59 protein-coding genes (1 of these 59 running past the window's edge) are annotated in these 55,943 nt (G+C 65.9%); 33 read left to right on the top strand and 26 right to left on the bottom strand.

Going from position 1 to position 55,943, the window contains the following annotated elements:
* The 3 genes in view from AC3WTE_RS27475 to AC3WTE_RS27465 are tightly spaced (at most 53 nt apart) and all read left to right on the top strand, a layout consistent with a single transcriptional unit that may run on beyond the window.
* Positions 1-681, top strand: the 3' portion of a protein-coding gene (locus AC3WTE_RS27475) for an allantoate amidohydrolase (protein WP_492442662.1). Its footprint begins 636 nt before the window's first position; 681 of the gene's 1,317 nt are visible here — the last part of the coding sequence; the start codon falls outside the window, past its left edge; the stop codon is at positions 679-681.
* The gene (locus AC3WTE_RS27470; protein ID WP_492442661.1) at positions 635-1,282 is read left to right on the top strand and encodes a helix-turn-helix domain-containing protein; all 648 of its coding nucleotides are present in this window, start codon (positions 635-637) and stop codon (positions 1,280-1,282) included. Before AC3WTE_RS27475 ends, AC3WTE_RS27470 begins: the two co-directional genes overlap by 47 nt.
* A gap of 53 nt (positions 1,283-1,335) precedes the next feature.
* Positions 1,336-2,424 (top strand): nucleoside hydrolase, encoded by a 1,089-nt coding sequence (locus AC3WTE_RS27465; RefSeq protein WP_492442660.1) that lies wholly within the window; start codon positions 1,336-1,338, stop codon positions 2,422-2,424.
* 59 nt (positions 2,425-2,483) lie between these two features.
* Here the strand turns inward: AC3WTE_RS27465 and AC3WTE_RS27460 are convergent, their stop codons facing one another.
* The 4 genes from AC3WTE_RS27460 to imuA' form a co-directional block, all read right to left on the bottom strand.
* Positions 2,484-2,906: an organic hydroperoxide resistance protein gene (locus AC3WTE_RS27460; RefSeq protein WP_492442659.1), complete on the bottom strand. Its 423-nt coding sequence runs from the start codon at positions 2,904-2,906 to the stop codon at positions 2,484-2,486.
* A 52-nt stretch (positions 2,907-2,958) separates the two neighbouring features.
* The gene (locus AC3WTE_RS27455; RefSeq protein ID WP_492442658.1) at positions 2,959-3,390 is read right to left on the bottom strand and encodes a MarR family winged helix-turn-helix transcriptional regulator; all 432 of its coding nucleotides are present in this window, start codon (positions 3,388-3,390) and stop codon (positions 2,959-2,961) included.
* A gap of 279 nt (positions 3,391-3,669) precedes the next feature.
* The gene (locus AC3WTE_RS27450; protein WP_492442657.1) at positions 3,670-5,238 is read right to left on the bottom strand and encodes a DNA polymerase Y family protein; all 1,569 of its coding nucleotides are present in this window, start codon (positions 5,236-5,238) and stop codon (positions 3,670-3,672) included.
* 1 nt (position 5,239) lies between these two features.
* Positions 5,240-5,935, bottom strand: coding sequence for a DnaE2-dependent mutagenesis accessory factor ImuA' (gene imuA' / locus AC3WTE_RS27445; RefSeq protein ID WP_492442656.1), 696 nt, complete (start codon positions 5,933-5,935; stop codon positions 5,240-5,242).
* A 207-nt stretch (positions 5,936-6,142) separates the two neighbouring features.
* Here imuA' and AC3WTE_RS27440 point away from each other — a divergent pair, with 207 nt between their 5' ends.
* The 3 genes from AC3WTE_RS27440 to AC3WTE_RS27430 are packed head-to-tail and all read left to right on the top strand — an operon-like array spanning position 6,143 to position 10,004.
* Positions 6,143-6,406 carry a hypothetical protein gene (locus tag AC3WTE_RS27440; RefSeq protein ID WP_492442655.1) on the top strand — a complete coding sequence of 88 codons (264 nt, stop codon included), beginning with the start codon at positions 6,143-6,145 and terminating at the stop codon, positions 6,404-6,406.
* 59 nt (positions 6,407-6,465) lie between these two features.
* The gene (locus AC3WTE_RS27435) at positions 6,466-8,097 is read left to right on the top strand and encodes a S53 family peptidase (RefSeq protein WP_492442654.1); all 1,632 of its coding nucleotides are present in this window, start codon (positions 6,466-6,468) and stop codon (positions 8,095-8,097) included.
* Positions 8,094-10,004, top strand: a complete 1,911-nt coding sequence (locus AC3WTE_RS27430; RefSeq protein ID WP_492442653.1) for a zinc ribbon domain-containing protein — start codon at positions 8,094-8,096, stop codon at positions 10,002-10,004. The genes AC3WTE_RS27435 and AC3WTE_RS27430 overlap by 4 nt, the downstream gene beginning before the upstream one ends.
* On the opposite strand, the gene ctaD is transcribed toward AC3WTE_RS27430, so the two are convergent.
* From ctaD to AC3WTE_RS27410, 4 genes are all read right to left on the bottom strand, one after another.
* Positions 9,976-11,718, bottom strand: a complete 1,743-nt coding sequence (gene ctaD, locus AC3WTE_RS27425) for an aa3-type cytochrome oxidase subunit I (protein WP_492442652.1) — start codon at positions 11,716-11,718, stop codon at positions 9,976-9,978. The genes AC3WTE_RS27430 and ctaD overlap by 29 nt on opposite strands.
* A gap of 149 nt (positions 11,719-11,867) precedes the next feature.
* The gene (locus AC3WTE_RS27420) at positions 11,868-12,164 is read right to left on the bottom strand and encodes a hypothetical protein (protein WP_492442651.1); all 297 of its coding nucleotides are present in this window, start codon (positions 12,162-12,164) and stop codon (positions 11,868-11,870) included.
* A 131-nt stretch (positions 12,165-12,295) separates the two neighbouring features.
* Entirely contained in the window at positions 12,296-13,855 is a 1,560-nt protein-coding gene (guaA, locus tag AC3WTE_RS27415) for a glutamine-hydrolyzing GMP synthase (RefSeq protein ID WP_492442650.1), read from the bottom strand.
* Between the two features lie 9 nt (positions 13,856-13,864).
* The gene (locus AC3WTE_RS27410) at positions 13,865-14,422 is read right to left on the bottom strand and encodes a TetR/AcrR family transcriptional regulator (protein WP_492442649.1); all 558 of its coding nucleotides are present in this window, start codon (positions 14,420-14,422) and stop codon (positions 13,865-13,867) included.
* A 67-nt stretch (positions 14,423-14,489) separates the two neighbouring features.
* Here AC3WTE_RS27410 and AC3WTE_RS27405 point away from each other — a divergent pair, with 67 nt between their 5' ends.
* The 3 genes from AC3WTE_RS27405 (at position 14,490) to AC3WTE_RS27395 (ending at position 18,539) form a co-directional block, all read left to right on the top strand.
* Positions 14,490-15,365 (top strand): TauD/TfdA dioxygenase family protein, encoded by an 876-nt coding sequence (locus tag AC3WTE_RS27405; RefSeq protein WP_492442648.1) that lies wholly within the window; start codon positions 14,490-14,492, stop codon positions 15,363-15,365.
* 70 nt (positions 15,366-15,435) lie between these two features.
* Positions 15,436-16,170: a beta-phosphoglucomutase family hydrolase gene (locus AC3WTE_RS27400; protein WP_492442647.1), complete on the top strand. Its 735-nt coding sequence runs from the start codon at positions 15,436-15,438 to the stop codon at positions 16,168-16,170.
* 8 nt (positions 16,171-16,178) lie between these two features.
* On the top strand, positions 16,179-18,539 hold the full coding sequence (locus tag AC3WTE_RS27395; RefSeq protein WP_492442646.1) for a glycoside hydrolase family 65 protein: 2,361 nt from the start codon (positions 16,179-16,181) through the stop codon (positions 18,537-18,539).
* 27 nt (positions 18,540-18,566) lie between these two features.
* Here the strand turns inward: AC3WTE_RS27395 and AC3WTE_RS27390 are convergent, their stop codons facing one another.
* From AC3WTE_RS27390 to guaB, 3 genes are all read right to left on the bottom strand, one after another.
* Entirely contained in the window at positions 18,567-20,291 is a 1,725-nt protein-coding gene (locus AC3WTE_RS27390; protein ID WP_492442645.1) for a GMC family oxidoreductase N-terminal domain-containing protein, read from the bottom strand.
* Positions 20,292-20,358: 67 nt separating this feature from the next.
* Positions 20,359-21,498, bottom strand: coding sequence for a GuaB3 family IMP dehydrogenase-related protein (locus tag AC3WTE_RS27385; RefSeq protein ID WP_492442696.1), 1,140 nt, complete (start codon positions 21,496-21,498; stop codon positions 20,359-20,361).
* Between the two features lie 46 nt (positions 21,499-21,544).
* Positions 21,545-23,086 (bottom strand): IMP dehydrogenase, encoded by a 1,542-nt coding sequence (guaB, locus tag AC3WTE_RS27380; RefSeq protein ID WP_492442644.1) that lies wholly within the window; start codon positions 23,084-23,086, stop codon positions 21,545-21,547.
* Between the two features lie 142 nt (positions 23,087-23,228).
* On the opposite strand from guaB, the gene AC3WTE_RS27375 reads away from it, so the two are divergent.
* On the top strand, positions 23,229-23,633 hold the full coding sequence (locus AC3WTE_RS27375) for a DUF5319 domain-containing protein (protein WP_020102483.1): 405 nt from the start codon (positions 23,229-23,231) through the stop codon (positions 23,631-23,633).
* Positions 23,634-23,769: 136 nt separating this feature from the next.
* On the opposite strand, the gene AC3WTE_RS27370 is transcribed toward AC3WTE_RS27375, so the two are convergent.
* From AC3WTE_RS27370 to AC3WTE_RS27360, 3 genes are all read right to left on the bottom strand, one after another.
* Entirely contained in the window at positions 23,770-25,005 is a 1,236-nt protein-coding gene (locus tag AC3WTE_RS27370; RefSeq protein WP_492442643.1) for an anti-sigma-D factor RsdA, read from the bottom strand.
* The gene (locus AC3WTE_RS27365; protein WP_492442642.1) at positions 24,998-25,576 is read right to left on the bottom strand and encodes a sigma-70 family RNA polymerase sigma factor; all 579 of its coding nucleotides are present in this window, start codon (positions 25,574-25,576) and stop codon (positions 24,998-25,000) included. Before AC3WTE_RS27365 ends, AC3WTE_RS27370 begins: the two co-directional genes overlap by 8 nt.
* An 88-nt stretch (positions 25,577-25,664) precedes the next feature.
* Positions 25,665-26,489, bottom strand: coding sequence for a hypothetical protein (locus AC3WTE_RS27360; protein ID WP_492442641.1), 825 nt, complete (start codon positions 26,487-26,489; stop codon positions 25,665-25,667).
* 423 nt (positions 26,490-26,912) lie between these two features.
* Between AC3WTE_RS27360 and AC3WTE_RS27355 the strand changes: the two genes are divergently transcribed.
* Positions 26,913-27,203 carry a WhiB family transcriptional regulator gene (locus AC3WTE_RS27355; RefSeq protein ID WP_459366525.1) on the top strand — a complete coding sequence of 97 codons (291 nt, stop codon included), beginning with the start codon at positions 26,913-26,915 and terminating at the stop codon, positions 27,201-27,203.
* Here the strand turns inward: AC3WTE_RS27355 and nicT are convergent, their stop codons facing one another.
* Positions 27,204-28,367, bottom strand: coding sequence for a Nickel transporter NicT (gene nicT, locus AC3WTE_RS27350; protein WP_492442640.1), 1,164 nt, complete (start codon positions 28,365-28,367; stop codon positions 27,204-27,206).
* Positions 28,367-29,077 carry a DUF6390 family protein gene (locus AC3WTE_RS27345; protein WP_492442695.1) on the bottom strand — a complete coding sequence of 237 codons (711 nt, stop codon included), beginning with the start codon at positions 29,075-29,077 and terminating at the stop codon, positions 28,367-28,369. Before AC3WTE_RS27345 ends, nicT begins: the two co-directional genes overlap by 1 nt.
* 197 nt (positions 29,078-29,274) lie before the next feature.
* On the opposite strand from AC3WTE_RS27345, the gene AC3WTE_RS27340 reads away from it, so the two are divergent.
* From AC3WTE_RS27340 to hypE, 15 genes are all read left to right on the top strand, one after another.
* Entirely contained in the window at positions 29,275-29,610 is a 336-nt protein-coding gene (locus AC3WTE_RS27340) for a hydrogenase maturation nickel metallochaperone HypA (protein WP_492442639.1), read from the top strand.
* A 35-nt stretch (positions 29,611-29,645) separates the two neighbouring features.
* Entirely contained in the window at positions 29,646-30,434 is a 789-nt protein-coding gene (gene hypB, locus AC3WTE_RS27335) for a hydrogenase nickel incorporation protein HypB (protein WP_492442638.1), read from the top strand.
* Positions 30,435-30,705: 271 nt separating this feature from the next.
* Positions 30,706-31,761: an NADH-quinone oxidoreductase subunit B family protein gene (locus AC3WTE_RS27330; RefSeq protein WP_459366529.1), complete on the top strand. Its 1,056-nt coding sequence runs from the start codon at positions 30,706-30,708 to the stop codon at positions 31,759-31,761.
* A 61-nt stretch (positions 31,762-31,822) separates the two neighbouring features.
* A complete protein-coding gene (locus tag AC3WTE_RS27325) occupies positions 31,823-33,619 on the top strand; it encodes a nickel-dependent hydrogenase large subunit (protein ID WP_492442637.1) in 1,797 nt (598 codons plus the stop codon).
* Between the two features lie 3 nt (positions 33,620-33,622).
* A complete protein-coding gene (locus tag AC3WTE_RS27320) occupies positions 33,623-34,543 on the top strand; it encodes a NifU-related iron-sulfur-binding protein (RefSeq protein ID WP_492442636.1) in 921 nt (306 codons plus the stop codon).
* The gene (locus tag AC3WTE_RS27315) at positions 34,540-35,169 is read left to right on the top strand and encodes a DUF5947 family protein (RefSeq protein WP_492442635.1); all 630 of its coding nucleotides are present in this window, start codon (positions 34,540-34,542) and stop codon (positions 35,167-35,169) included. Before AC3WTE_RS27320 ends, AC3WTE_RS27315 begins: the two co-directional genes overlap by 4 nt.
* Positions 35,166-35,810: a DUF6084 family protein gene (locus AC3WTE_RS27310; RefSeq protein WP_492442634.1), complete on the top strand. Its 645-nt coding sequence runs from the start codon at positions 35,166-35,168 to the stop codon at positions 35,808-35,810. Before AC3WTE_RS27315 ends, AC3WTE_RS27310 begins: the two co-directional genes overlap by 4 nt.
* Positions 35,807-37,147, top strand: coding sequence for a hypothetical protein (locus AC3WTE_RS27305; protein ID WP_492442633.1), 1,341 nt, complete (start codon positions 35,807-35,809; stop codon positions 37,145-37,147). The genes AC3WTE_RS27310 and AC3WTE_RS27305 overlap by 4 nt, the downstream gene beginning before the upstream one ends.
* The gene (locus AC3WTE_RS27300) at positions 37,138-37,257 is read left to right on the top strand and encodes a DUF6893 family small protein (RefSeq protein ID WP_459366535.1); all 120 of its coding nucleotides are present in this window, start codon (positions 37,138-37,140) and stop codon (positions 37,255-37,257) included. The genes AC3WTE_RS27305 and AC3WTE_RS27300 overlap by 10 nt, the downstream gene beginning before the upstream one ends.
* Complete coding sequence (locus tag AC3WTE_RS27295; protein WP_492442632.1) at positions 37,223-37,753, top strand: hydrogenase maturation protease; 531 nt, start codon at positions 37,223-37,225, stop codon at positions 37,751-37,753. Before AC3WTE_RS27300 ends, AC3WTE_RS27295 begins: the two co-directional genes overlap by 35 nt.
* A 3-nt stretch (positions 37,754-37,756) precedes the next feature.
* Entirely contained in the window at positions 37,757-38,005 is a 249-nt protein-coding gene (locus tag AC3WTE_RS27290) for a HypC/HybG/HupF family hydrogenase formation chaperone (protein ID WP_492442631.1), read from the top strand.
* The gene (gene hypF, locus AC3WTE_RS27285; RefSeq protein ID WP_492442629.1) at positions 38,002-40,290 is read left to right on the top strand and encodes a carbamoyltransferase HypF; all 2,289 of its coding nucleotides are present in this window, start codon (positions 38,002-38,004) and stop codon (positions 40,288-40,290) included. Before AC3WTE_RS27290 ends, hypF begins: the two co-directional genes overlap by 4 nt.
* Before the next feature lie 16 nt (positions 40,291-40,306).
* Complete coding sequence (locus tag AC3WTE_RS27280; protein WP_459366539.1) at positions 40,307-40,594, top strand: HypC/HybG/HupF family hydrogenase formation chaperone; 288 nt, start codon at positions 40,307-40,309, stop codon at positions 40,592-40,594.
* Positions 40,591-41,691: a hydrogenase formation protein HypD gene (gene hypD, locus AC3WTE_RS27275; protein ID WP_492442626.1), complete on the top strand. Its 1,101-nt coding sequence runs from the start codon at positions 40,591-40,593 to the stop codon at positions 41,689-41,691. The genes AC3WTE_RS27280 and hypD overlap by 4 nt, the downstream gene beginning before the upstream one ends.
* Complete coding sequence (gene hypE, locus AC3WTE_RS27270) at positions 41,684-42,739, top strand: hydrogenase expression/formation protein HypE (RefSeq protein ID WP_492442624.1); 1,056 nt, start codon at positions 41,684-41,686, stop codon at positions 42,737-42,739. The genes hypD and hypE overlap by 8 nt, the downstream gene beginning before the upstream one ends.
* Here the strand turns inward: hypE and AC3WTE_RS27265 are convergent.
* Positions 42,736-44,232, bottom strand: coding sequence for a potassium/proton antiporter (locus AC3WTE_RS27265; RefSeq protein WP_492442622.1), 1,497 nt, complete (start codon positions 44,230-44,232; stop codon positions 42,736-42,738). The two genes, hypE and AC3WTE_RS27265, sit on opposite strands and share 4 nt — an antisense overlap.
* A gap of 83 nt (positions 44,233-44,315) precedes the next feature.
* On the opposite strand from AC3WTE_RS27265, the gene AC3WTE_RS27260 reads away from it, so the two are divergent.
* Complete coding sequence (locus AC3WTE_RS27260; RefSeq protein ID WP_492442694.1) at positions 44,316-44,978, top strand: potassium channel family protein; 663 nt, start codon at positions 44,316-44,318, stop codon at positions 44,976-44,978.
* Here the strand turns inward: AC3WTE_RS27260 and AC3WTE_RS27255 are convergent.
* Together AC3WTE_RS27255 and AC3WTE_RS27250 are read right to left on the bottom strand one after the other, a co-directional pair.
* Positions 44,975-45,664, bottom strand: coding sequence for a hypothetical protein (locus AC3WTE_RS27255; RefSeq protein ID WP_492442620.1), 690 nt, complete (start codon positions 45,662-45,664; stop codon positions 44,975-44,977). The genes AC3WTE_RS27260 and AC3WTE_RS27255 overlap by 4 nt on opposite strands.
* Positions 45,657-46,130: a nuclear transport factor 2 family protein gene (locus tag AC3WTE_RS27250; protein ID WP_492442618.1), complete on the bottom strand. Its 474-nt coding sequence runs from the start codon at positions 46,128-46,130 to the stop codon at positions 45,657-45,659. Before AC3WTE_RS27250 ends, AC3WTE_RS27255 begins: the two co-directional genes overlap by 8 nt.
* A 141-nt stretch (positions 46,131-46,271) precedes the next feature.
* Between AC3WTE_RS27250 and AC3WTE_RS27245 the strand changes: the two genes are divergently transcribed.
* Positions 46,272-46,838, top strand: coding sequence for a TetR/AcrR family transcriptional regulator (locus tag AC3WTE_RS27245; protein ID WP_492442616.1), 567 nt, complete (start codon positions 46,272-46,274; stop codon positions 46,836-46,838).
* A 6-nt stretch (positions 46,839-46,844) separates the two neighbouring features.
* On the opposite strand, the gene AC3WTE_RS27240 is transcribed toward AC3WTE_RS27245, so the two are convergent.
* The 5 genes from AC3WTE_RS27240 to AC3WTE_RS27220 all read right to left on the bottom strand — a co-directional run bounded on the left by AC3WTE_RS27240 (position 46,845) and on the right by AC3WTE_RS27220 (position 50,535).
* Complete coding sequence (locus AC3WTE_RS27240) at positions 46,845-47,432, bottom strand: DNA-3-methyladenine glycosylase I (protein ID WP_492442614.1); 588 nt, start codon at positions 47,430-47,432, stop codon at positions 46,845-46,847.
* Positions 47,433-47,455: 23 nt separating this feature from the next.
* Entirely contained in the window at positions 47,456-48,085 is a 630-nt protein-coding gene (locus AC3WTE_RS27235; protein ID WP_492442613.1) for an FMN-dependent NADH-azoreductase, read from the bottom strand.
* Positions 48,086-48,108: 23 nt separating this feature from the next.
* Positions 48,109-49,056, bottom strand: a complete 948-nt coding sequence (locus AC3WTE_RS27230) for an aldo/keto reductase (RefSeq protein WP_492442611.1) — start codon at positions 49,054-49,056, stop codon at positions 48,109-48,111.
* A gap of 46 nt (positions 49,057-49,102) precedes the next feature.
* Complete coding sequence (locus AC3WTE_RS27225; RefSeq protein WP_492442609.1) at positions 49,103-49,843, bottom strand: cysteine hydrolase family protein; 741 nt, start codon at positions 49,841-49,843, stop codon at positions 49,103-49,105.
* Positions 49,844-49,944: 101 nt separating this feature from the next.
* On the bottom strand, positions 49,945-50,535 hold the full coding sequence (locus AC3WTE_RS27220) for a TetR/AcrR family transcriptional regulator (RefSeq protein ID WP_492442607.1): 591 nt from the start codon (positions 50,533-50,535) through the stop codon (positions 49,945-49,947).
* Positions 50,536-50,624: 89 nt separating this feature from the next.
* Between AC3WTE_RS27220 and AC3WTE_RS27215 the strand changes: the two genes are divergently transcribed.
* Both AC3WTE_RS27215 and AC3WTE_RS27210 read left to right on the top strand, forming a co-directional pair.
* Positions 50,625-51,002 (top strand): nuclear transport factor 2 family protein, encoded by a 378-nt coding sequence (locus tag AC3WTE_RS27215; protein ID WP_492442605.1) that lies wholly within the window; start codon positions 50,625-50,627, stop codon positions 51,000-51,002.
* 24 nt (positions 51,003-51,026) lie between these two features.
* Complete coding sequence (locus AC3WTE_RS27210) at positions 51,027-51,464, top strand: OsmC family protein (RefSeq protein ID WP_492442603.1); 438 nt, start codon at positions 51,027-51,029, stop codon at positions 51,462-51,464.
* 25 nt (positions 51,465-51,489) lie between these two features.
* Here AC3WTE_RS27210 and AC3WTE_RS27205 read toward each other — a convergent pair whose 3' ends face one another.
* Both AC3WTE_RS27205 and AC3WTE_RS27200 read right to left on the bottom strand, forming a co-directional pair.
* Positions 51,490-52,593: a ferritin-like domain-containing protein gene (locus AC3WTE_RS27205; protein ID WP_492442601.1), complete on the bottom strand. Its 1,104-nt coding sequence runs from the start codon at positions 52,591-52,593 to the stop codon at positions 51,490-51,492.
* Positions 52,594-52,679: 86 nt separating this feature from the next.
* The gene (locus AC3WTE_RS27200; protein ID WP_492442599.1) at positions 52,680-53,453 is read right to left on the bottom strand and encodes an enoyl-CoA hydratase; all 774 of its coding nucleotides are present in this window, start codon (positions 53,451-53,453) and stop codon (positions 52,680-52,682) included.
* 257 nt (positions 53,454-53,710) lie between these two features.
* Here AC3WTE_RS27200 and AC3WTE_RS27195 point away from each other — a divergent pair, with 257 nt between their 5' ends.
* From AC3WTE_RS27195 to AC3WTE_RS27185, 3 genes are all read left to right on the top strand, one after another.
* Positions 53,711-53,881 carry a hypothetical protein gene (locus AC3WTE_RS27195; RefSeq protein ID WP_480217357.1) on the top strand — a complete coding sequence of 57 codons (171 nt, stop codon included), beginning with the start codon at positions 53,711-53,713 and terminating at the stop codon, positions 53,879-53,881.
* 60 nt (positions 53,882-53,941) lie between these two features.
* Positions 53,942-55,252, top strand: a complete 1,311-nt coding sequence (locus tag AC3WTE_RS27190) for a carboxylesterase family protein (RefSeq protein WP_492442597.1) — start codon at positions 53,942-53,944, stop codon at positions 55,250-55,252.
* A gap of 182 nt (positions 55,253-55,434) precedes the next feature.
* Entirely contained in the window at positions 55,435-55,749 is a 315-nt protein-coding gene (locus tag AC3WTE_RS27185; protein WP_492442595.1) for a DUF732 domain-containing protein, read from the top strand.
* Positions 55,750-55,943 lie beyond the last annotated feature (194 nt).

Raw genomic sequence — 55,943 nt, 5'->3', positions numbered from 1 at the left:
CTGTCCTTCACCGGTGAAGGCAACCACGCCGGCACCACACTGATGTCGGACCGCTCCGATCCCATGGTCGCCGCCGCCCGGCTGGTCCTCGCCGTCCAGGAACAAGCAAGTGCCATCAGCGGCGCGAGAGCCACCGTCGGACGGATCATCCCGATTCCGGGCGGCACCAACGTCATCGCCTCCCGTGTGGATATCTGGCTCGACGTGCGTCACCCCGATGACTCGGTGACCAAGTTCTTGGTGCACCAGATCGCCGAGGCGGCCAATGCTGCCGCCCGTCATGAAGGATGCGGCGTCACGATGATCGAGGAATCGTTCAGCGCCACAGTTGATTTCGACTCACAGCTGCGCGACACCCTGAGCACAGTTCTCGATGAGGCGCCGATACTGGGCACCGGCGCCGGACACGACGCAGGGGTGCTGAAGAACTTCACCAGTACCGCGATGTTGTTCGTACGCAACCCCACTGGGGTTTCACACGCACCCGCGGAGGCCGTGGAGGATACCGATGCCGAAGCCGGCGCGTTGGCCCTTGCCGACGGTGTGCAGCACCTCATCGAATCTCGATTCGAGCAAGCGGGCGCGACCGCGAGTTGTCCACTGACAGTGGACGCTGATGCGTTACGGTTAACAGATGGGGAACGACGAAACGCTACTCCGCAATGCGGGCACCACTCGTGACCGCAGACCGGAGGACAAGGTCGAGGAGCTCGAGCTCGAAGTGGCCATCGCGCGCAATGTTCGCCAGCTGCGCCACAATTCAGGCCTCTCCGTCGGTGACATGGCAAGCCGCATCGGCATCTCCAAGGCCATGCTGTCCAAGATCGAGAACGCCCAGACGTCGTGCTCGCTGAGCACCCTGGCGCTGCTGTCCAAAGGTTTCGACGTGCCGGTGACGTACCTGTTTCGTGGCGCCGACACCGAGCGGCCGGCGTCGTTCGTCAAAGCCGGAAAAGGCACCCCGATCATCCGCAGCGGTTCTCAGGCCGGTCATGAGTACCAACTACTGGGCGGACTGCGCGGCGAACACAAGCGGCTGGAGTGCCTGATGGTGACGCTCACGGAGGACAGCGAGGTCTATCCGCTGTTCCAGCATCCCGGGACCGAATTCATCTACATGCTGGACGGCGTCATGGACTACGGCCATGGCCACTCCGAATATCGGCTCGAGCCCGGCGACTCGCTGCAGTTCGACGGCGAAGGCGTCCACGGGCCGACACGCCTGATCCGGTTGCCGATCCGCTTTGTGTCGGTCATCGCCTTCCCCGACGGCGCGATCTGAGCGAACGGTCAATCGAAATGCCCGTTGCCTCGTAGGCCCCTATGGTTGGCGACATGACTGGGGGCTTACTTCCCACCGGCCGGGCCAGGGTGCAGCCGGTTTTTGCTGACGTCGACACCGGCGTCGACGATGCGATGGCGCTGGCCTACCTTCTGTCCAGCGCCGACGCCGAATTGGTCGGCATCGCGTCCACCGCGGGCAACGTCCCAGTGGACCAGGTGTGCGTCAACAACCTGGGGTTGCTGCAGCTGTGCGGCGCCGGGCCCATCCCGGTGTCGCGGGGCTCGAGTGTTCCGCTGGTCGCGCCGTTGCGCACGGCGGAGGACACCCACGGCCCACGAGGGTTGGGTTACGCCGAACTGCCCGAACCGAATCCAGAATCGGCGACCGGCGGCGTGCTCACCGAGTACGACGCAGCCGAGGCGTGGATCCAGGCCGCACGCGAGTACCCCGGCGAGCTGGTCGGCCTGGTCACCGGTCCGTTGACCAACTTCGCGCTGGCACTGCGCCTGGAACCAGCACTCCCCCGGCTGCTGCGTCGGCTCGTGATCATGGGCGGCGCCTTCGACTACCGGGGCAACACCACGCCGGTGTCCGAATGGAACATCAGTGTCGACCCGGAGGCCGCTGCCGAGGTGTTCTCGGTCTGGAGCGCGGCGTGGGGCCTGGAGGATCCGACACATCTGCCGATTGTGCTGGGGCTCAACCTGACCGAGAACATCGCGATGACACCGTCGCTGCTGAGCCGGCTGGCGACCGCAGCGGGCGGACCGTCATCGCCGATGAGCGTGTTGGACGATCGCGGGACGCGGTCCACGTCGTCCAACGCGCTGATCCGGGTGCTGGAAGACGCCATGCGGTTCTATTTCGAGTTCCATTTCGACCAGGGCGAGGGCTACCTGGCGCACCTGCACGACCCGCTCGCGGCGGCGGTGGCCCTGGATCCGGATATCGTCCGGTACCAGCAGGCGACGGTCGACGTGGAACTACTCGGCACGCTGACCCGCGGCATGACGGTGGCCGACTGGCGCGGACATTGGGGACGTCATCCCAATGCCCACATCGGGGTCGAGGTCGACCCGGTGGCGTTCTTCGACCGGTTCATCGAGCGCGTCGGCAGGTTCGCCGCGGGACTCCCCTAGACGCCGAATGACCACCTGCGACAAGGTGCTTCGCAAGTGGCCAGTCGGCACTGCCGCGATCAGTCGTCGGTGACGGTGATCGTGACGTCGATGTTGCCGCGGGTGGCATTGGAGTAGGGGCACACCTGGTGGGCCTTGTCCGCCAGCGCCTGGGCAGCGTCGTGGTCCAGGTTGGGCAGCGTGATCTCCAGCTCGACCGCCAGGCCAAACCCGCCGTTGTCCAGCTGCCCGAGCGAAACCCGTGCCCCCACAGACGAATCGGTGACATCCGCCTTGGCCTCGCGAGCGACCAGACGCAGCGCCGAGTGGTAGCAGGCGGCGTAACCGATGGCGAACAGCTGCTCGGGGTTGGTGCCGTTACCGCTGCCGCCCATCTCCTTCGGGATGGCCAGGTCGAGGTCGAGCTTGCCGTCCGAGGTGCGGCCGTGGCCGTCGCGACCTTCGCCGGTGGCCAGGGCTTCTGCGGTGTAGAGCGCCTTCATGTCGATCTCCTTGTAGTTGGTTGGTGCTGGTGACGCGGGGTGCGTCGGTAAATCAGTGCGATGCGGTCAGCGCATCGGTCAATCGGCGGATCGCGTCACGCAGGTCCGCTGCTTCCTGTTCGGTGACGCCGGCCTGGGCACCCAGTTTTTCGGGAATGCACTGGGCCTTGGCTTCGAGTTTGCGGCCGGCCGGGGTGAGGGTTACCTCGACCTGACGCTCGTCGTGCTGCGACCGTTCTCGACGGATGAATCCATTGACTTCCAACCGTTTCAGTAGCGGTGAGAGAGTCCCCGAATCCAGCTGCAGCCGCTCACCCAGCCGCCCGACCGTGACCCGACCGTCTTCCCACAACACCAGCAGCACCAGGTACTGCGGGTAGGTGAGATTCAGGTCGGACAGGATCGGCCGGTAGGCCGCCGTCATGGCCCGCGACGCCGAGTACAAGGCGAAGCAGAGCTGGCGGTCCAAGGCGAGTGCGTCCACATACAGAACTGTAGCTCACAATTCAATTGTGCACAATATAAATCTCTACATCGTTTCCCGGCAGCCCCGGAGATGCCGTCAGTTCAGATTGCTTCCGGTGTTGCCCGGCGGTCTATCTGTCTCCCAGCGGGTGCTACGACGAATGTGCAGCTTTGGCCGGTGGATCTGCGAAATATCGACCCGAACCTGCACATTCGTCATAGGAAGCGATCGGACAACCAGTGGTTCGAACGCCAGGTCCGACCGCGAGACACCGACACTCACGAACGTATGGCTAGGTCATTCATAGACCCCCTCCACGTACCACCGCCGCTGTCGGTAACACAGCAGCAGCGCACGGCTCTCCTCATCGCCCCCGAGCAACACCTGGGCTCGAGCCGTGCGTCCTTTCCCCCGCTCCGGATCCCACCAGCGTTCGTCGACCGGCCATGGTCCCGTCCACCAGCGCAACACCCCGCGATAGCCCGACCCCGTCAGCCCCACAGGATCCGTGGAGAACATGCCCCGGTCCGTGACCCGGACCGAATCACCGCGTGCATCAACAAGTTCCACTGGATCATCCAACAGGACCACCGGGGCCGGCTCCGGTAGCCGCCCCGGCCAGGGTTGCGTCGGATCATTCAGCGGCACCACCTCATCTCCCAGCGGGGTGAGCGTGATGCGCTCGGCCGGCCCCCGCCCGCCGCTGAGCACCGGCACCTGCACCGCCTCCGGCCCCAGCAGACCCTGGACCCGCACCAGCGCTCGTCGAGCCCGCATCCGGTCGTCATCGCCGGAGGATCCCCACAACGGCAGCTGCAGCGCCGCAGCCGAGACCACCTCGACCGGATGCAGTCGCAGCACCGTGATGGGCGCAGTGGGACCGGCGCCACCCAGGCCCCGCCTGGTCAACCAGCCGTCCAGTTGCCACCGCACCCGGTCCGCGGTGGCGTCCTCGGTCAGCGGCTCGGCACAACGCCAAACCCGTTGCAATTCTTCGCCATTGGCGGTCACCGCATCGATCGCCAGCCGAGTACAGCCCACCCCCGCAGACTCCAGGCTGCGGTGTAGCCTGCCGGCCAACGAGCGTCCGGCGAACGCCGCCGCGTCCACCCTGTCGACGGGCGGGTCGCAGTCCATCACAGCATCGAGATCCGACGGCGTCTCCGGGCCTGCCGGTCGACGGTCCGGTTCGCCCCGGGCGAACCGGTGTGCGACCACCGCGTCGGTACCGAACCGGGACCCCACGTCGGTCCGGGACAGCGCGGCGAACTGCCCGATAGTTCGGATACCCATGCGCCACAACAAGTCCGCCAGCTCCTCCCGGCCGTCACCGGACAGGCTCGGTTCGGTGGCCAGTTGCCGGATGGACAGTCCGGCGAGAAACTGCGCGTCCTCCCCCGGCGCGAGGATCCGTCCGGCCCGGGCGGCGAACACCGCGGTGGGCAGCTGATCGGCGATACCCACCTGGCATTCGACCCCGGCCGCGCCCACCGCGTCGACCAACCGCTCGGCCGCGGTCTGCTCAGACCCGAAATACCGGGCCGCCCCACGCACCGGCAACACCAGCAGTCCCGGCCGCAGTACCTCCGCGCGCGGCACCACCTCGTCGACCGCAGCCGTCACCCCCTCGAAATGACGGGCGTCCCGGGCCGGATCGGCTGTGGCGACGTGCAATTGCGGGCAGCGGGCCTGAGCCTCCCTGCGCCGTAACCCCCTTCGCACCCCCGACGCCCGCGCCGACGCCGAACAGGCCGCCACCCGGTTCGCCAGAGTGACCGCCACCGGTTCGGTCACCGGCAGTCCGGCGGCTACTGCCGCCGCCACCGCGGGCCAGTCCATGCACCAGATGGCCAGCACCCGGGACATCTCACCCACCCACCGCTCGGAGCGGACGCACCGAGCGGCCTCGGGCTCGCGTGTCCAGCCGTACCCGGCCTATCCGCCCACACCCCGGCACCGGGTCTCCAGTTCCCGCGCCGACCACCTCATACCCGCGGACCCGGGCCTCCAGCCGTACTGTCGCCCCCGGCCAGTCGCCATCGGTGACCAGCAGAGTGCACTCGCGCTGCCGGGCCCGGGACGCCACCACCCGTGCCCGCCCGGCCGGAACGGACTTGCCGCCCAGGCCGAGCAGCACCAGGTCGAGTCCGTCCATGAGCACCGCGGCCACCTCCACGGGATCCGGTCCCGGATCCGGGATGAGCGCGATGCGTTCCAGATCGGCTCCCATCTCCACCGCAGCCAACAGCCCGACCTTGGGCTGACCGACGATGGCCGCATACCCACCGGACGCCGTCACCGCAGCCACCATCCGCAATGGCAACGACCGGGCCCCCGAGAGCACTGCGACGGTGCCACGGGGCAACACCTCAGGTAGCAGATCAGACTGGGAATCCGGCGGTTCCAGCAAACTCCCAACCGCCTTCGGGGCCGGCTCCGACCGACCCCGGTCCCGGCTCCGCAAACCTGCTGGTCCAGACATCTCGGCGATCTTGCGCCGGAGCTGTTCCAGCTGGTCAGCGCGGTCAATCCGACTATTCGCCAGACTGGTCACAGCCGCCACAACAACACCTCCAACACCACCAGACACTGCCCGAATTCGAATATCTGTTCGATATCGTGAGTAAACACCCACCCACCGACACGGTCAAGCTGCCGACGACTCACATCGCCGCCGTCCCAGCGCTCTGACCTGTACGCTCGTAACTGGAATAGGTCTGGAATCCCGCTCGGGCTTGGTGGACCGTTGCGCTAGTGGAAGGCATACACCGTGCGTTCGAATCGTCTGGTCCACCGCGTCACCGCTGCCGCCGGCGGCACCGCACTCATCGCCATGATCGGCCTCACCGCCGGCTGTGGCGGAGAAAAGAAAGCTCCCGAGACGCCGTCGTCCACCACCACGACGACCACGACGACGACATCGGCGGTCACCCCGACCGAGAAGTCGATCAACCCCAACGGCGGCAACCTGTTCACACCGTCGGTCACCGCCAACCCGGCGCCCACCGCCACCCCGGGCACCCACCGCAACTGACCCCAGGCCCCGGTAATCCAAGGGCTCAACAGAATCCGGGTAAGCGCTACCGTTGCTATATGCCACCGCGGACTCGGACACCGTCACAGCGATGGCTGTTGGCCCTGCCCCTTGTCGCCACCTTGGCTCTGGTCTTCGCCCTACCCATCCCGGGCCGGCCGAGTGCGGCGTCAGACCTACCGTCAGGCGCCATCGACGGTCCGTTCGCGTCGCTGCTGGCCTCCTCGACCGATCTCGGACTCGCGCATCCGCAACGCGTTCGGCTCACCGCCACGCTCGATGCCGATGATCGGCCCGATGCACTGATCAATTGGGCTGATCTACAACGGCTTTCGGTCCGATGGCGGCCGGGTGACAACTGGGCCGTCATCGAAGGCGATCCCGGCGACATGGGCACCGCCTTCGACGTCCAGGTGCACGACTACCGCGGCCGGCGTGGGCAGGAGTTCTACGCCGCACCGCAACAGCCCCGGCTTCCCACCGAATTGCACGGCACGGTCACCGAATTGGGCCGGATCCTCAGCTACACGCCGCATCACGAATCCACCCCGCCACCCCGGCCGCTCGGGGTGCCCGAACGCGGCCTGACCCCGAGCCACCTGCTCAGCGCCTACCGCGCCGACAAGCTGGCCGCCGCCGGCTACACCGGTAAGGGCACCACAGTGGTGGTCTTCGCCTTCAACGGCTACGACCAGGACGACCTGGACCAGTTCGCCACCACCTTCGGCCTACCCAAATTCACCCCGATACTCGTCGGCGGGAAGCCCGGCGACGACCACGGCGAGACCACCATGGATCTCGAGGTGATCCATGCCATCGCACCCGACGCCCAGCTGGTCGTCGTCAACGCCCGTCCCACCGTCGCCGGTGAAAGCGCCTATCTGAAGATCGGCGAGATGTTCGAGCAGACCGACCGCGACTTCCCCGGCGCCATCTGGAGCCTGTCGATCGGCTGGGGTTGCGACAAGCTGACCACCGCCGCCGACCTCGCGCCCGTCCGCTCGGCGTTGGCCACCGCGGAAGCACACGGCACCACGGCCTTTGACGCCAGCGGCGACCTGGCCGGACTGGAATGCAAAGGCGGCGATGACTGGGATTCACCGCCCGGCTCAGGTGATGTCGGCCTGGATTCGGTGGCGTCACTGCCCGAGATGACCAACGTCGGCGGCAGCACCCTGTCCACCGACGCCGACGGCCAATGGGTGGACGAACAGGCCTGGTTCAACGTCCCCCTCTCCCAGGGCACCGGTGGTGGGGTCTCCGCCCTGTTCGACCAGCCGCGCTGGCAGGCGGCCGCGGCGACCCAGGTCGACCCGAAGCGCAGTGCCGGGAAGCGCATGACGCCGGACATCTCAGCCGTCGCCGACCCCTACACCGGCATGAAAATCGTTGTCGGCAAAGAGGTTGTCGTCGGCGGCGGCACCTCACAGGCCGCCCCGATCTGGGCCGGGCTGACCGCCGTCATGAATCAGCACCTCATCTCGAACGGAGGCCGACCGGTCGGCGCCCTCAATCCACCGCTGTATCGCATCGCCACCGGCGCTCCCCACCCGGCTTTCCGCGATGTCACCTTGGGCGGCAACGCCGTTGACACCGCAGGACCCGGCTACGACCTGGTGAGCGGCCTCGGCACCCCGAACCTGGAGAACCTGGCGGCCGACCTGTTGCTGTTGCAGAAGGTGACGCAATGAGCACGCAGCTCGAAGACCGGCCGATGATGGAGTGCGAGGTCTGCCAGCTGGACGTCCCGGCCGGCGAGTACTGCGGCCTGTGCGGTGCACCGCTGCGCGAACACCGCCACGACGGGCCGCACTGGTTGCGGGCCCGGTCGTTCAGCGCCGCCCCCGGACAGCATCTGCTTCGCCTCTCGATCACCAGTTCGCTGTTCCCGCACCTGTCCCCGCGGTCACGCACGTCGTTCATGATCGGGCTCATCGCTCTGGTACTGGCACTGGCCGCCACCGCGATGCTCCGCCTACCCGGCGCGCTGGTTGCGGTCGCGGTCCTGGGGCTGCCCGTGATCTTCGGAATCTATCTACGGGAATCCGAATTCAACAAAGACGCACCCCGCGGCAATCTGTGGCTCACCACCGGTCTCGCCATCGCCCTCGGCGTCGGCTGGGCGCTGCTCACCGGAGCAGCGGTCGCGAGGTCCTACGGCATCCCGCTCGGCGCCGGCATCGCCGCAGCCCGCATGCTGCGCACCGGCGTGGGAATCACGCTCGGCGGCCTCCTGCTGATGCAGGTACCCACGCTGGTGATCCGCCTGCTCCGGCCAGGCCATCGAGAAGCCTTGCACGGCTACGCCATCGGTGCCCACGCCGCCATCTATTTCACCGCGGCGACAACCCTGACCCGACTGGCCCCGCAGTTCGGCACGGGCATGGTCAACCGCGACCGCCCCATGCTGGGCCTGCTGGTCGAAGCCGGAATCCGCGGCCTGGCCACTCCGATCATCGCGGCCACCGTCGGCGGTCTGATCGGTGCGGCACTGTGGTTCACCCGACCACCGAACAAGGCACACCAACACCGCGGTTACGTCCGGTTGACGCTGACCCTGATCGCAGTGGTCGTCGGTGTGGTCTACGCCCTGCTCGGCCTGATCGACATGGTCCAGCTGCCCCAGCTGGCCCAACTGGCAATGTATTTCGCGCTCACCCTCCTAGCACTGCTGGCATTGCGTGTCGGACTGCACCTGGCACTCCTGCACGAAGCCCACGACGACTACAACATGGACGAGCCGCTGCTGTGCGCCCAGTGCGGCCACGTGGTGCCCGACGCCCCGTTCTGCGCGGCTTGCGGTGCCGCCACCCGGGCCTCGTCGCGGGCCGCTCGCCATGGTCAACGCAGCGATCGTCCGGTACCCGCCGACAGCATGGCGGTCGGACTCCTTCCCGGCTATTCGCTGCATGCCACGTCCTACTCGGCAACACCGACCCGAACCACGAAACGCGTTCAGGTGGCACTGGTGTTCGTCCTCGCCGCCGTGGTGGTGGCCGCGCTTCTCGTCGGCGTCTCCGGACTGCTGGAGAAGCCGGCGGTGCGCTACGTGTGCCCACCCGAGTGCGGGCATCCGCCCATGGGCCAGCCGGTGACCATCAACCCCCGGTTCACCGCACACGACGGCTCGTTCAGCGTCGCCTACCCGGCCGCCGGATCAGCCTATGAGGTGACCAAGGACGACCACGGCGTCCTGGCGAAGCTGCTGGCCGGCGACGGTGGGATGCTGCAGTTGTTCAGCCGGCCCGCGAACGGACGGCAGCCGAAAGACATTGCGAACGAGCTGATCACATCGTCCTATCCGGACGCCAAGACCGCGTATGAAGTCCCGAACGCCATGGTGGGATACCAGGCGGGCTACGGCGTCGTCGCCGACTGGTATCCGCAGGGCGCAAGCCGCAGATTCGCCCGGATGCGGCTGCTGGTGCTGGTCGCCGTCAAGAACGACCTGGCGCTGATCGCCGCGGCGAGCGGCCCGTACCACCGCTTCGGGCCGGACTTCGGCTCCGGGAAACCGTCCGCCGTCGGCCTGCAACTGGCCCTGGACATGGGCCAGTACGTCAACAGCTTCAGCTGGCGGGGCGACCCTCCGCGATGAGCGTCGAAGGTTCATCGGCCGTATGGCTCCGGCCGATGTGGGCCTCGGCGCGCATCCGCTCGACCATGTGCGGGTAGTGCAGCTCGAACGCCGGTCGCTCCGAACGGATCCGGGGCAGCTCGGTGAAGTTGTGCCGCGGCGGCGGGCAGCTGGTGGCCCACTCCAGGGAGTTGCCGTGACCCCACGGGTCGTCGACCAACACCGGTTCGCCGTAGCGCCAGCTCTTGAACACGTTCCACACGAAGGGCAGCGTGGATACGCCCAGGATGAAGGCACCGATGGTCGAGATGATGTTCAGCGTGGTGAAACCGTCGGTGGGCAGGTAGTCGGCGTACCGACGTGGCATACCGCTATTGCCCAGCCAGTGCTGCACCAGGAAAGTGGTGTGGAAGCCGATGAAGGTCAGCCAGAAGTGCAGTTTGCCCAGGCGCTCGTCGAGCAGCCGGCCCGTCATCTTCGGGAACCAGAAGTAGATGCCCGCGTAGGTGGCGAAGACAATTGTGCCGAACAGCACGTAATGGAAATGTGCCACAACGAAATACGAGTCGGTGACGTGGAAGTCCAGCGGCGGGCTGGCCAACAGCACGCCCGACAGACCACCGAGCAGGAACGTGACCAGGAAGCCCGCGGTGAACAGCATCGGCGTCTCGAACGTCAACTGCCCCTTCCACATGGTGCCGATCCAGTTGAAGAACTTGATACCGGTCGGCACCGCGATCAGGAATGTCATGAACGAGAAGAACGGCAGCAGCACCGCACCCGTGGCGTACATGTGGTGCGCCCACACGCCCATGGACAGTGCCGCGATGCTCATCGTGGCATAGACCAGGGTTGTATAGCCGAAGATCGGCTTGCGGGCGAACACCGGAATGATCTCGCTGACGATGCCGAAGAACGGCAGCGCGATGACGTACACCTCGGGATGGCCGAAGAACCAGAACAGGTGCTGGTAGAGCATCATTCCGCCGTTGGCCGCATCGTAGACGTGGGCGCCGAGGTGGCGGTCGGCGGCCAGCGCGAGCAGGGCAGCGGTCAGCAGCGGGAAGATCATCAGCACGAGGATCGAAGTGATGAAGACGTTCCAGGTGAAGATCGGCATCCGGAACATCGTCATACCCGGGCAACGCAGGCAGACCACGGTGGTGATCATGTTGACCGCGCCCAGGATGGTGCCCAGACCACCGACGGCCAGGCCGACGATCCACAGGTCGGCACCCGCACCCGGTGAGTGGACCGCATCCGACAACGGGGTATAGGCGGTCCAGCCGAAGTCAGCGGCACCAGTGGGAGTGAGGAAGCCCGACAGCGCGATCAGCGCACCGAAAACGAAAAGCCAGAAGGACAGCGCGTTCAGGCGCGGGAACGCCACATCCGGGGCACCGATCTGCAGCGGCAGCACCAGGTTGGCGAACCCGAACACGATCGGGGTGGCGTAGAACAGCAGCATCGCCGTGCCGTGCATGGTGAACATCTGGTTGTACTGCTCATTGGACAAGAACTGCAGACCCGGCAGGGCCAGCTCGGCACGGATGAACAGCGCCATCAGGCCACCGATGAAGAAAAAGATGAAGCAGGCGACGCAGTACATCATCCCGATCATCTTGTGATCGGTGGTGGAGACCAGCTTGTAGATCAGGTTGCCCGTAGGCCCCATCCGTTCCGGGAAGGGCCGACGGGCCTGAAGTTGTGCGACCGGAGGCGCTTCTGCCGTCATGAGAGCCCACCGACAACCGGACTACCGCTGCGGCCCGGGCCGCTTGCCAATTGCACCACCGCCACCACCCTCTCTGAATCGCCCTCCACGAAGGCTATTGATTGGGTGGGCAGTCAGGGCAGGGCCAAAAGTCCCAACACGACTGGAGATCAGAAGTTGTGATGCACCCCGGGCAGCGCCGTTTGCGGCGGCGGCGCCAACACCGACGGCGTAAAGGAATTCGGCCCCGACGGGTCGATCGACTTCTGGGTCGGTGACACAGGGACCTGCGACGATGTGGTGGTGGTCGTCGTCGTGGACGTGGTCTTGCCCGGCGGGGACTGGTTACCGCCGCAGGCAGTCGTGAGAACGCCTAGCGCGACGATCGCACCGGCGGCCGCGACAGCCTTGGGCGCGTAGCGTCGAAATCCACTTGCGGAACAAGCAGATTCAGCAATTTGACCCATCGGAACACCTCTACGTCCTGCGTTGCCCGCAGTGCCAGCGGCACGGACACCGAGCAACGCCCCTTCATGGTTCCGCCACCGGGAACCACTCTGAAAGGGACGAAGGTCATCAACCCGATAGAGCTAGGGCCTCATTCCCACTCGATGGTGCCCGGCGGCTTGCTGGTGATGTCCAGGACCACGCGGTTGACCTCGGGCACCTCGTTGGTGATGCGGGTCGAAATACGTTCCAGCACGTCGTAAGGCACCCGGGTCCAGTCTGCGGTCATGGCGTCCTCGCTGGAAACCGGACGCAGCACGATCGGATGCCCGTACGTCCGTCCGTCGCCCTGCACACCGACCGAGCGCACGTCGGCCAGCAGCACCACCGGGCACTGCCAGATGGTCTGGTCCTGGCCTGCGGCGGTCAGCTCCTCGCGCGCGATCGAGTCGGCACGGCGCAGCGTCTCCAGCCGGGGACCGGTCACCTCGCCGACGATGCGGATGCCCAGGCCCGGGCCCGGGAACGGCTGGCGCCCAACGATTTCCTCGGGCAGGCCCAGTTCGCGGCCGACGGCCCGCACCTCGTCCTTGAACAGCAGCCGCAGCGGCTCGACGAGTTTGAACTTCAGATCCTCGGGCAGTCCGCCGACGTTGTGGTGGCTCTTGATGTTGGCGGTCCCGGTGCCGCCGCCGGATTCCACGACGTCCGGGTAGAGCGTGCCCTGCACCAGGAATTCGACCTCGGCCTCGCTCGATCCCAAGGTGTCGCGCACCGCACCCTCGAACGCGCGGATGAATTCGCGCCCAATGATCTTGCGCTTGCCTTCGGGGTTGGTCACCCCGGAGAGTGCGTCGAGGAAGCGGTCGGCCTCGTCGACGGTGACCAGCTTGGCGCCGGTGGCGGCGACGAAGTCGCGCTCGACCTGTTCGCGCTCACCGGCGCGCAGCAGGCCGTGGTCGACGAACACGCAGGTCAGCCGGTCGCCGATGGCGCGCTGCACCAGCGCGGCGGCCACCGCCGAGTCGACGCCGCCGGACAGTCCGCAGATGGCCTGGCCGTCACCGATCTGCTCGCGGACCTGCTCGACGAGCTGGTCGGCGATATTGGCGGCGGTCCAGGTCGCGCCGATACCGGCGAAGTCGTGCAGGAACCGGCTGAGCACCTGCTGGCCGTGCGGGGAGTGCAGCACCTCGGGGTGGTACTGGACGCCTGCCAGCTTGCGGGCCCGGTCCTCGAATGCGGCGACCGGAGCGCCAGAGCTGCTGGCCACCACGTCGAACCCGGCGGGCGCCGCGGTGACCGCGTCACCGTGGCTCATCCACACCGGCTGCGTGTCGGGCAGCCCTGAATGCAATTCTCCGCCAGTGACTTTCAGCTCGGTCCGGCCGTATTCACTGGTGCCGGTGTGCGCAACGGTGCCGCCGAGCGCCTGGGCCATGGCCTGGAACCCGTAGCAAATGCCGAACACCGGGACCCCGAGGTCGAAGATCGCCGCGTCCAGTTGCGGAGCACCCTCGTCGTAGACGCTGGACGGGCCACCGGACAGCACGATGGCCTGCGGGTTCTTGGCCTTGATGTCCTCGACCGTCGCCGTGTGCGGCAGGACCTCGGAGAAAACCCGCGCCTCCCGGACCCGGCGGGCGATCAGCTGCGCGTACTGCGCGCCGAAATCGATGACCAGGACGGGCTGTGATGCTGGTGTTTGCACCCGCCCAGTCTAGTGGTGGACGTCCGGGGGCTCAGCCAGCCGCTCGGCCGCCGCGCCCACGGCCGCACGAACCTCGTCGTCGGTCATCTGACCGAGCCCCAGCGCCGGCCGCAAGAATGACCCGAGCAGCCGCCAACCCAGTTGCAGCGCAATGATGTTGCCCACCGCGAGCCGGGCCTGGTTCTCGTCGGCGTAGCGGGGCAGGAAGTCGTCGAGCAGCCGCGTCATATTGGGAAATGTGGTCTGCAACTCCCCCACCGGGTAGCCGTCGAGCGCGGCCCGGGCGATCACCCGCAGCTGCTGATCCAGCGCGGCGTCGATCACCTCGGCCGGCGCCCCGGCCTCGATCAGTTCCCTGAGTCGCTGGCCCAGGTGGTCCAGCACCGCTCCGACCAGCTTTTCTTTGGAGCCGAGGTGCCGGAACACCAGCCCGTGGTTGACGTTGGACTTCGCGGCGATGTCCCGGATCGACGTCGCCGCAGGTCCGCGAGCGGCGAACAGCTCGGCTGCGGCCTCGAGCACGGCAGCGACGACTTCATCCCGGCCCACTGGCACACCCGTAGTCATGTGGCTACACTAGCGTCCATGCGCTGTAGTCAAGCGACTACAGCGCCAATCCTCGGAAAGGAACCTGATGGCCTCCGCACTCACCGTCACCAAACTGACCAGCAAGATCGGCGCCGTCGTCGACGGCGTGCGACTGGGCGGTGACTTGTCCCCCGAGACCGTCGCCGAGATTCGCGCCGCGCTCCTCGAACACAAGGTCGTCTTCTTCCGCGGCCAAGACCAGCTCGACGACGCACAGCAGCAGGCCTTCGGGGAACTGATGGGCGACCTGGTCGGGCATCACTCGATGAAGAGCGCCGACGCACCGAAGATCGCCCCGATCGATTCGGAGTACGGCAAGGCCACCCGCTGGCACACCGACGTCACGTTCATGCCCGACTATCCCTCGGCGTCGATCCTGCGCGCGGTCACCCTGCCCACCTACGGCGGTTCCACCCTCTGGGCCTCCACCGCCGCGGCCTACGACGCGCTGCCCGCGCCGCTCAAGGCGCTGGTCGAAAACCTCCGGGCAATTCACTCCAACCGGTTCGATTACATCAAGGACGTCATCGATGTCCGGGGACTGAGCGACGAACAGCGCGGCTACATGGAAGCGTTCCAGAAGCCCGACTTCCGCACGGAGCATCCGGTGGTGCGTATTCACCCCGAGACCGGCGAACGCACGCTGCTCGCCGGCAATTTCGTCCGCGGCTTCGTCGGCCTGGACAGCTACGAGTCAGCTGCGCTACTTGAGCTGCTGCAGCGCCGAATCACCATGCCGGAGAACACCGTTCGCTGGGACTGGCAGGCCGGAGACGTCGCGATGTGGGACAACCGGGCCACCCAGCACCGCGCCGTCGACGACTACGACGGCCAGCACCGGCTGATGCACCGTGTCACGCTGACCGGTGATGTGCCGGTCGACGTCCACGGGGCACCGAGCCGTGTGATCAGCGCGGCGTAGCGCCGACGAATAACCGGGCCGAAAAGCGGGAAAGGACACAGCAGGACCACTCCCGACCGAAAGAACAACCATGCTGGGTCTCCCCAAAGCCGTGCACGCCTGCCTGTTCGACCTCGACGGTGTCCTGACGGACACCGCGAGCGTGCACAAGAAGGCCTGGAAGGCGATGTTCGACGACTACCTGCGGCAACGCGCCGAACGCAGCGGCGAACAGTTCGTCCCGTTCGACAGCCACGACGACTACCTGCGGTACGTCGACGGCAAGCCACGTCAGGATGGCGTCCGGTCGTTTCTGCACAGCCGGGGCATCGAACTTCCTGACGGCAACCCGGACGACTCGCCGGACGCCGAGACGGTGGCCGGCCTGGGCAACCGCAAAAACGAGATGTTCCAGAAGGTGCTGCACGACGAAGGTATCGAGGCGTTCACCGGGTCCCGGCGATATGTGGAGGCGGTTACCGCCGCCGGACTCGGCGTCGCCGTCGTGTCGTCGAGCGCCAACACCCGTCAGGTGCTCGATGCCACCGGGCTGTCCCAGTTCGTCCAGCAGCGGGTCGACGGACTGACGCTGCGGGACGAGCACATCGCGGGGAAACCGGCACCGGACTCCTACCTGAGGGCGGCACAACTGTTGGGAGTCGAACCAGCAGCGGCCGCCGTGTTCGAAGACGCGTTGGCCGGCGTCGAAGCGGGACGAAACGGCCGGTTCGGTTACGTCGTCGGTGTGGACAGGGCCGATCAAGCCGCGCAGCTGCGCGACAGTGGCGCGGACGTCGTAGTCAGCGATCTGGCCGACCTGCTGTAGGCCGCCCGATGATCACCCAGGACGCTTTTCCCGTCGAGCCATGGCAGGTCCGCGAGACACAACTGGACCTCGATCTGTTGGCGCAGTCGGAATCCGTATTCGCATTGTCCAACGGGCACATCGGTTTTCGCGGAAATCTGGACGAAGGCGAACCGCACGGACTGCCCGGCACCTATCTCAACTCGTTCTACGAGACCCGGCCGCTGCCGTATGCCGAGAGTGGATTCGGCTACCCCCAGGGCGGCGAGACCACCGTCGACATCACCAACGGCAAGATCGTGCGCCTGCTGGTCGACGACGAGCCTTTCGACGTCCGGTACGGCGAACTCATCAACCACGAGAGAGTTCTGGATCTGCGCGCCGGGACCCTCTCCCGCACCGTGCACTGGCGGTCACCGGCCGGAAAGCAGGTGCGGGTCAAGTCGGTCCGGCTGGTCTCACTGGTCCAGCGCAGCGTCGCGGCCATCGAGTACATCGTCGAGGTCATCGACGAATTCGCCCGCATCACAGTGCAATCGGAGCTGGTCGCCAACGAGGATCAACCGCGAACCTCATCGGACCCACGCGTGGCGACGGCCCTCGCCGATCCGCTGCAGGCGATACACCACGAACACAACGACCACAGCGGCCTGCTGATCCACGAGACCAAGCGCAGTGGCCTGATGATGGCCGCCGCCATGGACCACGAGATCGAGGTACCCGGCCGCGTCGAGGTGACCACCGACGCGCGCCCCGATCTGGCGCGCACCACCGTGATCTGTGGGCTCCGCCCCGGACAACAACTGCGCATCGTGAAGTATCTGGCCTACGGCTGGTCCAGCCTGCGGTCGCGGCCCGCGCTGCGAGACCAGGTCGCCGGTGCGCTGGCCGGTGCCCACTACAGCGGGTGGCAGGGTCTGCTGGACCTGCAGCGCACCTATCTCGACGAGTTCTGGGACAGCGCCGACGTCGAGGTCGACGGCGACCCCGACTGCCAGCAGGCCGTGCGGTTCGGGCTGTTCCACGTGCTCCAGGCCAGCGCCCGCGCCGAATGTCGCGCGATCGGCGGCAAGGGGCTCACCGGGACCGGCTACGACGGTCACGCTTTCTGGGACACCGAAGGTTTCGTGCTTCCGGTGCTCACCTACACGAAACCCCATACCGTCGCCGACGCCCTGCGGTGGCGCGCCTCGACGCTGGACTTGGCGAAAAGGCGTGCGGCCGAACTGGATTTGCGTGGCGCGAGCTTCCCGTGGCGCACGATATCCGGATCCGAGTGCTCGGCCTACTGGCCGGCCGGAACCGCGGCATGGCACGTCAATGCCGACATCGCGATGGCGTTCGAACGCTACCGCAACGCCACCGGTGACCAATCCCTGGAACTCGACTGCGGGCTGTCCGTCCTGGTGGAAACCGCTCGGTTGTGGATATCGCTGGGACACCACGACCGGAACGGCGTCTGGCATCTCGACGGCGTCACCGGCCCCGACGAGTACACCGCGATGGCGCGCGACAACGTCTTCACCAATCTGATGGCGGCACACAACCTGCGCATCGCCGCCGACGCGTGCTCGCGGCATCCCGACAACGCCTACGCGATGGGTGTGACCACCGAGGAGACCGCCGCCTGGCGCGATGCCGCAGCCGCGGCGCACATCCCCTACGACGACGAGCTCGCCGTGCATCCGCAGTGTGAAGGCTTCACCACGTTCGCGGAATGGGAATTCTCACCCGACACCGCGTACCCCCTGTTGCTGCATTACCCCTACGTGCGGCTGTACCCGGCGCAGGTGATCAAGCAGGCCGACGTGGTGCTGGCCATGCAGTGGCAAGGCCACGCCTTCACCGCCCAGCAGAAGGCGCACAACGTCGACTACTACGAGCGGCGCACCGTCCGGGATTCGTCGCTGTCGGCGTGCACCCAGGCCGTGATGTGCGCCGAAGTCGGTCACCTGGAATTGGCGCACGACTATGCCTACGAGGCGGCCTTGATCGACCTTCGCGATCTGCACCACAACACTCGAGACGGGCTGCACATGGCATCCCTGGCCGGTGCCTGGATCGCTCTGGTCGCCGGATTCGGTGGTCTGCGCGACGACGAAGGCATCCTCGCGCTCGACCCACACCTCCCCGACAGCCTCTCGCGGCTCCGGTTTCGGTTGCGGTGGAGGGAATTTCGGATCACCGTCGACGCGACGCACAACGAGGTGACGTACACCCTGCGCGACGGCCCCGACTCCACCCTGACAATCCGGCATGCCGGCGCCGACCTCACCCTGAGTACCCGCGAGCCGACCGTCGTCGACGTCAAGCCACGGCAGTCACTGCTCCCCCCGCCACCGCAGCCGCCCGGCCGAGCACCGACTCGCCGGCGCGTGCGCACCGACTGATCCCCGCGATTTGTGCACGATTCCCTGTCAGACCGGGGTGATCGGCAACCGGCGCAGCGCGCCGGGGGCGTCGGCCGGCACGACGGGACGGTCCGGTGCCACCGGCTCGATCCGCCGGTAGGGCTCGCCCTGTGCCGGACGCGCGTCGTCCTGCCCCTTGTTCGGCCACAGCGACGCCGCCCGCTCGGCCTGCGCCGCAATCGAAAGCGACGGATTCACACCGAGATTCGCCGAAATCGCGGCGCCGTCGGTGACGAACAGCGTCGGGTAGTTGTAGACGCGATGGTATGGGTCGATGACGCCGGTCGCCGCACTGTCACCGATCGCCGCGCCGCCCAGGAAGTGGGCGGTCAGCGGGATGTTGAACAACTCGCCCCAAGTGCCGCCGGCGATGCCGCCGACCTTCTCGGCCATCCGCCGGGTTGCCTCGTTGCCGACCGGGATCCAGGTCGGATTGGGCTCGCCGTGACCCTGCTTGGAGGACATGATCCGGACGCCACCGGGCCCGCGCTTGGTGAAGGTGGTGATCGAGTTGTCGAGGTGCTGCATCACCAGCGCGATCACCGTGCGCTCGCTCCAATGCTGGGGGTTGAGCAGGCGGATCAGCTCACGCGGGTCCTCGCCGGCCTGGTTCAGGAACTGCTTCCACCGCGGTACGTCGGTGCCCTGGGGGCCGGCGCCATCGGTCATGAGCGTCTGCAGCATGCCCATCGCGTTGGAGCCCTTGCCGTACCGCACGGGTTCGATGTGGGTGTCCGGTGTCGGGTGGATGGACGAGGTGATCGCCACGCCGTGCGTCAAATCCATGTCCGTGCGCACCTCGCGGGTCTGGGCGCCCACGATGGACTCGGAGTTGGTCCGGGTCAGCACGCCGAGACGATCGGAAAGCTTGGCCAACTTTCCACTATCCCGCACCTTGAACAGCAGCTTCTGGGTGTTGTACGTCCCGGCCGCGACGATCAGGTACTTGGCGGTGAAGGTCCGCTTGCCGCGGCGCACCCGGCCGTTGGTGCGGCGGGTCGCCACCTCCCACAGCCCGTCGCCGCGCTGCTGGAAGCTGGTCACCGTGGTCAACGGATGTACCTGCGCCCCAGCCTTTTCCGCAAGCCCGAGGTAGTTCTTCACCAACGTGTTCTTGGCGCCGTGCCGGCAGCCGGTCATGCACTCGCCGCACTCGATGCAGCCGGTGCGCGCCGGGCCCGCCCCGCCGAAGTAGGGATCCGGCACCGTCTTGCCCGGCGTCTTCTCACCGTCGGGTCCGAAGAACACGCCGACGGGCGTCGACACGAACGTGTCGGCGCAGCCCATGTCCTCGGCGACCTCTTTGATGATCTTGTCCGCGTCGGTGAACGTCGGGTTCTTGACCACACCGAGCATGCGCTGAGCCTGCTCGTAGTGCGGCATCAATTCGGCCCGCCAGTCGGTGATGTTCTTCCACTGGGGGTCGTTGAAGAACGGGTCCGGCGGGATGTAGAGCGTGTTGGCGTAGTTCAGCGAACCGCCGCCGACGCCCGCACCGGCCAGGATCATCACGTTGCGCAGCAGGTGGATTCGCTGGATGCCATACATCCCGAACTTGGGCGCCCACAAGAACTTTCGTAGGTCCCATGAGGTTTTGGCGAAGTCTGCGTCGGAGTACCGGGGGCCGGCCTCCAACACGCCAACGCGGTAACCCTTCTCGGTGAGCCGGAGGGCACTGACGCTGCCTCCGAAACCCGAGCCGATGATCAAGACGTCGTAGTCAGGCTCCATGGCAGAAGTATGGACCTACCGCTCGGTAACCAGCTACCAAGGTATGCCTAACTTGCTACCGCCGGTACTAGCTACCGACGGTGAGGCCGACCTTCTGGAACTCCTTGAGGTCGCAGTACCCGGCCTTGGCCATCGACCGGCGCAGACCGCCGACCAGGTTGACCGAACCGAACGGGTCGTCGGACGGGCCATTGAGTACCTGGTCGAGCGACGGACGGTCGCCGAGCGCGACCTGCAGCAGGGCTCCGCGCGGCAGCGACGGGTGCGCGGCGGCCGCCGGCCAGAACCAGCCGTCGCCGGGCGCCTCGGCGGCAGCGGCCAAGGGGGTGCCGAGCAGGACCGCGTCGGCGCCGCAGGCGATGGCCTTGGCCAGGTCGCCCGAGGTGTGGATGTCGCCGTCGGCCAGCACGTGCACGTAGCGGCCGCCGGTCTCGTCGAGGTACTCGCGGCGGGCGGCAGCCGCGTCGGCGATCGCCGTCGCCATCGGCACGCTGATGCCCAGGACCTCGTCACTGGTCGTCGCGCCGTAGGTCGAGCCATAGCCGACGATGACACCCGCCGCGCCGGTGCGCATGAGGTGCAGCGCGGTGCGGTGGTCGAGCACGCCACCGGCGACCACCGGCACGTCCAGCTCGGAGATGAACGTCTTCAGGTTGAGCGGCTCGCCGTCCTGGGCCACCCGCTCGGCCGAGATGATGGTGCCCTGGATGACCAGCAGGTCGATGCCGGCCGCGACCAGCGTCGGGGTCAGCGCCTGGGCGTTCTGCGGGCTGACGCGCACCGCGGTGGTGACACCGGCTTCACGAACACGTGCCACGGCGGCACCGAGCAGCTCCGGATCCAGCGGGGCCGCGTGGAGCTGCTGAAGCAGCCGGACGGCCTCCCTGGATGCGAGGCCGGGGTCGCCTTCTTTTTCCGCCAGCTCGACCACCTGGACAAGCTTGTCCTCGACGTTGCGGTGCCGGCCGATCAGGCCTTCACCGTTGAGCACGCCGAGCCCGCCGAGGCGGCCCATCTCGATGGCGAACTCGGGCGACACCAGGGAGTCCGTCGGGTGCGCCAGGACCGGAATCTCGAAGCGGTAGGCGTCCAGCTGCCAGGCCGTGGACACGTCCTGGCTCGAGCGGGTGCGCCGCGACGGCACGATGTTGATGTCGTCGAGTTCGTAGGTACGACGAGCGGTCCGGCCCATGCCGATTTCAACCATGTCGCGCATGTGTGTAGTCGTTTCCTGTCAGTTGGCGCGCCTGCGGTCAGCGCGAGGAATAGTTCGGTGCTTCGACGGTCATCGTGATGTCGTGCGGGTGGCTTTCCTTCAAGCCCGCCGCAGTGATCTGCACGAACTGCGCCTGCTGCAGTTGTTCGATGGTGGCTGAGCCGGTGTAGCCCATGGCGGCCCGCAGACCGCCGGTGAGCTGATGGATCACCGTCGACAGCGGACCGCGGAACGGCACTCGGCCCTCGATACCCTCGGGCACCAGCTTGTCTTCGGAGAGCACATCGTCCTGGAAGTAGCGGTCCTTGGAGTAGGACTTGCCCTGACCGCGGCCCTGCATGGCGCCCAGCGATCCCATTCCGCGGTAGCTCTTGAACTGCTTGCCGTTGACGAAGATCAACTCGCCCGGCGATTCGGCGGTGCCGGCCAGCAGGGACCCGAGCATCGCGGTCGAGGCGCCGGCGGCCAGCGCCTTGGCGATGTCGCCCGAGTACTGCAGACCGCCGTCGGCGATCACGGGCACGCCGTAGGGCTTGGTCGCCGCCACAGCTTCCAAGATCGCCGTGATCTGCGGAGCGCCGACACCGGCGATCACGCGGGTGGTGCAGATGGAGCCGGGTCCAACACCCACCTTGACCGCGTCGGCACCGGCCTCGCACAGCGCGGCGGCGGCGGACCGGGTGGCGACGTTTCCACCGACGACCTCGATCTTGTCGCCGACAGCCTTCTTGAGGCGGGCGACCATGTCCAGCACACCGCGGTTGTGGGCGTGCGCGGTGTCCACGATCAGCACGTCGACGCCGGCGTCGGCCAGCGTCATGGCGCGGGTCCAGGCATCGTCACCCACGCCGACGGCGGCACCGACCAGCAGCCGGCCGTCGCTGTCCTTGGTGGCCAGCGGGAACTGCTCGGTCTTGACGAAGTCCTTGACGGTGATCAGCCCGGTGAGCTTGCCGTGTCCGTCGACGATCGGCAGCTTCTCGATCTTGTGCCGGCGCAGCAGGCCCAGCGCGGCCTCGGCGGAGACACCCTCCTGCGCGGTGATCAGCGGAGCCTTGGTCATCACCTCGGCGACCGGCTTGGCCTGGTCGACCTCGAAGCGCATATCGCGGTTGGTGATGATGCCGACGAGCTGCCCGTTCTTGTCCACGACCGGCAGGCCCGAGATCCGGAAGCGGGCGCACATGGCGTCCACCTCGGCCAGCGTGTTGTCCGGCGAGCACGTCACCGGATCGGTGACCATGCCGGCCTCGGACCGCTTGACGGTCTCGACCTGGGCGGCCTGCTCACTGGCCGGCAGGTTGCGGTGCAGCACACCCATGCCACCGGCGCGGGCCATCGCGATGGCCATGCGCGATTCGGTGACAGTGTCCATCGCCGAGCTGACCAGCGGCACCCGCAGCCGGATGTTGCGAGTCAACTGGCTGGACGTGTCGGCGGTGGCCGGGATGATGTCGGACGCCGCGGGCAGCAGGAGGACGTCGTCGAAGGTCAGCCCGAGCATCGCAACCTTGGTCGGATCGTCACCGCCGGTCGGCACCGGAACGGAGATGGGAACGCTGCTTTCAGCGATCGACATGGGTGGGGCCTCCAGGGCAGACACAGTCGTGGAACTAAAAAGCCATCCTATCGGCCCAGACTCTGTGCACCGAACCCGCTGTGCAGCGGCACGCCGGGGTAACGGCTGGCGCATCGCCAGGGGGGATAAGTAGGGTGGAGCTGTGCGTGACCACCTGCCGCCGGGCTTGCCACCCGACCCGTTCGCCGACGATCCGATGGATCCGTCGGCCGTTCTGGATGCACTGGAGCCCGGACAACCCCTGGACCCGCAGGAACGCATGGCCGTCGAGGCCGATCTCGCCGATCTGGCGGTGTACGAAACACTCTTGGCACACAAGGGCATTCGTGGTCTCGTCGTCTGTTGTGACGAATGCCAGCAGGACCACTACCACGACTGGGACATGCTGCGGGCCAACCTCCTGCAGCTGTTGGTCGACGGCACCGTCCGCCCCCATGAGCCCGCCTACGATCCCGAGCCTGATGCTTACGTGACGTGGGACTACTGCCGCGGCTACGCCGATGCGTCGCTCAACGAGGCGACCTCCGAGCACGACGGCTACCGCTGATTCTTTCTGTTGACGTGCTGGACATCACGTTCAGCGCGTTTGCGGTTGATCTTGCGCTGAGGGCGTAAAAGATCGAGTAAGCAGTACCGCCATTACAGGGTCAACGACTCAACAGCCGGGCCAATGGCCGCGTGAATCAGTGCTGCCCGCGTCCTGATCCGGACGGCGCGTCCGTCGTGGTCGTGACCGACCGCTCCCGCGTCGGCTCCTGCTGCTGCGTTTCCTTGGTCGACGGGGCGACCGACGCCGTCTGCGCCGGTGTGGTCACCGCGGGCGATGTGACAGTCGGGGCGACGGTCGTGACCGTCTGGGCAGGCGCCGGGTTCTGCGTCGGCGACGGTGCAACCGTGGCCGTGGGTGTGGGCGACGCCGTGGCCGGGTTGGTGACGACGGGTTCGCTCGACGGCACGGTTGCGGAATGGGTCGCAGTCTCAGTGGACGGCACCGACGATGGCGCAGAAGTGCTCGTGGCCGTGGATGCCGATGTCGAGGGTGCCGATGTCGAGGTGCTCGACGACGTCGCCGACGTCGTCGCCGACGTAGAACTCGTCGGCTCGGTCGGGGACGTCGAGCTCGTCGTCGTATCCGAGGGCGACGTCGACGCAGTGGACGGCGTCGTGGTTGTGGACGACGTCGCGTCGGACGGCGAGGTGGTCGTCGATGAGCTGGACGTCGTGCTCGAAGAGGTCGACGTCGTCTCGACCACCGGGACCGGCAGCAGCGTCAGCGGCGAGGACGGCAGGACCGGCAGCGGCTCCCCCGGCGGCGGCAAAGTGGCCGCGGGGTTCTGCTCAACCACCTTGTAGGTCAAGGCATTCCACTGCTGGATCAGCTGTTGCTTGTGCTCCGGGGTATCGACGCTCTGCACTTTCGGGCCCAGGGCCTGCAACTTGTCCTGCGCCTGCTGCCACTGACCGTTGTCGATCAGCTGCTGCACCTGTTGCATCTCGGTCTGCGCGGCCAGCATCACCTGGTCGTCGCGGCTGGCCTTGTCGGTGCCGAACATCGCGGTGTGCAGGCCGTACAGCGAGGAGTTCGGTCCGGCGGCGTAGATCGCGGTCCCGAAGCCGCCGAGGCACAACAGCGCCGCGGCGACCGACCCGACGATCGTCAGCGAGGTCCGGGATTCCTTGCGGTGCAACCCATTCTGCAGGGCCGCCACCGCGTCGCGGGCCGTGACGGGCGTCGTCACCGCGGGTTCACGGATACTGTCGCGCCAGTCGGCGAACAGGAACGCGAGCTCGGCTTCCGTAGATTCCGTCGAGTACGCGTGCTGGTCGGCGGCGAGCGCGTCGAAGAATCGGTCGACCCGCCGAATCTCGTTGAGCGAGGGATCGCCGCCATTGGGAGACCACTGTCCGGAGTCAGGCATGGCCACGCTCGTTCGAACCGATCTCGGCCTTCAACCGGGCCAGTGCCCGATGCTGAGCCACGCGGACCGCGCCGGCAGTGCTGCCGACGGCCTCGGCGGTCTCTTCGGCGCTCATGCCGACGACGACGCGCAGAATAAGGATTTCGCGCTGCTTCTCGGGCAGCACCGCCAGCAACCGGTTCATCCGGGCAGCCGCGTCGGCATCGATGGCCATCTGCTCCGGACCCAGTTCGTTCGACGGGCGGTCCGGCAGATCATCGGTGGCTTCAGCCCGGTTGCGGCCGGCGGCACGATGCGCGTCAGCAACCTTGTGAGCGGCAATGCCGTACACGAAAGCCAGGAACGGCCGTCCCTGGTCCTTGTACCGCGGCAGCGCCGTGATCACAGCTAAACACACCTCCTGAGCCACATCGTCTGCGGAAACACCCTGTCGTTCACCGACCCCGAACCGCGCGCGGCAGTACCGAACGACGATCGGGCGGATGGTTTCCAACACCTTGCGGAGCGCATCACGATTGCCGGCAACTGCATCAGCAACGACAGCATCGAGACCATCTCCCGAAAATGTCATCGTGGGCGCATTCTCCAGCGTTACGGACGAGGCGTTGCCGCGGTTGGTATGTCAGGTCAACATTAATGACTGGTGCGGGCGGTCAGATTCATCCCGCCCATCGCCCACCACGGTCGCGGACGGTTATGGCCGCGGCATCGCGGATCTCGGCGATGGCTTCCGGGCTGTGCCCGGCACTGCCGATATCGCTCAACAAACAGCCCAATGCCCAGGTCAGCGGCACCAAGCCGAATTGCCGGGCACGGTCCAGCGCGCTGTCGCCGACCCGGCGGGAGTCGTCGAACCGACCGGCACTGCACAGCGCCGCCGAATACACGACGTCCGTTTTCACGGCGTGGCGCGGCGACCCCAGGTCACCGACGAGCTCCCGAGCGCGCTCGGCATGAGCGACGGACTCCTCGCCCCGACCACTGACCATGGCCAATTCAGCGCTGACCCACGCCAGCCGAACGCGCTGGCGCGGCACCTTGCTGTTTTCGGTCTCGGCCGCGGCCCGCTCGAGCAGCCGGTGCGCCACCCCGAAGCGGCCGATCCCGAGGGCGTCGGCAGCCAGACCGACGAGCGCATCCGCCCGCGCCTGCGCGGCGTCAGGTCGGTGCGCAACCAACGCCCACGCCCGACCGTCGGCGATCCGGGCCAGGCGGTGCCAGCCGAGCTGCCGGAGAAACGAGGCGCGGGTGCTGTGCGCCAGCGACAGCAACGAACCGCGAGCTCGCCGCGACACCGAGTCGAGGTCCGCGACCGCAACCGCGTAGTACCCCTGACCGCCCGCGGCGACGGCGCGCAGCCACAGCTCGTCGACCGAGCGCGCCGCCGGCAGCGGCCAACACGGCAGGTCGTTGCCAAATGCGGCGTCATATAGACGGACGGCTGGCTGGTCGGCAGACAGCGTCGTAGTACCGGTTGCGGTCATCGAGTCAGCACGGTATCAATGCGGCCCTGGCGCTCGGCGGCGTTCTCTCGCGCTGCGAGTTCGGCGGCTTTCGTTAATAATTAATGCTCGTCGTGTTAACAGGATGTCAATTACATCCATTTCGGCCACAAATTGACCGATGTGGCGAACTCGCGCGAACTGCTGAAACACGGTGTTTTCGGCTGCGGTGGATCATATCGGGACCAGCCGTTTCGTTTCCAAAGCGTCGCGAAGATGAACGAGATGTAAATTGTTGACCTGCGCTTATGGGGTTTCGCACAGAGCGTGGCTATTGACGGAATTTGCCGAATCCTTCTACGTTGTGTGCACGAGATGTCATCGGCGACAAGTGCTCGGGTCATTTGCAGATCGACGCGCATCCACAGATTGCGAATAGGACGCGCGGGGAGGAGTCATTTCCCAATGCCACAGCCTCAGCAGCTTCCCGGACCCAACGCCGATATGTGGGATTGGCAGATGCACGGCACTTGCCGGGGCGTCGACTCCGCGGTGTTCTTCCATCCCGATGGCGAGCGCGGCCGGGCTCGGGCCCAGCGCGAAATGCGCGCCAAGGAGATGTGCCGGGCCTGCCCGGTGATCACTCAGTGCCGGTCACACGCACTGGCCGTCGGCGAACCGTACGGCATCTGGGGCGGGCTCAGCGAAAGCGAGCGTGAACTGTTGCTGAAGCGGGGTATTCGCCGCGCGTCGTAATCAACAACGTCCGCCAGCGGCCTCACCCGTCCGGGTGGGGCCGCCCGCATTCGGTCTAGGTGCGGCCCACTCGATCGAAGCTACCGAAGGGCCGGCGGACCACTTGGCCTCGATCTTGGCGTAGCGCCAAATCAGCAGGGAGCCGGTCCAGGTGATCACGAACAGCCCGACAATGACGAAGCCGAGCAGGTTGAAGTCGAGGCCGTTGAGCCAGCCCCAGAACCCGCCCCTCCAGCCCAGCTGCTGAGCCAGCAGGCCGAGCAACTCGATGCCGCCGACGATGAGCGCTACCGCGATGGACAGGCCCGTGACGGTGATGTTGTAGTACACCTTGCGGACCGGCTTGAGAAACGCCCAGCCGTAGGCGAAGTTCATAAATGTGCCGTCGGCGGTATCGAGCAGACTCATGCCCGCGGCGAACAAGACCGGCAAGCACACGATGGCATACCAGGGCAGCCCGGCCGCCGCACCGGTGCCGGCCAGCACCAGCAGCGCGACCTCGGTGGCGGTGTCGAAACCCAACCCGAACAGCACGCCGACCAGGTACATCTGGCTTGGTCTGGTGATCGATTTCATGAGCCCGCCGAACACGCGGTTCAGCAATCCCCGCTTGTCCAGCTGGTCTTCGAGTTCGGTTTCGTCGTAGGTCCCGGAACGCATGTCGCGGAACACCTTCAATGTTCCGCCGAGAATGCCGATGTTGACGGTCGCGATGAGAAGCAGGAAAACGCCCGAAATGCCGGTACCGATCAGGCCGGTGTAGTGGTGCAACGCGGAACCATCCGCGCGGATGGCACCGAGGACCGCCTTGACTCCCGTCGAGAGCAGCGCCGCGAGCCCGCACACGACCGTGGCATGTCCAAGGGAGAAGTACAGCCCGACCGACAGCGGCCGCTGGCCGTCGGCCATCAACTTGCGGGTCGTGTTGTCGATCGCCGAGATATGGTCTGCGTCGAAGGCATGCCGCAATCCGAGTGTGTAAGCGGTCATGCCGACGCCGAGCCCCAGCGCCTTGCCTCCCACGTCGAAGTGTTGCGGAACCACGAGTGCCACCAGCGTGACCCAGCCGATCAGATGCAGCGCCACGACCACGCCGACCATGGCCCCCAATCGCCACCACTCAGCTCTGGTCAGCGCCGCCCATCGAGACCGACCCATCGCCATCAGCCCCGTGCCAGCCGTTGGTTGGTCAGGACGAGCTGACGCAGGGTGCTGTCCTCCAACGCACGACACTGGTCGGGCGTCAGCCGCCCACACACTCGTTCCCAGTGCACCGCGACCTGATCACCGACGGCCACGTCGGGTACCGCGCTGTAACCGTCTCCCCATACCTCTAGGTGCCGCGGCGACGGCTCGGACAGCCGGAGTTCGCGGCCGTCCCACAGCAGCCGGCGGGCCTCTACGCCGATACTGTCGCCGGTCCGAGAAATCACCGTCGCCCACGTGATCCGGCAGTTGTCCAGGACGCGTAGTGGCTGCTCGTCTTTTCCGCGGCCGAGCAATCGCGACCACGGATACACCCCGAACACATGGAAACAATGATTGGCCGCGGCTTCACCGGCCAGGTCCGCGGTCAGATACGACCAGTAATGACCTACGAGCGGCCCGATGACGGCCAACAGATGGCTCGCGAAATCACCGGGATCCAGCGCGGCGGCGATACCGCCTCCCAGCCAATAGGATTCGACGAGGCGGAGGTCCAGCGGGTCGGAGATGCCGGTCATCCTGGACAGCACTTCGAGGTATGGCCACGCACCTGAGAAGCTGCGGGCCGCGTCCCGCACCTGATCGGCGGAGGCGTTGCGCATCGAGGCCAGCGCCGATGGGCCGCAATAACCAAGATGGTTGGGGGCATAGGCGTAGCGGGCGAACATCTCGACGCCCCGGTTGTCCGGGGCCCGCGGAGTTGCCACCGACGGCGTCACTTCAGCTGACCGTCACCTTGCCGGGGCCCATGGCGTCCTCCTTCGCGTCGGCCAACTATCAGGCTAGTTTCGTCCTGCCGCGGCGGACAATGGGCGTAGCGTTGAAAGACGTTCCGGTGGCCCGGGCGGAGGCGGGGTGAGACCCAGTGCATGAACTGTCGCTCTGTGAAGCGATCGCCGGTGTGATCAGACCGTACGCAGTCGACAAGCACGTCGAGGTGGTGCGCGTACAAGTCGGTTCCCTCCGGCAGGTGGTACCCGATTCACTGTCGTTCTGCTGGGGCCTCATCCGCGAGTACGAATCCATGCCCGACGCCGAGCTCGAGCTGGAAATGGTGCCGGCAGAAGTCCTCTGTCACTCGTGCGGACAGCAGTCAGTGCTCACCTCACGGTGGTCGGTGTGCTGCCCGGCGTGCGACAGCGGCGACGTACTGGTGGTCAAAGGCAATGAGTTCCAGGTGACGTCCTTGGACGTGTCCTGAAACTCAGCGCGTGACGAGGACGAGAGGGAGCCACCATGGGCAGATTTCACCGCCACGATGACGGCACGGTCCATTCCCATGAACACGGAGACCACCATCACCAGCATGGCGACCACAGCGGCTACGACACCGGCGCCCAGCGGATCGACGTACTGGAATCGATTTTCGCCGAGAACGATGTGCGTGCGAACATCAACCGAGATACGTTCGAGACCAATGGGATTCGTGCGCTCAATTTGATGAGTTCACCCGGCTCCGGCAAGACGACGGTGCTGGCTGCCACGCTCGATGAACTGAAGAGCGACCTCGCGCTCGGGGTGATCGAAGGCGACATCGCCACCGACCTGGACGCGGCCAAACTCGAGGGCCGCGGCGCGCAGGTGTCGCTGATCAACACCAACAACGGATTCGGCGGCGAATGCCATCTGGATGCGCCCATGGTCAATCGGGCCCTGCAAGGCTTGGATCTTGCAGGGCTTGATCTCGTCATCATCGAAAACGTCGGCAACCTGGTCTGCCCGGCCGAGTTCGACGTCGGCGAGCATGCCAAGGCGATGGTCTACTCGCTGACCGAAGGCGAAGACAAGCCGTTGAAGTATCCCGTGATGTTCCGCGCTGTGGACGTGGTGCTGCTCAACAAGATCGACCTGGCCCCGCACCTCGACGCCGACATAGACACCTACGTGTCACATGTTCGGCTCGTCAATCCCGACGCCACGATTCTGCCGGTCAGCGCGCGCACCGGCGAAGGAATGGCGACATGGTTCGACTGGCTACGCAAATTTGCCAACCATGCCCGCCAACGGCCGAGCAATTGTCAATGATCTTGAATTCCATCATCTTTGGGACCAGCGGATGCAGGTATCCAAGCACTGAATCAATTGATGACCAACCGTCTTTGCCAACGATCTCGCCACCCGGATATCGGTTCCCTGGCAGGTCATCCCGAGCCGTTGACAACCCATTCCACCTGGAGTAAACCGAGAAACAGCGCCGCGCATCGGGCCGATCGTCGACTCCTGCGGCGATGGGATTGAACAACCAGTCCCTAAGAGATCGACGTGGGACCCAGCCCGTCCCGGAAAGAACTGCGCTATGCCCACACCGGCAGCAGTCAAGGCAGAATCGGCATTGATCCACGTCCTCTGGATCAATGCCGGTCTGAGTTGTGATGGCGATTCCGTGGCGCTGACTGCCGCCACTCAGCCCAGCATCGAGGAGATCGCACTCGGTGCGCTCCCCGGTCTCCCCCAAATCGCCGTGCATTGGCCACTCATCGACTTCGAATGCGGCCCGACCGGGGGCGCAGACGATTTCCTCGAATGGTTCTTCAAGGCCGATCGGGGCGAACTCGACCCGTTCGTGCTGGTTGTCGAGGGATCGATCCCCAACGAGCAATTACACACCGAGGGCTACTGGTGCGGGTTCGGCAACAACCCCGCCACCGGGCAGCCGATGACCACCAGCGAGTGGCTGGATCGATTGGCCCCCAAGGCAACCGCGGTGGTGGCTGTCGGCACCTGCGCCGCCTACGGCGGCATCCACGCGATGGCCGGTAACCCGACCGGCGCGATGGGTGTGCCCGACTACCTCGGGTGGGACTGGAAGAGCAAGGCAGGTATCCCGATAGTCTGCGTGCCGGGCTGCCCGATACACCCGGACAACCTGGCAGAGACGCTGACCTACCTGCTCTACATGGCGACCGACCAGGCCCCCATGATCCCGCTGGACGACGCCCTACGGCCCACCTGGCTCTTCGGTGCCACCGTGCACGAAGGCTGTGACCGGGCCGGCTATTACGAACAGGGCGACTTCGCCCACGAGTACGGATCGCCCAAATGCATTGTCAAACTGGGTTGTTGGGGCCCGGTCGTCAAGTGCAACGTGCCGAAGCGGGGCTGGATCAACGGCATCGGCGGGTGCCCGAATGTGGGTGGTATCTGTATCGGCTGCACCATGCCCGGATTCCCCGACAAGTTCATGCCTTTCATGGATGAACCGCCAGGCGGCAAGGTGTCCACCGCGGCGTCGGGTCTGTACGGAAGCGTCATCCGCAACCTGCGCCACATCACCGGACGCACTGTCGACAAGGAACCACATTGGCGCCATCGCGGCACAAAGCTTGAAACGGGAGCGACCCGCACCTGGTAGGTACCCGGTTCCGACCGCCCGCCACCAGCTGGGCGAAATGTATTGCTAGGGAGCGAAGTCCATGACAACGATCATTCCGGAACCATCACACGTCAAGCGCGAACCGGGCCAGCTCGTCGAGATGGCGTGGGACCCCATCACCCGGATCGTCGGCAGCCTCGGCATCTACACGAAGATCGACTTCGAGAACCGCGAAGTCGTGGAATGCCACAGCACGTCGTCGATCTTCCGCGGCTACTCGATCTTCATGAAAGGCAAAGATCCGCGGGACGCCCACTTCATCACCAGCCGCATCTGCGGCATCTGCGGGGATAACCACGCCACCTGTTCGTGCTACTGCCAGAACATGGCCTACGGCGTAAAGCCACCACATCTGGGGGAATGGCTCGTCAATCTGGGCGAGGCCGCGGAATACATGTTCGACCACAACATCTTCCAAGAGAACCTGGTCGGCGTCGACTACTGCGAGAAGATGGTCGCCGAGACCAACCCGAGTGTGCTCGCCAAAGCCGAGAACACGCTGGCACCCCACTCCGAGGCCCACGGCTACCGGACCATTGCCGACATCATGCGCACGCTCAACCCGTTCACCGGCGAGTTCTACCGCGAGGCACTCCAGGTCAGCCGGTGGACGCGAGAAATGTTCTGCCTCATGGAAGGCCGACACGTCCACCCGTCCACGCTCTACCCCGGGGGCATCGGCACAGTGGCCACCGTCCAGCTGATGACCGACTACATGACCCGGCTGATGCGCTACGTCGAGTTCATGAAGAAGGTCGTGCCCATGCACGACGACCTGTTCGACTTCTTCTACGAGGCTCTACCCGGCTACGAACAGGTCGGTCTGCGCCGCACCCTACTGGGCTGCTGGGGCTCGTTCCAGGATCCGGAAGTCTGCAACTTCGCCTACCGCGACATGGAACGCTGGGGCGATGCGATGTTCGTGACCCCGGGTGTCGTCGTGGACGGCAAGTTGGTCACGCATTCGCTGGTTGACATCAACCTGGGAATCCGAATCCTTTTGGGCAGTTCGTATTACGACGACTGGACCGACCAGGAAATGTTCGTGAAGAACGACCCGCTCGGCAACCCCGTCGATCGCCGGCACCCGTGGAATCAGCACACCAACCCACATCCGCAGAAGCGCGACATGGAAGACAAGTACAGCTGGGTGATGTCGCCGCGCTGGTTCGACGGCAAGGACCACCTGGCCCTGGACACCGGTGGTGGGCCGCTGGCCCGGCTGTGGTCCACCGCGCTGGCTGGTCTGGTCGACATCGGCTACGTGAAGTCGACGGGACACAGTGTGCAGATCAACCTGCCCAAGACCATCCTCAAGGGGCCCGTCGAACTGGAGTGGAAGATCCCGCAGCACGGCAGCAACACCATCGAACGCAACCGTGCCCGCACCTACTTCCAGGCCTACGCGGCGGCCTGTGCACTGCATTTCGCGGAAAAGGCGCTCGCCGAGATCCGGGCCGGCCGCACCAAGACGTGGGAGAAGTTCACGGTGCCCGACGAGGCCATCGGCTGCGGCTTCACCGAAGCCGTGCGCGGCGTGCTGAGCCACCACATGGTGATCCGGGACGGCAAGATCGCCAACTACCACCCGTATCCGCCGACGCCGTGGAACGCCAATCCCCGGGACAGCTATGGCACACCGGGACCGTACGAGGATGCCGTGCAGGGCCAGCCGATCTTCGAGGAGAACGACCGGGAGCATTTCAAAGGCATCGACATCATGCGTACGGTGCGAAGTTTCGATCCGTGTCTGCCATGCGGGGTGCACATGTACCTGGGTGACGGAAAAACCCTGGAACGTTTGCACTCCCCGACGCAGTCCGTAACCGGGGACTAGTCAGTGGGCGCGCCCGACGACGCACATTGGCGCACGGCGGGAGACCGGATACAGACGCTGCTCGACGCCAGCTCGGCGGCCGGGCCGGTGGCGCGTGAGCGCGCCGAATTGTTGGTAGGCGAAGTCACCGATCTGTACGGTGCTGCGCTGCAACGGATCATCGGGCTGCTCGCCGCCACACCTGAGTTCGTCGAGCAGTTCGCCGCCGACGATCTGATCGCCAGCCTGCTACTGGTGCACGGCCTGCATCCGCACGACACCAGACGGCGCGTCGAGGACGCACTGGACAAGGTCAGGCCGTATCTCGGTTCTCACGGCGGCGATGTCGCCGTGCTGAGCGTGGCCGAGGAGCCTGGCGGCGCGGCCGTACGGTTGCAATTCTCGGGTAGCTGCAAGAGCTGTCCGTCGTCTGCGGTGACGCTGGAGCTCACCGTCGAAGACGCCATCCGCGCGGCCGCCCCGGAGGTCAGCACCATCGAGGTGGTCGCGGCCCAGCCCGAAACCGGGGTGATACCGCCGGATACGCTGCTGAGCCGGATTCACCGCAACGGCCACACCGGGTCCGCCTGGCATCCGGTGCCGGAGCTTGCTGACCTGAAACACGCTGAGGTCGGCGGGTTCCGGGTCGCGGGCAGCACAGTGCTGGCGTGCCGGCTCGGCGAGAACTGGTTTGTCTACCGGGACCGGTGTGGGCGCTGTGGTGATTCCCTGGCGGGAGCCGCACTGCACCCCCGCGTCGCAGCGCCCGACCCGCTGCTGCGCTGCCCCCGCTGCCACGCCCATTTCGACGTCGTGCATGCGGGCACCTGCGTCGACGAAAACTCTTCAACTGCCGAACATCTCGATCCGCTACCGGTGCTGATGCGCGACGGCGTACTGTCCATCGCCTTGGCTGCGGAACCGACCACGGCGGGTGTGCCATGACGAGTGCATACGACGTCCTGGCGCGGATCCGCGCCAGCCGGTCACTGCCTCCGGCCGGCGGTGAGCGGTGCGAGATGTGTTCGGAGCAGATCGCCGCAGAGCACCAACATGTGGTGAACATCGAAGGCCGACAGTTGATGTGCGTCTGCCGGGGCTGCTATCTGCTGTTCACCGACGTCGATGCCGCGCTGCGCTACCGCGCGGTCCCCGACCGGTATCTCACTTTCCCCGAGTTCGCGCTCGGCCACCGCGAATGGGAACTGCTGCAGATACCCGTCGGCTTGGCGTTCTTCTTCAGCAACTCCGCCCTCGACCGCACCGTTGCCTTCTACCCGGGGCCAGCCGGCGCCACGGAATCCGAACTGGACCTTGACATTTGGGACGACATCCGGGCTGCCGATCCGCGTGTCGACCTCCTGGCCGCGGACACCGAGGCACTGATCGTGCGGGTGCCGGACGGCCCGCTGCCCATCGAATGCCATCTGGTGCCCGTCGATGCCTGCTACGAGTTCGTCGGCCGCCTGCGGATGCTGTGGCGTGGCTTCGACGGCGGGCAGCAGGTCCACGAATACGTCGAGGAATTCTTCACTGCGATCACCGAACGCGGCAAGGTCGTGACGCCGTGACCGAGGTAACCTTCGCCGTCGTCGACGTTGTCCCCGAGCCCTACGCGGTGGCCCCGGTACTGACTGCACGGGTAAGGATCGCGGCGGCCGGCGACGAGCCGGTGCACGCCATCGCCTTGCGTGCCCAGATCCGCATCGAGCCGCTGCGCCGCGGCTACACCGAGGACGAGGCGGCCGCGCTGCTGGACCTGTTCGGTACCCGCGACCGCTGGGACACCACGCAACACACCTTTCTGTGGCAGCACAGTGGCGTCATGGTGCCCGGATTCAGCGGCACCACTCAGGTCGATCTCCCCCTGGAGTGCACCTACGACTTCGAAGTCACCGCGGCCAAGTTCTGCCATGCACTGCGCGACGGCCACATCCCCTTGCAGTTCCTGTTCAGTGGCACGGTTTTCACCAAGGGGCAGCGTGGCTTCGCCGTCACGCCGGTGCCCTGGGATCGAGAAGACCACTACGACCTGCCGGTATCGGTATGGCGCGACCTCATCACCATGCACTATCCGCACACCGGCTGGATCAGGTTGCATCACAACACCATCGACGCATTGGTCGACTACAAGGCCCGGCATGCGTTGCTCGGCCTCGACGACGCGGTCACGGCGTTGTTGGCCTGCCAGACTGCGGAGGACCTCCGATGACTGCTTCCTGGGAACGCGCCAGAGCCGTTGCCGACGCGGTGCTCTACGAGGGGTATCTGCTCTATCCCTACCGGTCGACCTCGGGAAAGAACCAGTCCCGCTGGCAATTCGGCGTGCTCGGCCCACAGTGGGCGGCCGAGCTCGGGCTCGGCGAGGATGACACTCTCTCGGCGCAACTTCTCGTCAGCCCCGGGCCTGACACGGCGCTGACCATCGTCGTGCGGTTCCTGCAGCTGCAACACCGCGCCGTCGAACGAGACACCGCTGACGGCTTCGCACCGGTCCACGAACTGACGGTGGCCGACCGCACCTGGCTCACCTGGGACGAAGCGGTGGCATGCGAGATGTCGTTCGGGCCGCTGCGCGAATCCGAACTCGAGACGCCGCAGACGCTGCCGATCATCATTGCCGGTGGGCGCGACGTCGAGCCCTTCGAAGGCGGCAGATTGGTCCGGAGCCGCGTGGAGTTGCGCGCCGAGCTGACGGTGCGGGCCGAACCCGATGACGGCCTGCTGCGCATCAGCCTGGCGCTGCGCAATACCGCTGCGGCACCGGCAGACAAGGATGCCGCGATCGCCCACTCACTGATCGGCACCCACCTGATCGCCGAAGTCACCGGCGGCGAATTCGTCTCGCTGCTGGAACCGCCCGTGTCGGCCGTCGACGCCGTCCGCCGCTGCCTGCGGCACCGCTGCTTCCCGGTACTGGCCGGTCCGCCCGGGGACACCACGCTGATGCTGGTGTCTCCGATCATCCTGTACGACCATCCCGAGATCGCCGAGCAGAGCGAGGGCGCCCTGTTCGACTCGACCGAGATCGACGAGATCCTGACGTTGCGCGTCATGACGATGACCGACGCCGAGAAGGCGCAGGCGCGCGCCACCGACCCGCGCGCGGCGGAGATCATCGATCGCTGCGACGCGATGTCACCGGAAGCACTGCTGAATCTGCATGGAGTGTTGCGTAATCCACACGCCGGCGGCGACGTTCGATCGTTGATACCCGAGGTGCCCGAAGGCATGGACTGGTGGGACCCGCTGGCGGACACCGCGGTCGCCCCGAACGTCGATGCCGTGCTGGTGAACGGGGTGCGAGTCAGTCGCGACAGCCGGGTCCGGCTGCACCCCTGTCGCCGCGCCGATGCACAGGACCTGTTCTACGCCGACAAGGTGGCCCGAGTCACCTGCGTACACGAGACGGTCGACGGAGACCAGCAGATCGGCGTGGTCCTCGAGGACGATCCGGCCGCCGAGATGCACGACTGGTACGGCCGCTATCTGTACTTCGCACCTGACGAGGTCGAACCACTGGATGAAGGGATATCACCATGGAAGTAGTGGGTTGGATTGCCGTGATCGTCGTCGCGGCAGTGGTGGTGGTCGCAGGGGTCGTCGGCGTCCGCTCCATCCCGGATGCGCGCCGATACCTGCGCATGCGACGGATGTGACGGAGGCACTGCCACGCAACAGATCCTGGTAGCCGGTATCGGCAACATCTTCCTCGGCGACGACGGCTTCGGACCCGAGGTGCTCCGTCATATCACCGCTGCCGCACAACCTGGTGTCCGCCTGACGGACTACGGCATCAGGGGCATGCACCTCGCCTACGATCTCCTCGGCGAGTGGGACGCGCTGGTGCTTGTCGACGCACTCCCCTGCCGGGACGCGCCGGGGACCGTGCGCGTCTTCGAGGCCAGTCACCAATCGCTCACGGAGGCGGTGGGCCTGGACGCGCACGCCATGGACCCCACAACGGTGTTCGCCAGCCTGAACGCGCTCGGCGGACAAGCCCCCTACACCGTCGTCGTAGGGTGCGAGGTTGCCGACGTCGACGACCGGATGGGTCTGTCCGATGTCGTTGCCGCCGCGGTCCCGGCTGCCGCCCGCGCCGTCGAAAACGTTGTCGCCGAACTACTCAGCCGCACGCCGGCCCGGGAGGGCTGACCGATGTGTCTGGGTATACCGGGGCGGGTCATCCAGATGCTGGACGGCTACGGCGACCAGCTCGCACTGGTCGATGTCGCCGGTGAGCCACGCAAGGTCAATGTCGGAATGCTGCCAGACGAGACCTTCGATGCCGGCGACTGGGTGATCATCCACATGGGTTTCGTCCTCGAAAAGACTGACGCCGCAGGCGCCGCGGCGGCACTGGACGGCCTCAAACTGATGGGCAACGACGACCGAGGCGCGTCATGACACGCCAACGGTTACGCATCTGCGCACACGGCGTCGTCCAGGGCGTCGGCTTCCGGCCATTCGTCTACACGACCGCGGCGGCGCTCGGACTGAGCGGGTCGGTGCGCAACGACAGCTCCGGGGCGATCATCGAGGTGGAGGGCGACACCAGCGCCATCGGGGATTTCCTGGATCGGCTGAAGAACCACCCACCACCGCTCGCCGTCATCGAATCTGTTCAGACGCAGGATCTTCCGATATGCGGCGGCACCGGATTCGCCATCACCGACACCTCGCACTCCGGCGGCGGCCGTACCCTCGCCTCCCCCGACGTCGCGATCTGCGACGACTGTGCAGCAGAGCAGCGCGACCCTGGCAACCGGCGCTACCGGCACCCGTTCGTCAACTGCACCAACTGCGGGCCTCGCTTCACCATCATCGCGACGCTTCCCTACGACCGCGCCGCCACCACCATGGCCGATTTCCCGATGTGCCCGGACTGTGCGCGCGAATACGCCGACCCGGCCGACCGTCGCTTCCACGCGCAGCCGGTCTGCTGCCCGCAGTGCGGACCGACGCTGAACTTCCGCGACCACGACGGCATCAGCACCGGCGGCGAAGCCGGCCTCCGCTGTGCACGGAACCTGTTGCGCGACGGCGGCATTCTTGCGGTCAAGGGCATCGGCGGATATCACCTGGCCTGCGACGCCGCCAACGGCGCAGCCGTGGCAACGCTGCGGCGGCGCAAGCGTCGCGGAGACAAGCCATTCGCGGTGATGGTTCCCGACCTGGCGACGGCGCGTGGTATCGCCGATGTGAACGATGCTGCCGCACAGTTACTCTCGGGCATCCAGCGCCCGATCGTGCTGCTGCCCAAGCGGAACGACACCGCTCTTTCCGCTCTGGTCGCGCCGCACAATCCGGACATCGGCGTCATGGTCGCGTACACCCCGCTGCACGCCCTGCTGTTCGGACTACCCGGCGACGATCCGGGTCCCGAAGTACTGGTGATGACGTCGGGAAACCTTGGCGGCGAACCGATCTGCTTCACCGACGCCGATGCCTTGGACCGCCTCGCCGCGCTGGCCGACGGCTGGCTGCTGCACAACCGGGCGATCCTGGTGCCCTGTGACGACTCGGTGGTCCGGGTGATCGACGGGGACGAGATGCCGATCCGCCGGTCACGTGGCTACGCGCCGCTGCCCGTCGCGCTGCCAGTACCCGTCGCGCCGACGTTGGCCGTCGGAGCCGATCTCAAAAACACATTGGGCGTGGCCGACGGGAAGTATGCCTGGCTGAGCCAGCACGTCGGCGATATGGACGACCTGGCCACCCTTTCGGCGTTCGATGCGGCGCAACAACATCTGCAGGAGCTGACGGGCGTGGTCCCCGAGAATCTGGTCGCCGACGCCCACCCCGGCTACCGGTCCACCGCGTGGGCACACCGCAATGCCGGCGGACGGCCGGTCCGCACGGTCCAGCACCATCACTCCCATATCGCCGCGGTGATGGCCGAGCATGGCCTGGACGGCAGCAGCCAGGTGCTCGGATTCGCCTTCGACGGAACGGGTTACGGCCCTGACGGTGCGATCTGGGGCGGCGAGGTGCTGGTTGCCGACTACAAGGGCTACCGGCGAGCGGCGCAGTTGCGATATGCGCCGCTGGCCGGAGGTGACGTGAGCGTCGAGCGACCGTATCGCATGGCGCTTTCGCACCTGTGGGCCGCCGGCTTGCCATGGAGTGACGATCTGCCGCCGGTACAGGGCTGCCCAGACGACGAAGGCGCGGTCCTGGCCCACCAGCTGCGGACGGGACTTGGCTGTGTGCCGACCTCCAGCATGGGCCGGCTTTTCGACGCCGTGGCCGCACTGGCCGGCGTGCGGCAAACCGTCGACTACGAAGCGCAAGCGGCCATTGAGCTGGAGGGTCTGTCCCGCGGTACACATTGCGGCGCAGTCACTTACGCCTTCGACATCATTGCGGGCGATCCCGTGCTCGTCGATCCGGCGCCGGTGCTCAGGGCCGTCATCGACGATCAGCGTGCCGGCACTCCTGCCGGCGTGATCGGAGCGCGCTTTCACCAGGCGGTGGCCGGGGTCGTCGTGGAACTCGCTGAGCTCGAGTCGAAAGTGACCGGCATCCGCATCGTCGCCTTGTCCGGGGGCGTGTTCCAGAACGCGCTGCTGCTCGGGCTGGTGCTGGGTGGTCTGCACGCCAAGGGGTTCGAGGTGATCACCCACCGCCACGTCCCGCCCAACGACGGGGGCATCGCATTGGGCCAACTACTGGTGGGCAATTCAAACTGAGAAGAGGAGCACTCCCATGTGTTTGGCAGTTCCGGGGAAAATCCTGAGCCTGTCCGAGCGGGACGGCACTCTGATGTCCCTCGTCGACTTCGGCGGCATTCAGAAAGAGGTCTGTCTGCAATACATCCCGGACGCGGCGGTCGGCGAATACGTCGTCGTCCACGTGGGATTCGCCATCCAACGACTCGACGAGGAATCGGCGCTCAAGACATTGGCCGAGTTCGAGCACCTCGGCGTCCTCAATGAGGAATTCGGGGACGGGTTCACGATCGCCGCACGTCAAGCAACCGAGGTGACACCATGAAGTATCTGGATGAGTTCAGCAATCCCGAGCTGGCGGGTAAGCTCGTCGACCAGATCAGGGCCGCCACCAGCAGACGTTGGTCGATCATGGAAGTGTGTGGCGGGCAGACACATTCGATCATCCGTCACGGCATCGACCAGCTGTTGCCCGACCAGATCGAGATGATCCACGGCCCGGGCTGCCCGGTGTGCGTGACTCCTCTGGAGATGATCGACAAGGCACTCGAGATCGCGTGCCGGCCCGACGTGATCTTCTGCTCCTTCGGCGACATGCTGCGGGTGCCGGGCAGCTCCAAGGACCTGTTCCGGATAAAGAGCGAAGGCGGCGACGTGCGGGTGGTGTACTCACCACTGGATGCCTTGACCATCGCACGGAACAACCCGGACCGGCAGGTGGTGTTCTTCGGCATCGGATTCGAAACGACTGCGCCCGCCAACGCGATGACCGTCTATCAGGCCAAAAAACTTGGCATACAAAACTTCTCATTGCTCGTGTCGCACGTCCTCGTACCACCGGCGATCGCGGCAATCATGGAGTCACCGACTTGTCGGGTCCAGGCGTTCCTGGCCGCCGGGCACGTGTGCTGCGTCATGGGAACGGATGAGTATCCGGCACTGACCGAGACGTACCGGATCCCCATCGTGGTCACCGGATTCGAGCCGCTGGACATCCTGGAAGGTATCCGGCGCACGGTGATTCAGCTGGAGGCCGGCAGGCACGAATTGGAGAACGCTTATCCGAGAGCCGTTCAGGCGCAGGGAAACACCGCGGCCAAGGCGATGCTGGAGGACGTCTTCGAGGTCACCGACCGGACCTGGCGCGGGATCGGCATGATTCCCAAGAGCGGCTGGCGCCTCTCGGCTGCCTACCGCGATTTCGACGCGGAGTACCGGTTCTCGGTCACGGGCGTCCACACCGCCGAATCCGCCATCTGCCGCTCGGGCGAGGTGCTTCAGGGCCTCATCAAACCGCACGAGTGCGCCGCATTCGGCAAGGAGTGCACTCCGCGCAACCCGCTGGGCGCGACGATGGTCTCGTCGGAGGGCGCCTGCGCTGCCTATTACCTCTACCGGCGCCTCGAGGTGACACATGCCTGAAATGGACATCGAGTCCTGGGTCTGCCCGACTCCGCTGCGCGATGCACCGAACATTGTGATGGGACACGGTGGCGGCGGCGCGATGTCGGCCGAACTGATCGAGCACTTGTTCCTGCCGGCATTCGGTCCGGCGGCCGACGCCGGTATGGGTGACTCGGCCGTCATGGCGGTCGGAGACATCCGGTTGGCGTTCTCCACCGACTCATTCGTGGTCAAGCCGCTGACGTTCCCCGGCGGCACCATCGGCGACCTCGCGGTCAACGGAACCATCAACGATCTCGCGATGGCCGGAGCGCAACCGTTGGCGTTGTCGACGGCGTTCATCCTCGAAGAAGGCACCGCGCTGCAGGAAATCGCGCATGTCGCCCACGCCGTCGGCACCGCCGCGCTCGCGGCCGGGGTGAAGCTGGTGACCGGAGATACCAAGGTGGTCGATTCCGGTCATGGCGACGGCGTGTTCATCAACACCGCGGGAATCGGCGTCGTCGACCCGCGCGTCGATATCCGTCCGCAGCGGGCCATGCCCGGTGACACCGTGATCGTCAGCGGCGACATCGGCGTGCACGGGGTCGCGGTGATGAGCTGCCGCGAAGGTCTGACCTTCGCGACCGCGGTGGCCAGCGACACCGCGCCGCTGCACGGACTGGTAGCCGCGATGATCGACACCGGCGCAGACCTGCACGTCCTGCGTGATCCCACCCGGGGCGGAGTGGCCGCGACGCTCAACGAGATCGCGAAGACCGCGCACGTCGGGGTGGCGCTGGACGAACGCACCTTCCCGATCCCGCCCGAGGTTCGCGACGCGTGCGGCCTCCTCGGCCTGGACCCCCTGCAGGTGGCGAATGAAGGCAAGCTGTTGGCCTTCGTGCCCGCCGACGACGCAGATCGGGTGCTGGCCGCGATGCGCAGCCACCCACTCGGCGCGCGGGCCGCGGTGATCGGTCAGTGCGTCACCGAGCATCCCGGGATGGTCGTCGCCCGGACCGCGCTCGGCGGCACTCGCGTGGTGGACCTGCCCATCGGAGAGCAGCTACCCCGGATCTGTTAGTCCGGTTCGCCGTACTCGTCGAACCAGTAGGCAAGTTTCCCGCGGCGGCTCACCGCGCGCAGTCTGCGCTCGGTGGCCTCGCGGGTGGTGCTGGTGCTGACGATCAGCAGCTCGTCACCGGCTTCGATACGGGTGTCAGGCTGCGGCACGAAGGTGTGACCCTTGCGGATGATCAGTGTGATGACGCTGGGATCGGGCAGTCGCAGCTCCAGCACCGTCACGTTGTGCAGTCGCGATTGCGGCAACACGGTGAGGGTGAGCAGCTCGGCGTCGAGCACGTCGAGCGGCGCCGATTCCACCTGAAGCTCGCGCGTGATGTCACGCCGGATGAGGCCGAGCCAGTGCGCTATCGGCTTCAGGCTGGGTCCCTGGACCAGCGTGAAGACCACGACCAGCACGAACACGATGTTGAGAAGCCGGTAGCTGTCCGGGACGCCCGTGACGATCGGGTAGGTGGCCAGCACGATCGGCACCGCGCCGCGCAGCCCCGCCCACGACAAAAAGGCCTGTTCTCGCCACGGCACTCGAAAACCGATCAGCGACAACACCACTGACAGTGGTCGAGCCAGCAGCAGCAAGACGAGACCGACCAGGACGGCCGGAATCAGGTCGCGGCCGAGCTGGCTGGGGTTGACCAGCAATCCGAGCAGGACGAACAGCCCGATCTGCGCCAGCCAGCCCAGCCCTTCGGCGAAGGATCGGGTGGCGGCCCGGTGCGGCAGCCCGGAATTCGCCAGCACCAAGCCCGTCACGTACGCGGCGAGGAATCCGCTCGCGTGGGCCACCCCCGATGCGGCGAAGGCCACGGTGCCCAGGCCGAAGGTGGCCAGCGGGTACAAGCCCGACGCCGGTAGCGCGATCCGGCGCAGGGTGACGGCGCCGAGATAGCCGCACAAGACGCCGATCCCGGCTCCGGCGAGCAGTTCATACGCGAGGCTGAGCAGCGCCTCCCCCGCCTCGAAATGCAGCGGGACCGCGCTGAACATCAAGACCAGGATGACGGCCGGCGCATCGTTCAGACCGGACTCGGCTTCCAGCAGACCAGCCAGCCGCCGCGGCAGTGGCAGCACCCGCAGCACGGAGAACACCGCCGCCGCGTCGGTCGATGAGACGATGGCGCCCAGCAGAAGTGCGAGCTGCCAAGGGAGGCCGAGGAGTAGGTGCGCGCCTGCCGCGGTGACCACGGTGCTGATGGCCACGCCCAGCGTGGCCATCACCGCCGCGGGCGCGATGCTCTTTCGGACGTCACTGAAGTGGGTGGTGAGACCACCTTCGATGAGGATCATCGTGAGTGCGGCCGTGCCCAGGTCGCGGGCGAGCGTGACGTCGTCGAACCTCAGTCCGATGCCGTCCTCCCCGAGCAGAACACCGACCCCCAGGAACAGCAACAGACTGGGGAGGCCGGCCCGGGTGGCCAATCGGGTGGCGACGATGCTGGCCAGCAGCACCAGGGCACCGACGAGCAGTACCCGGTACATCTCCTCCAGCGTCATCGGTCCCCGTTCAGATCTGTGGCCACGGCCGAGCCAAATGTATCCGGCCGGTAGGCGACAATGACTGCGTGAGCACCCGGGGCATGCGCGTGGCTATCGCCGGCGCCGGCGCGGTGGGCCGGTCGGTGGCGCAGGAACTCGTCGCCAACGGCCACAAGGTCCTTCTGATCGAGCGCGACATCCAGAAGTACGAACCGCACACGGTCCCCGAGGCCGACTGGCTGTGGGCCGACGCCTGCGAGGTGGCCTCGCTGGAGGAATGCGGCATCGAGATGTGCGACGTCGTGATCGCCGCGACCGGCGATGACAAGGCGAATCTCGCGATGGCGCTGCTGGCGAAAATAGAATTCAGCGTGCCGCGGGTGGTCGCTCGCGTGAACAACGTGGCCAACGAATGGCTGTTCACCGCGGACTGGGGTGTCGACGTCGCAGTGTCCACGCCGCACGCGATGGCCGCCGGCGTCGAGGGCGCCATCGACGTCGGCCACCTGGTGCGGCTGATGGGACTACGTCAGGGGCATGCCAACCTGACAAAATTCACGCTGCCACCGGACAGCCCGTTGATCGGCCACATCATCGGGGACATGACCCTGCCGCCGAACACCCTCTTGGTGACGGTGCAGCGCGGCAGCAGGATCATCGTGCCGCAATCCGGCGACAGCTTCGAGGCTGGCGACGAACTGCTGTTCGTGGCAGACGAATCCGTCGACGACGGAGACATCCACGACCTCATCCACGGCAGCTAGAGCGCGTAGCAGTACCTACTGGTCGGCACCGAATCCAGATTCGTGTGAGCGCCGAAGCGCATGACGCTCTCGACCATGAGCGTCATGCGACGCTGCAGTTCGGCATCGTCGCCGCCGCTGCCGTAGAACGCATGTGCGTCGGTCATGGCCGCCATGTGGAACAGTTCCTCGACGACGGCGTCGACCCGGTCGGCGCCGTGCACCGTCCGCAGCACCCGGTTCTGCACATAGCCGAACGTGTCCTGGGTGTCGATGGCGACGCTGGTGTGCTGCCCCTGCCAAATCTCGAGCCAGTCGGCCGGGTCGAGCCCCGCCGGGATGCGCAGGAATCCGATCTGCGCCAACGCCGTCGTCCGAACCCCGTTTTCCACACTGGGCGGGACCAGGCGCACCGTCTCCTCGACCTCCCAGCCGGCACTGCGCTGAGAGATCGCCGCCAGCAGGTCTGAAATCGAATCGACGACCTCTTTCGATCGGGCGGCAGTCCACACACTGACCACCGCGGACACCGGGCTGTCGAACGTGGTGATGCGCAACATCGCCGTCTCGACGTCCGCGTCGTCGACGTTGATCTGCAACCGGTTCACCCCCGCGGCCCGCAGCAGAACGTGCAATTGCCTCGACTGCAGCGCCGTGTCCAAACCCGAGCCCCACAACGCGTAGACCAGCTTCACGGCGTCAGCCATGCTTGGCAGCCATCGGCTCGGCCTGCATGACCCCGCCGGCCTGGAGCCACTCGCCCACCGCCCTCGGCGCATCGCGGACGGGGTTGTAGACGTCCTCCTCAGAGGAGAACAGGTTGTCCCCGGCATAGACGAGGCGGGTGATGTTGGGGAAGCCGAACACCTTGCCCGGCTCGGTCGGATGGTCGAGGGCGTTGATGATCTCGGTGACGATCGCGCCGTTCTCCTCATCAATCGCGACCCAGGTGTGCGGGAATCGCATGTGCGGGAACGGCTTCATCACGCCCACGATCCATTCGCGAACGGCCTCGCGGCCGTGCATCTCGCCGTAGGCGTGCTCGATGTAGTGCACGTCTTCGGTGAACAGATCGGCGAACGGGGCCCAGTCACCGGTACTCGAACAGACCTCGACGACCTTGGTGTAGTGCTCGAGCGCGGCCACCAGCTCGTCCCGCGTGAATCGTGGCATGTCCGAACCTCCAGAGGTTACTAGAATCAATTTCAGTTTTGGGACTCTACCCAACAACTAGAATTCGCTCCAGACCCAAAAAGGAGCTGCACCTTGGCACGAATCGCCGAACCCCGCCCAGCCGCTGAGCCCAGCTCCGCCGTGCAGCAGCAGCGCCGCGACGCGATCCTCAAGGCCACCGCGGCCCTTGCCGCCCAGAAACCCGCCGACCAGGTACAGATGAACGAGGTCGCCCGCGCCGCCGGCGTCGCGCTCGGCACGTTGTACCGCTACTTCCCCTCGAAGACCCACTTGTTCGTCGGCCTCATGGCCGACCGCGTGGACCAGATGCAGGACGGCATCCATCGCCGGAAGGCCCCGGCCGGTGCCGCGGCCGATCGCGTGTTCGATGTCCTGTCGCGCGCCACCCGTCCGATGTTGCGCCAGCCCCACCTGACGGCGGCCATGCTCAACTCACTGAACACCGCCGACGCGACGGCGGTGGCCGAGGTGGGCCATATCGACCGCCAGGTGCGCAGCATGCTGCTGACCATCTGCGGGGTGGATGATCCTGGGCCACAAGATATTTCGCTGATGCGCCTGGTTCAGCACACCTGGCACGGCATCTTGCAGTCCAGCCTGAACGGGCGGATCTCCGCCGACGAGACCGAAGCCGAAATTCAGTTGGCGTGCCGGCTGATCCTGGCTCCGCTTGCCGGCACCGAATAGCGCCGCCTAGGCCCGAAAACAACCTTCGAAGTGGCCGTTCTCGATTCCCGCGGTCTGCATGAACGAGTGCGCGACGACCGGACCGACCAGGTGAAACCCGGCTTCCCGCAACGCCGCTGACAGCTGAATGGACTCAGGGCTGACCATCCGGCCGTCATCCCAGCTCCTGAGTCGATGACGCTGCCGTGGTTCATGCTGCCAGCACAATCGCGAGAGCGAATGCTTCGACAGCAGCCGGGCATTGTGCACGGTGGCCTCGATCTTTCGCCGATTGCGAATGATGCTGGTGTCCGCCATCAATCGCTCGACGTCGTCGGTGGTCATCGCGGCCACGGACGCCGGTACGAATCCGCTGAACGCGTGACACAGGCTGTCCCGCTTGTCGAATACGGCCGCCCAGGACAGCCCGTTCTCGAAGTATGTCAATGCGAGTAGCTCGAATAGCGCAGTGTCGTCGCGGGTCGGCATACCCCATTCCAGGTCGTGATAGGTCCGCAAATCCCGGCCCGTTTCGGTCGCCCACCGACACCTGGCGACACCATCCGCAGCGGTGACCACGGTGGGCAGTGCCGCCGACATCCCGACGCCTGCCATCGCTCTCATCTCACGGACCGCCGTCAGACGTAGCCATGTGCCGCCGCAAGCTTCTCCGCATCTTCAAGCGCCTTTGCCAGATCGCCGGCCGGATTGTCGGTCAGCATCGTGGGCTGAAATCGCAATTCGTCGACCTCCCGAATCCCAGCTTGATTGAGCCACATGCGCAGGTATGCCGCGTGATGGTCTACTCCGAATGCCGGTTCGGCGACACCCCGTGCGTACACGCCGGAGGTGAGGGCAAGGGTGGCATGCTTGCCCGTGAGCAGTCCCCGGTAGCCGGCCTGCGGGTCCAGACGCCACAGAATCCCCGGCTGATGAACCAGATCGATGAAATGCTTGAGCCGGTAGGGAATTCCGGAGTTCCACATCGGCGAAGAAATGAGATACCGGTCGGCAGACGTGAAGCGGTCAGCGATTGCCACGATCTCGTCCCAGGCCGACTGTCCGGCGCCATCTTGCCCGGCTCCTTTGATGACGTTCATCTTCGCAGCCGCTTTGTCGCCGTCGAATGCAGGAAGCTCTGTGTCCCACAGATCGAGGATATCGATCTCGAGGTGCGGATTGGCTGCCGTCAGCGCATCGAGATACGCCGTGGCGATCTGCCTCGACGTCGAATCACTCTTACGCGGAGACGCCTGCAGGTAAAGCAATTTCGTCATGGCCGGACTTCCTTTCAGCGATCCGAAGGCACTTCGGTAAACCCAGGTTCGCCCCCGTCGACCACGGAGTTGAATCGGATGCGGGTGTCCAGGCGCTCGTTGATCTCCTCGATCGCGGCATCGGGAAGCGCTGTGACATCACAGTTTTCGGCGATTCGGGAGGGTGTGACCGATGCCGTCAGGACTGCGCTGCCGCGTTGGATCCCCCACGCCAGCAGGACCTGCGCGGGCGCCTTCCCGAACCGCTGCGCCATCGAGACGATGAGCGGATCGTCGAGCAATCGTGGTTCGAGTGCATGCCCGAGCGATGCGAACGCCAGCAAGATGGCGCCATGGGTCTCGGCCAGTTCGTGCAGTTCCCACTGCGGGTGGTATGGGTGCGCCTCGACCTGGACGACTGCTGGCTTGATCCGCGCGAATTCCAGCACGTCCCTGGTCCTTTCGGCACTGATGTCAGAAAGTCCGATCGCGCCGACAAGCCCTTCGTCGACGAGATGCTCCATGGCGGCCCACGTTTCAGCCAGGGTGACGCCGTTGTCATAGATCACGTTCCCATGCGCGTCCCGGGGATCCTGGTCATCGCCCGACTGGAACGCGAACGGCGTGTGCACCAGGTACAGGTCGAGGGTGTCCAATCCCAACCGGTTCAGGCTCGCCTGCAGCGCGGGCTTGACCCGTTCCGGGCGGTGGTTGTTGTTCCACAGCTTGGTGGTCACGAACAGGTCTTCGCGACGGACCGTCCCGTTGGCGAACAGCTCCTTCAGCGCCGCACCGACCTGCGCTTCATTGCGGTAACGCTCGGCGGCATCGAGGTGGCGAAATCCGGCTTCGACCGCCGCGATCACCGCGGCCTCGGTCTTGGTGTTGTCGGACAGTGAAGTCCCGAACCCGAGGGCCGGGATTGCGCCGCTGCCGTTGTTCAGCGGGAAACGCCGCTGTCGCAAATCGTCGGTCAATGTCATGATCGTGGACTCCTTGTTCACTGATGGTTTGGTTTGTGGAAAGCACTCAGGGGCAATGTATTTCGAGATTCCCGCCATCGACACTCCCGTCGACGATGGCGACCGCCTGCGCGGTGGTCCATACCGCGCTGGCCAGGTATCGAAAGTTCACCAGCGCGGCCAGGTAACCGTCGCCTTCGGGCAGGCGTGGACCCGCCGTGGCGTCTTTGACCACGGCCACCTCGAAGCCCTGTTCGACGAGTTCGCGCAGGTGCCCTTCGACACAGAGGTTGGCGGCCATCCCGGCCAGGATCACCTGCGTCACGCCACGCTTGCGCAACTGCAGCACAAGGTCATTCGACTCCGGACCCACGATCTTGTGAGGTGAGGTGACGACGGTGCGGCCGTCATGGATGTAGTGCCGGTATGCGGGCAGGAAGTCCGCGCCGGACTCGGCGAAACCGTCCATCGTGTAGGCGCCTGTGCGCGCGAACATGCCGACACCGCCCATGAACTGCTCGAGCGGGTCACCGAACCGCCACTGCTCATCGGTTGGATAGAAGTAGTGCGGCGAGACCGCGACCGTGAGCCCCGCACGCTTGGCCGCATCGAACAATTGGCCGATATGCGTGACGGTGTTGTTCTCTTCCACACTCGCGCCGAACACCGACCACGCCACGCCGTCGGCACTGAGGAAATCGATCTGAGGATCGGTGACGACGAGCGCCGCATGCGCGTGGTCGAGCACGAAGCCAGAACTCGGTAAGGCGGGGTCCGGCGGCTCGGCGTAGTCGGAGTGGTCTGCCATGGCACAGCCTTCGCGGTCGGTGGATGTTGACACCGCAAGAATAGATGACCGGTCGTCTATGAATCAAGGGCAGTCGACAGTGACGCGCGCAACAGCTCGGGTCAGCGCAACAGCGCCGGCAACGTGACCGCTTCGAATCGGTCGTACGGCGTGCGGCTACGGGTGACCTTGCCCCTCAAAGCCGCACCCTCCCACGCCTCGATCAGCACCGACGCCAACTCGGACGCTCCGCGATCCGCGGCAATGTCATCACCACTGCCCTGCCCTGATCGCACGCAGTCGGCAAGCGCCTCGTCCCAGCGATCGAGGATGCGCGTCAGTTCGGCGCGCACCGGTTCGCTAGACCCGCCAAGCTCCAGAGACATGTTTCCGACCAGACAACCCAGCAGAAAGTCCGCGGACTCGTGCTCGTCGGCAAGCGCGTGGAAGAAGTGCGCGATTCGCTCGTGCGCCAGCCCGTCAGCGTCCAGCAGCGGCAGTATCCGCGCCTCGATATCGGACCAGTAGTGCTCGAGGATCGCCGCGGCGAATGCTTCCTTGCTGGGGAAATACGCGTAGAACGACCCTTTCGGCACGCCTGCGGCGTCGGTGATGTCTTTGACGCCGCTGGCCGCGAATCCGTGCGCGTGCACCAACTCGAGCCCCGCCGCCAGGAGGCGGCGGCGGACTTCCGGATTCGCTGGGCGCGGCATCTCACAATATTAGCCGACCGGTCAGCTATATTCGGCTGCAAAATGGCCGGCCCACGGCTAACGTCTTCGCCGAGGCAGGGAGAACATCGATGCGCGACGACGACGTGGAGGCCGCACTGCGGCGGCACTGGGCGGCATCCGACGCCAACGACTTCGCAGCAGAACACGAAATCTACCGCGACGACGCGGTTCTCGAGTATCCGCAGTCGGGTGAGCGAATCCGCGGGCGGCACAACATTCAGGCGTCGAGATCCGCCCAGCCGAACGTGAAGCACTTCGCGGTACGGCGCATCGTCGGTTCGGGTGAGCTGTGGCTCACCGAGTTGGTGATGACGTATGACGGGCAGCCGTACTACACGGTGAGCATCATGGAATTCTCTGGAGCCGAAGTTGTGCGCGAGACCCAGTACTTCACCGAGGCATTCGAGCCCGGCCCATCTCGCGCCCAATGGGTCGAACGAATGTGATGCCATCCCGATGAGGAGACGCCTATGACCACCCCGAACGAAGGCACCGTCACCGTCGCCGAGAGCGGCGCGGGGACCTACACGCAGGAGATCATCGCGGGCGGGCACCGGTTGGTGGCCGACGAGCCACGACCGTTCGGCGACGACGCCGGACCGTCGCCATACGACCTACTGCTGTCCGCCCTGGGCGCGTGTACCTCCATGACCGTCCGGATGTATGCCAACAAGAAGGGCCTGCCCCTCGAACAGGTGCGAGTATCGTTGCGGCACTCGCGGATTCACGCAAAGGACTGTGCCGAGTGCGAGACGGAACAAGGCATGGTCGACCACATCGATCGTGACATCGAGTTGATCGGCGACCTCGATGACGATCAGCGGGACAAACTGCTCGCCATCGCCGAACGCTGCCCTGTGCACCGAACGCTGACGTCGACGGTGCATGTCACCACGTCGTTGACGTAACGGCGGGCGGGAACGCGGGCGGGAGCTAACTCACCGCCTGCTCGATGATCTGATCCACTTCCATTGCCCGGACAGCCATCTCGGCGTGGGCCTTGTCGAGTGCTTCGGCCTGATCCTCGTCGGCCTTCATCATTCCCTCGATGTCGAAGCCGGCCATGTCCAGCACGCCCATGTCCGCGAACGCCCCCTGCACCTTGGGGCCCCACAGCCCGATGTCCTTGACAATGGGCACGATTCGGCTGAACAGATGCGCCCGGAACTGCTTCATCATGGGCGCCGACTTGTCGACCCACTCGGCACACGCCTTGACGTCGAGGCCGAGGGTCTCGAAGACTTCCTCGCCGCGGAACCGGTCACGCATCAGATAGCAGGCGTCGACCACGAACTCTTCCCTATCGGCTCGTTCGGCATCGGTCAGCCCCGCGTAGTAATCCTTCAGGGAGATGCGGCCGAAGGCGACGTGTCGGGCCTCGTCCTGCATGACGTACGCCAGCAACTGTTTGGCCAGCGAACCGGGCGCCGCCAAGTCACGCTGCACCCCGAACGCGGCGAGTGCGAGTCCCTCGATCAGGACCTGCATGCCGAGGTATGGCATGTCCCACCGCGAATCGCGCAGCGTGTCGCCGAGCAACGCGTTCAGGTTCTTGTTCATCGGGTAGACGAGGCCGACCTTTTCCTGCAGGAACCGCGAGAATGCCTCGACGTGCCGGGCCTCGTCCATGGTCTGGGTGGCTGCGTAGAACTTCGCATCCAGATCCGGGACCACCTCGACGATCTTCGCCGCACACACCATCGCGCCCTGTTCACCGTGTAGGAACTGCGAAAAGTTCCACGCCTGCGAGTGGTGGCGCATCTGGGCGCGCAGCGACTCGTCGGCCGCCTCCCACATCGGGCTGCCGAACAAGGGATGGAACTCGTCGGGCAGGCCGATGGGGTTCATCGGATCGACGTCCTGCGACCAGTCGATGCGCGACTGGGCATCCCACTGCTTGTCCTTGCCCTTTTGGTACAGGGACAGCAGGCGTCCGCGGCCGTCGTCGTATTCCCAGGTGAAGCGCGCATCGCCGCCACTGGCGGTGTCCCACGAGTACGGATCGGGTACCTGGGTGTACTTGTCCTTCGTCGTCATGAACGGCCGCCTCTCTGCGCGCATATGTCCGAACGGAAATATGACCTGTATCACAGTGCGCCGTGGACGGCCGGGCCGTCAACCACTCAGCAGTTGGGCGGGCGCTTCTCGATGAACGCCAGCACGCCCTCGAGCGCGCTCGGATCCATCATGTTGCAGGCCATCGTGGCGCCGGCGTCCAGATAGGCGGCTTCGATGCCGACTTCAATCTGGCGGTAGAACAACGACTTGCCCATGGCGACAGCAACGGCTGGTTTGGCGACGATGCTCGTGACGATCGCCTCGACCTCTTCGTCAAGTGCCTCCGGTGGCGCCACCCTGTTGACCAAACCCAACGCCTCGGCCTCGTGCGCAGCGATGAACTCCCCTGTCACGAGCATCTCGAAGGCGGCCTTCCGTGGGATGTTGCGCGACAACGCGACTCCCGGTGTCGCACAGAACAATCCGACGTTGATGCCGCTGACCGCGAAGCGCGCGTCGGCGCTTGCCACCGCGAGATCGCACATGGCGACCAACTGGCAGCCGGCTGCCGTCGCGATCCCCTGAACTCGTGCGATCACCGGGACCGGCAGCCGCTGGATCGCGAGCATCACGTCGGTGCACTGCGCGAATAGTCTCTGGTAGTACTCGAGTGACGGCTCGGCACGCATCTCCTTGAGGTCGTGGCCGGCGCAGAAGGCCTTGCCGGATGCCCCGAGGACGACAGCCCGCACCGTCGCGTCGTCAGCTAGTGCGCCGAAGGTCTCGCCCAGCTCGGAGAGCATCGCCTCGGACAGCGCGTTGAACGCTTGCGGACGGTTCAGCGTCAAGGTCACGACGCCACGGTCGTCGCGGTCGTGGCGCAACAGCGGTTCGCTCATGGTCGGACGCTAACACCGGATTCCCGAACCCAGCCGGCGCGTCCGTCGGTCAGCGGGTATCCACCAGAAATTACCTGGCCATGGGTCCTACGAGGGTTGTACATGGAAACCGGCCACGTCTCCCGCACCGTCCTCACTGTCGGCGCAGAAGACTTGTTTCTGCCAACCGTGCATTAAATCCTGCCGATCGGAATGATCCTGCCACACAACCAGTTTCAACCATCAGAGCACCACAACAACCGAAGAAGGGGTTCAAAATGAAGAAGTTCGGCTTTGCCACTCTGATCGCTTCGAGCATGACCGCCGCCGTCCTGGGTCTGGCCGTTCCCGCTCAGGCCACCACCGGAACCCCGATCGGCCCGCACTACGGCGTCGACAACCACGACAACGTCAACACCACCAACGGGTTCTACGACCAGGCGTTCTAATTGCCGCTGAAGGGGCCCCCGGACCGTGAGGTTCCGGGGGTCCCTTCGTATGGTGATCTGATGGGGGCCAGGTACATCGACTACCGCGGCACCACCCTGCTGGCGCTCGAAGACGACGGCGTGATCGTCGCCCGCGGCATCCGCTACGCCCGCGCCGACCGGTTCGCCGCCCCGGAACCGGTCAGCGCCGGCACGGAAGTGATCGACGCAACCGAGCGCGGCCCCGCGTGTCCTCAGCTGCCATCTCGTCTGCGACCCGTCACCGGCCCCGTCATCGATGGCCTCACGATCAGCGAACACTGCCAAGTGCTCAGCGTCACCGCACCCGCGAACGCCGAAAGACTGCCGGTGATGGTGTGGTTACACGGCGGGGCGTACGTCTCGGGTGGTGGTGAATCCCCGAAGTACGACCCGCGGCGACTGGCAGTCGACGGCGAGGTCGTCGTGGTGACCGTCACCTACCGGCTCGGCATCTTCGGCTACCTGAACATCCACGACCCGGACACACAGAACCTTGGTCTGCGCGACCAAATCTGCGCGCTGCAATGGGTCCGCGACAACATCTCGGCGTTCGGCGGCGATCCCCACCGCGTCACGGTGTTCGGCCAGTCCGCCGGCGGCGATTCTGTCCTGTCGCTGATGCTGTGCCCGGAGGCAGCCGGACTTTTCACCCGGGCCATCCTGCAGAGCGCTCCACTGGGCCTGCCGCGTGAGCGCTCGTCGATGGCCGCCGCGATGAGCAAGGCGGCGATAGCGTCGTTGGCGGGCGTGCCCGCCATGGAAGCCGAAGTCGGGCAGCTGCTCGACGCACAGCTTGCAGCGCTGAACGCCGCCAAGCCGTTCGGTCGGCTCGGCATGATGGCGTACGCACCCATTCTCGGTCATGCACCACTACCGCCCGCCGGCCAATTCGAGTCGCAGATCGCCGACGCGGCAGCGCGGGTCGAGATCCTGGCCGGCTACACGCGTGATGACGGCCGGCCTTTCGTGTCGATGGATCCGCGCGGCGCCCGCTTCCAGCGGTTGGGACCGCTCGGCGCCGCGCTCACGGCGGCTATCGGTCGCATCCTGACCCGCACCGAATTCGAGAGGCCGACAACCGATCTCGCCCGCACTTGGGAGCGAGTGGGCGCGCGATCGGCGACATACCGCGTCGACTGGGCACCACCGGGGGCACCGCTGGGTGCATGCCATTGCATCGAGCTGCCACTGCTCCTGGGCGCGGTTGACTCGTGGGCGGATGCGCCGATGCTCGGCCCCGAGCCGCGCACGGTCGATGCAGCGCTCGGGTATGAGATGCGTTCCCTCTGGGCCGCTTTCGCGCGCGACGGCGTCTCCGCCCTCGGACAGAGACAACTTGTCTTCGGATGACGGCCACCCAGTCGGGGGCGTGTCTCGTCGGCGCTACTCGGTGGGTACGACCTTGGGTGCGCGTTTCCGCCACATCAATAGTGATAAATCGACGGTACTCACGGTCGCAACGCCCATAGTGTTGAGCACACAAGCACAAGTGCCGTAGCTACCTACTGCGGCCGGACAACGGGGGCGGAATCATGCGAAAGCAGCGTGCAATAGGGATCGGGGCGACGGCATTGCTCGCCGTTGGCATTGTCGGCACCCCGCCGGCTCGGGCCGACGATCAATCATTTCTCAACGAGCTCCGGTCCAACGGCTTCCCGGGCCTGACTTTTGCGGGCCAACAGATGCCCGACGGAGCCGTTGTGGCACAAGGCTATATGGCCTGTAATCGGTTGCATCTGGGGCAATCTGCCGATGACTTGATCGCACAGGTCAACCCTGGCGACGCCAACATCGGCCGGATGCTGGTGCACGCCGCTCAGCGCAACCTCTGCCCCGACACCCTATGACGTTCTCGTCGCACTGACTGTGAGGACTGTGCACGCAAATCGATGAGATTTCGTGCGTATCCCTCACAGCCACGGCGCCACGCGCGTCACCAGACGCAAAACTGCCCCAAGTCCGAAGGCGGGTTCGCGCGGTCGTCGCAACACTCACGAATGTGAGAGGTTGCGGCGACCGTGTCGTTTTCGGAGGACTGTGT

It is taken from the genome of Mycobacterium sp. FW102-FHT13B02 (genome assembly GCF_058790275.1).
This window is presented reverse-complemented; position numbering and strand designations above follow the sequence as displayed.

Coding starts and splice junctions, on each gene's coding strand:
- AC3WTE_RS27210 (WP_492442603.1), top strand. CDS start 51,027: ATGACCACCCCGAACGAAGGCACCGTCACCGTCGCCGAGAGCGGCGCG.
- hypD (WP_492442626.1), top strand. CDS start 40,591: ATGAAGTATCTGGATGAGTTCAGCAATCCCGAGCTGGCGGGTAAGCTC.
- AC3WTE_RS27385 (WP_492442696.1), bottom strand. CDS start 21,498: ATGGTTGAAATCGGCATGGGCCGGACCGCTCGTCGTACCTACGAACTC.
- AC3WTE_RS27250 (WP_492442618.1), bottom strand. CDS start 46,130: ATGCCACGATTCACGCGGGACGAGCTGGTGGCCGCGCTCGAGCACTAC.
- AC3WTE_RS27430 (WP_492442653.1), top strand. CDS start 8,094: ATGAGCACGCAGCTCGAAGACCGGCCGATGATGGAGTGCGAGGTCTGC.
- AC3WTE_RS27460 (WP_492442659.1), bottom strand. CDS start 2,906: ATGAAGGCGCTCTACACCGCAGAAGCCCTGGCCACCGGCGAAGGTCGC.
- AC3WTE_RS27360 (WP_492442641.1), bottom strand. CDS start 26,489: ATGACCGCAACCGGTACTACGACGCTGTCTGCCGACCAGCCAGCCGTC.
- AC3WTE_RS27260 (WP_492442694.1), top strand. CDS start 44,316: ATGCGCGTGGCTATCGCCGGCGCCGGCGCGGTGGGCCGGTCGGTGGCG.
- AC3WTE_RS27400 (WP_492442647.1), top strand. CDS start 15,436: ATGCTGGGTCTCCCCAAAGCCGTGCACGCCTGCCTGTTCGACCTCGAC.
- AC3WTE_RS27370 (WP_492442643.1), bottom strand. CDS start 25,005: ATGCCTGACTCCGGACAGTGGTCTCCCAATGGCGGCGATCCCTCGCTC.
- ctaD (WP_492442652.1), bottom strand. CDS start 11,718: ATGACGGCAGAAGCGCCTCCGGTCGCACAACTTCAGGCCCGTCGGCCC.
- AC3WTE_RS27185 (WP_492442595.1), top strand. CDS start 55,435: ATGCGAAAGCAGCGTGCAATAGGGATCGGGGCGACGGCATTGCTCGCC.
- AC3WTE_RS27325 (WP_492442637.1), top strand. CDS start 31,823: ATGACAACGATCATTCCGGAACCATCACACGTCAAGCGCGAACCGGGC.
- hypB (WP_492442638.1), top strand. CDS start 29,646: ATGGGCAGATTTCACCGCCACGATGACGGCACGGTCCATTCCCATGAA.
- AC3WTE_RS27240 (WP_492442614.1), bottom strand. CDS start 47,432: ATGGCAGGCGTCGGGATGTCGGCGGCACTGCCCACCGTGGTCACCGCT.
- hypF (WP_492442629.1), top strand. CDS start 38,002: ATGACACGCCAACGGTTACGCATCTGCGCACACGGCGTCGTCCAGGGC.
- AC3WTE_RS27355 (WP_459366525.1), top strand. CDS start 26,913: ATGCCACAGCCTCAGCAGCTTCCCGGACCCAACGCCGATATGTGGGAT.
- AC3WTE_RS27290 (WP_492442631.1), top strand. CDS start 37,757: ATGTGTCTGGGTATACCGGGGCGGGTCATCCAGATGCTGGACGGCTAC.
- AC3WTE_RS27265 (WP_492442622.1), bottom strand. CDS start 44,232: ATGACGCTGGAGGAGATGTACCGGGTACTGCTCGTCGGTGCCCTGGTG.
- AC3WTE_RS27190 (WP_492442597.1), top strand. CDS start 53,942: ATGGGGGCCAGGTACATCGACTACCGCGGCACCACCCTGCTGGCGCTC.
- AC3WTE_RS27365 (WP_492442642.1), bottom strand. CDS start 25,576: ATGACATTTTCGGGAGATGGTCTCGATGCTGTCGTTGCTGATGCAGTT.
- AC3WTE_RS27205 (WP_492442601.1), bottom strand. CDS start 52,593: ATGACGACGAAGGACAAGTACACCCAGGTACCCGATCCGTACTCGTGG.
- AC3WTE_RS27315 (WP_492442635.1), top strand. CDS start 34,540: ATGACGAGTGCATACGACGTCCTGGCGCGGATCCGCGCCAGCCGGTCA.
- AC3WTE_RS27255 (WP_492442620.1), bottom strand. CDS start 45,664: ATGGCTGACGCCGTGAAGCTGGTCTACGCGTTGTGGGGCTCGGGTTTG.
- AC3WTE_RS27200 (WP_492442599.1), bottom strand. CDS start 53,453: ATGAGCGAACCGCTGTTGCGCCACGACCGCGACGACCGTGGCGTCGTG.
- AC3WTE_RS27470 (WP_492442661.1), top strand. CDS start 635: ATGGGGAACGACGAAACGCTACTCCGCAATGCGGGCACCACTCGTGAC.
- guaB (WP_492442644.1), bottom strand. CDS start 23,086: ATGTCGATCGCTGAAAGCAGCGTTCCCATCTCCGTTCCGGTGCCGACC.
- AC3WTE_RS27390 (WP_492442645.1), bottom strand. CDS start 20,291: ATGGAGCCTGACTACGACGTCTTGATCATCGGCTCGGGTTTCGGAGGC.
- AC3WTE_RS27450 (WP_492442657.1), bottom strand. CDS start 5,238: ATGTCCCGGGTGCTGGCCATCTGGTGCATGGACTGGCCCGCGGTGGCG.
- AC3WTE_RS27220 (WP_492442607.1), bottom strand. CDS start 50,535: ATGCCGCGCCCAGCGAATCCGGAAGTCCGCCGCCGCCTCCTGGCGGCG.
- AC3WTE_RS27300 (WP_459366535.1), top strand. CDS start 37,138: ATGGAAGTAGTGGGTTGGATTGCCGTGATCGTCGTCGCGGCAGTGGTG.
- AC3WTE_RS27215 (WP_492442605.1), top strand. CDS start 50,625: ATGCGCGACGACGACGTGGAGGCCGCACTGCGGCGGCACTGGGCGGCA.
- AC3WTE_RS27405 (WP_492442648.1), top strand. CDS start 14,490: ATGGCCTCCGCACTCACCGTCACCAAACTGACCAGCAAGATCGGCGCC.
- AC3WTE_RS27410 (WP_492442649.1), bottom strand. CDS start 14,422: ATGACTACGGGTGTGCCAGTGGGCCGGGATGAAGTCGTCGCTGCCGTG.
- AC3WTE_RS27230 (WP_492442611.1), bottom strand. CDS start 49,056: ATGACATTGACCGACGATTTGCGACAGCGGCGTTTCCCGCTGAACAAC.
- AC3WTE_RS27330 (WP_459366529.1), top strand. CDS start 30,706: ATGCCCACACCGGCAGCAGTCAAGGCAGAATCGGCATTGATCCACGTC.
- nicT (WP_492442640.1), bottom strand. CDS start 28,367: ATGGCGATGGGTCGGTCTCGATGGGCGGCGCTGACCAGAGCTGAGTGG.
- AC3WTE_RS27395 (WP_492442646.1), top strand. CDS start 16,179: ATGATCACCCAGGACGCTTTTCCCGTCGAGCCATGGCAGGTCCGCGAG.
- AC3WTE_RS27465 (WP_492442660.1), top strand. CDS start 1,336: ATGACTGGGGGCTTACTTCCCACCGGCCGGGCCAGGGTGCAGCCGGTT.
- AC3WTE_RS27345 (WP_492442695.1), bottom strand. CDS start 29,077: ATGTTCGCCCGCTACGCCTATGCCCCCAACCATCTTGGTTATTGCGGC.
- AC3WTE_RS27435 (WP_492442654.1), top strand. CDS start 6,466: ATGCCACCGCGGACTCGGACACCGTCACAGCGATGGCTGTTGGCCCTG.
- AC3WTE_RS27225 (WP_492442609.1), bottom strand. CDS start 49,843: ATGGCAGACCACTCCGACTACGCCGAGCCGCCGGACCCCGCCTTACCG.
- AC3WTE_RS27295 (WP_492442632.1), top strand. CDS start 37,223: ATGCGCGCCGATACCTGCGCATGCGACGGATGTGACGGAGGCACTGCC.
- AC3WTE_RS27305 (WP_492442633.1), top strand. CDS start 35,807: ATGACTGCTTCCTGGGAACGCGCCAGAGCCGTTGCCGACGCGGTGCTC.
- hypE (WP_492442624.1), top strand. CDS start 41,684: ATGCCTGAAATGGACATCGAGTCCTGGGTCTGCCCGACTCCGCTGCGC.
- AC3WTE_RS27280 (WP_459366539.1), top strand. CDS start 40,307: ATGTGTTTGGCAGTTCCGGGGAAAATCCTGAGCCTGTCCGAGCGGGAC.
- AC3WTE_RS27420 (WP_492442651.1), bottom strand. CDS start 12,164: ATGGGTCAAATTGCTGAATCTGCTTGTTCCGCAAGTGGATTTCGACGC.
- AC3WTE_RS27195 (WP_480217357.1), top strand. CDS start 53,711: ATGAAGAAGTTCGGCTTTGCCACTCTGATCGCTTCGAGCATGACCGCC.